Raw genomic sequence first — 57671 nt, forward strand, 5'->3', positions numbered from 1 at the left:
CCATTATCAAATAGGTGTATTAAGCGATGTTGCCGCTGTAAAGAAAACTCATAAAGATTCTTTGGCTCTCCGCAACGTAGTACTTACGGTACAACGCAGTGGTTCTAACAAAATAGATACCATAAAGATGCAGCTCAATCCTGAATTAAAGATGGGTGTTACAGAAAGTTCTCTGCTTTCATATTATAAACCCACACAAGAGAAATTTTCTTTCTTTGAAAGTTTCCCTGCAGGCGTAAAATATGGAATAAATATTCTTCGTGGTTACGTAGGTAATTTTAAATATCTTGCTTCTGCCGATGGCGCAAAGAGTTTGGGAGGCTTTGGTTCTATTGGAAAATTATTTCCACCTTATTGGAATTGGTATATGTTCTGGAATATGACAGCCTTTTTGAGTATTATGCTTGCCTTTATGAACATTCTTCCTATCCCTGCACTCGATGGTGGACACGTTATGTTCTTATTATACGAAATAATTACACGCCGTAAACCATCTGAAAAGTTTATGATTCGTGCCGAGTATGTAGGCATCACCATACTTATTTTGCTAATGGTTGTAGCCAACTTAAACGATATTTTGCGGTGGATAGGTGTTATGTAACATTTATATGATAAAGCTATTCAACACTGGCGAAACTCAAGAAACACTCCGTCAGGACTACAATCCTGACGGATCTGTACTACGACGAGCACAATTGCGTATGCTCGATATGGCTATCTATTTGCAAGAAACTGCTAAAAAGATAGGTATTCCACTAAGGTTAGATGGTGGAAATGTGCTCGGAGCATTGCGTCATGGTGGCTTTATTCCTTGGGACGACGATATAGATATGGTAATAAGTCAGAAGGATTTTAAACGTTTCTGCGATTATCTAAAGGCGCACCCCCACCCTAATTATGTATTGCAAGACAATTCTACCGATCCAGGTTTCTATAAAGAATGGGCTTGTCTACGTGATTTAAGAACCGAAAATCGTAGCCATGAAAACTTTAATAGTGAAAATAGACGTATTCACGAAGCACAAAAATATCGTGGATTGCATATTGATATTTTTCCTTACGAAGGAAATATGATTCCTTGGCTGCAACATCTTGCAGCTAAACTATCGGTAAATGTAAACCTTAAAATGGCAGGACGATATCCTCGAGCTGCACAAATATGTTATAACTTATTACACTATTTTGTTTTTCCAATGTTTCGTTGCATTGGAAAGATATTTGGTAATCCAAATTTGTATATGCACTCTTATGGGGCATGGTTTTACGAACAAAATCCTAAGCGCATAATGATACCTCATAAAGATATTGTTTTTGAAGGTTACACGTTTGAAGGACCAGCCGATGCAGAAGAACTTTGTCGTATCGCATACGGAAATTTTATGGACCTTCCCCCACGCGACAAACGCGACAGACATAAGGTTGATATTGTGTTCTTCGATGATGAGAATGCGCAATAAAGACAGAAACAAAACCAAAAACAGCATAAACATGAATATAGCCGTTATCTTTGCAGGTGGTTCAGGACTAAGAATGCACACAAAATCGCGTCCAAAACAGTTTCTCGACTTAAATGGAAAACCTATTATTATATATACGCTCGAACTATTCGACAATCATCAACAGATTGATGCCATTATAGTTTCTTGTATCAAAGAGTGGATTCCATTCCTTGAAAAAATGCTTCGCAAGTTTGAAATTAACAAAGTTGTGAAAATTGTACCTGGCGGAGCTACCGGACAAGACTCTATTTACAATGGTTTGTGTGCAGCCGAAGCGTATGCGAAAGATGAAAAAGCAACAGTTCTTATTCATGATGGTGTGCGCCCGTTGATAACTGAGGAAACCATAACAGACAATATAAATAAAGTAATGGAATGTGGTTCTTGCATTACCTGTGCGCCTGCTACCGAAACCTTTATAGTTAAACAAAAAGATGGGAGTTTAGAAATTCCAACACGTGCAAATTCTCTGATTGCACGTGCACCGCAAAGTTTTTATCTCTCTGATATTCTTTCTGCTCACCGCCGTGCTATTAGTGAAAATTGTCATAACTTTATTGATTCGTGCACAATGATGAGTCATTACGGCTATAAGTTAGGAACAATTATCGGTCCAATGGAAAACATAAAGATAACTACTCCAACCGATTTCTTCGTATTCCGTGCTATGGTAAAGGTTCACGAAGACCAACAAATTTTTGGTTTATAGAAAATGAATACTATTCTTGAACAAGACATAGAGCTTTTTGCCCAACAATTTGCCTTAAAAGACGAACTTCGTAAAAAGACAATTGCCATAACAGGTGCAACAGGATTGCTCGGTGCATGTATGGTTCGCTGCCTATTAAAATTAAATAGTCAGCAAAATCTTGGTCTACGCATATTGGCAGTAGTCAGAAATACAGAAAAAGCTGAAGTTATGTTTGATAAACAAAACGATGTCTTGGGTTTTTATGCTTATGATTTTTCCAAAAATGAGATTTTCAATCCTACCGAAAAGATTGATTTTATTGTGCATTTTGCAAGTCCGACAGCTTCAAAATACTTTGTAGAATATCCTGTAGAAACAATGGTTACTGTGTTTAATGGCACAAAAAAACTACTCGATTATGCACGTACAAATCAAACTCAATCTGTATTATTGGCATCGTCATTAGAAGTTTATGGAACAATTACCAATGATAGCAAGCCTCTTACTGAAGATGCACAAGGTTTTCTTAATCCAATGGATGTTAGAAGTAGCTATCCAATGGCAAAAAGAGCTGCTGAAACGCTCTGCCACAATTACGCTAAAGAATATGGAACACATACAAAGGTTGCACGTTTAGCACAAACTTTTGGTGCTGGAGTTACTAAAAACGACAATCGTGTATTTGCACAATTCGCACGCAGCATTATTAATGGCGAAGATATTATAATGCACACAAAAGGCGAACTCTGTCGTTGCTATTGTTATACTACAGATGCCATTGCTGCTATGCTATATATTCTTTTACGTGGAAAAGATGGCGAAGCCTATAATGTTGCAAACGAAACCACTTATATCTCCATTAAAGATATGGCTACACTCCTTGCCGAAGCATTCAATCCAAAGGTTAAAGTTGTGGTAGAACTTAAAGAGAATATGGGCTATTCGCCCACAACAAAATTACGTTTGTCTACCAATAAAATTCAACAATTGGGTTGGACACCTCATTACAATTTACAAGAGATGTTCCACCGCCTTATCGAATCGCTGAAACAATAGTTTATGTCTGCCAATATATTCCACAGAATCAGCCAGTCGCTCTTTCACGTTTACGAGAGAAAAGACTTGCGTAAATGGGACGTTACACCACAAAAGCACCTACCTATTTATGGTGTTTACCACATTATGCTGGATACTGGTTGGGAAAAATTAGCACAAAAGCAAATAGAAAATCTAAAGAACAGCGGACTTTTATCTGCCACCGAAAAACTTTTTGTTAGCTGTATTGCTGCTGATAAGACCAAAATTGATGAACTAAAACAATTGATTGACAGCGAAAAGGTAGAACTTATCTCGTTTTCTACCAATCCTCAAAAGTACGAATACCCTGCCCTACAGTTTATTAAAGAACTAAGTCAGCGCAAAGATTGCCTTGTATATTATTTTCATTCAAAGGGAATTTCCTATCAATCGTTAGAATCAAACGACCATCTTTTCCGTTCCTTTCAACAAAAAATAGAAGCTTGGCGCGAAATGCTGGAATATTTTATTTTCGATAAATGGCAGGTGGCTGTAAATGTTTTATCAAATGGTTTCGATACTTACAGTTGTTATCGTTGGCCTCCTCGAAATTACACTATGTATTCTGGAAGTTTCTGGTGGGCAACGTCTGCTTATATTCGTAAACTCCCAGATTTTCAATCGGATATTATTTCTTCTAACCGTTTTTATTCTGAAGTATGGCTTTTCGAACGAAACCATCAACAATTTTCGGCTTTCGATACCATTGCCGACCTATATTTTGTGCGTATTCCACGTTCTATTTATGCCGAAAGAACACCTTCTTTTATAGATAAGCTACGGTTTTCGTTTATGTATAACTTCCGAAAAATACAGAAACATATTTTCCATTACAACTACAAACAACGTTGTCAGCAACGTTTTCAACAACTGAAAAAGAATATATAACCTGTATTTAAACTATCTATAAATTCAAAAAGACTATTATAAAACAGCCAATTTTATTTTAAATCTATCAAACTCTCAATAAAATTAAGTCCATCTTTTGGTAGACTTTAGCTGTGTATAATACTTTTCGTCTTTCTGTGTAATTATATGTTTAACAAGCAATTTCTCTAATATTTCGTCCGAAATTTCCTCATCTTCTACGCAACCAGTATTTTTTGCTAATAGGTGAAGTGCTTCCTTTATGAAGAAACTTTTGTTGGAAACATCTAATTCATCATCATTTTTTAAGTTGATAATAAGTTTCTCTATAAGTTGCTTATTAGATTTGTTTACAATAAAGTCTTCCTCATCAGAATCAAAATCTGTGTCATAATAATCTGCTAAAACAGATTTTATTCTTTCTATCTCTTTTGAATAATATTCTTTGCTCATCTTCGCTTAAAAATTTTTTATTATTTAGGGATTCAATACATTCGTATTGTTCTTCAAACATCTATAACAGCTTAGTTTAAAATCATATAATAACATTTTGGTTGGTTCAAAGTTGCGGGGGAATTATTCGTGAAATTTAATTTTTGCCGTATAGATGCAATGTTTATTTCCTCGTTAAGTCGAGGAATTTAAACTTGTAGCATCACTTTAATTTTCATCATTACAAATTCTGCCTATTATTTATGCTTGTTTTATCACAGCTCTTTCTAATGTTTAACGATGGAATCCATTATCTTCTAAGTCCATCAATAAATATTCTTGTAAACTACCGCTTACTTTTTTACCATTACACATTAATTGGAAAGGATGCTGTTGATTCTTAAATGTTGCTGTTCCATCAACAAACGAAAGAATATCAGAGACTGTTTCAATCATTATCATTTTTACAAATTCTTGTAAATGCTTTCGGTTAGAATTATCCAATGAATTGAACAATAGTTGCCCACTTCTCCAACTCTTATTCTTAAAAGGCTCTTGACTTGAGTCTTCTAATGTCTCAAAATATCTTTTAAAATTCTCAACAAGAATTATATCTTTAATTTCTTTAGCAATAAATTCTTCTGTCATAATTTTATTTTTAAAGTTGATTCTATTTCATCATTACAAACTCTGTCTATTGTTTATGCTTATTTTAGCACATCTGTTTCAAATGTTTAAAACGATTGTCTATAGCTGATTTCTTTTGTTATGCATACATCATTTTAAATTAAGATGAATTAAACGCATTATAATAGTTGTAAAAATATAGCTTTTAGCAAAATTCACCAAAACTTTATAATACTGATATACGACGAATTAGCTATAAAAGCTGCTATAATAACCGAAAACAAAGTTACAGAAATATTTTGTATGGCAGATGAGTTCTTAAAGTTTTTTGATAAAAGAATAGTAAATGAAACATTAAGACCTGCTTTGTAATAGAAAATACCATCGTAATTAAACGATACTAAAGGCAATAAATAAAGTGAATTAGAGAGGGTTTAGCTACGATAGCTCATTACGCCAAAAAATATAATTACAAAATAAAAAAATATAATTATGAATTTTAAAATTCTAATTATAAATTTGCTTCCTTATAATTAGAATTTTAAGAGAGTATAAATACAATTCTAAAACGATGCAAGTTTAACAATCCTAATGGAAATATAAACTTGCATCATTGTTGCTTACTTTTTAAGTGTAACAACCTCTTCGGTATAAAAACTTCTCACTTCTACTTCTCTATTGTTTCGCACAGAACGCACACGATAACCAATGGGAACAGATGCATGTATCAATGATTTGGAATTTGGTACATCTATAAAATCCATAAAACTATCATAGTCACGTATCTTCCTTGCATATTCATGTGGACCGCCAGCAACCATAATTTGGATTTTTCCAGAATTAAAATAGCTATTCCACTGTTTCTTATATTCGGTTTCTATACTTCCATTAAACTTTGTAAATGAAGCTTTTATGCCGCCTTTTATCATTTTTGAGATAGAATCGGCACTCTCTTTTGTTTCAATAAGCAAATGTAACACACGACCATAATCTACACTACTTACATAAACGGGTTCGTATTCTCCTAAATTATCAAAAGTTCCCCATTCATCAGGCTGTTTTGCAGCCATTGATATGTTAAAGAATTGTTGTCTTACTTTTACCAATACATAATGCTTGCCCGACGAAGAATAATTGCGTGCTTCATAGTTGAAATATGCTTTTACAATATCATTAAGTACATTTACATTCGTATGAATGTTGAATGTCTTATTAAAACTTTCCGTTGTTGTTACAACATTATTAAGGTAAGTAATATATGCAGGTGCATTATTATATTCTATTAAATCTGTATTCGGCTCTATCAAATCGTTGATACCTTGACGCACATCGCTTAAAGTGGGAAATACTTGTTTACTTTCTTGCAGATTTCTTCCGTGAATATTTGCCGACAAGGTTATAGTTTTCGGATTTTTAATAGACACTGGCGAATATTCTCCTTTCATAAAAGCATCGCCACGAAGAACACAACCAGGGAAAATTACTTCTGAAAGATTTTCATCTACTAATTCTACAGGATTAAGCGTAATTTGTTTTTTGATAATTTCTCGATATTCTTTCTTATTTCCAACAACATTTCCTGTAGACTCAGAGGATAAAACTTGATCTTCTACTGGGGTGAAAGTAACAGGTTTCATTTCGTTTAACAGATTAGACGTTTCGTCTTTGCTGCAACTTGTAAACATTGCCGTCGCTAATAGAAGCGATAATGCTGGGAATAATAGTTTTTTCACTCTCATATTATTTTTTTATTAATAATTACAATATATTTTTTATGTATCAATGATAGGATATCAGATTCTATTACAACTTTATCAATTCCGTTAATCGGTTGATAACTGCAATTTTACCTACATATCTATTTCATATTTTCCTATACCGCCTACAGAATCTATTCCTCTCTTCATAAGGAATAAAATGATTTTTGTTGTTTTCATGTAGTTTTAATTGTTATAAATTTCTGTTTCATTAATTAGTATTTACGTTAAGTTGCTGCAAAAGTATGTAAAATAAATAAGAAAAGACCAAAAAACATTTTATTTTCATTATCCTTAACGCGAAGAGATAGTATTCCTTATTAAGTTTGAAAATATATAAAATAATGATATAAAAAACATTGCGCTGAAACAAGTAGAATTGTATTCTGCAGTTCGAATGCCTCATCTACATTCTTTTTTTTCATTCGAAAAGAAAATATAGACTATAGATATTTATACAATAGTAGCAACTGTTGTTTCGCAATACCAAAGCATAATTTTGCCTGTTACATAGGATTATTTTTTATAAAGCAAAAGAGAAATTTTTAAGAAAAGCTGTCGTAAACAAATAGGTAAAAATGCCTTTACGAAGAGTTCTGCCGAACTGTTTATAGCACTTTTACACGAAAAAGCCTATAGTAAGAAATATAGATTTAGGAGAAATAAAAAGAATGTGTTTTTTATTTTATCAAGGTTCGGTTACAAAAAATTTATGTAAGTTTGCAAAATAAATAGATGTATATCAGAGTGTCAATACTTTGTTGCCTATTTTGTTTATATAGAAGTTTTAAAAATCGCAAACGAATTAGAAATGAAGATATTTGCAATAGGAATGAACTATTCCGAACACAATAAATCGCTACACGACACGTTAAATAAAAAAGAGCAACCAGTGGTATTCTTGAAGGCTGATTCATCGTTATTAAAAGATGGTAAACCTTTTTTTATTCCTGATGATTTAGGACGAATAGAGTATGAAACCGAACTGGTAGTGCGTATTTGTAGGTTAGGAAAAACTATTCCAGAGCGATTTTCTCATCGCTATTATGATGCTGTAACGGTTGGAATTGATTTTACTGCACGCGATTTGCAGAAAAAATTGAAAGAACAAGGGCTACCTTGGGAACTTTCGAAGAGTTTTGATGGGGCAGCAGCACTGGGAAGCTGGATAGAAAAGGATAAATTCTTAGATATTCAGCGCATTCATTTCCACCTTGACATTAATGGTAAAACAGTACAAGAAGGTTGCACAAGCGATATGCTTTATAAGGTAGACGAAATTGTAAGCTACATTAGTAAGTACTTTACGCTAAAGACAGGAGATATAATTTATACTGGGTGTCCTACAGGGTGTGCTTCCGTTGCTATAAACGACCATTTAGAAGGTTATGTTGAGGATAGAAAAATTCTCGACTTTAATTGTAAATAAACGATATTGAAGAGAACATCTTCAATCAGAAATAACGAAACGAATGAAACGTAATATATTAAGTTTTATATTATTGCTACTTGCAATTTCAGCGCAAGCACAAAAACAACGTTTCTTCAATCTTACGGTTGAAGATGTTACAATAGATTCTTTACTACCACATTTTACGTATGCAATTCCTATTGGAGAGAATTATGCAGATTCTACTTACCAATTAGAGATACGATATCCAGAGTTTCTTGATATGAGTGCTGCAGACATTTCACGCTATAATAAATTGTCGGGAATGCCACTTTCTAGCTTGCCAAATATACAACAACAAATGGTAGTAGAGCGTAAAAAAGGAATTCTTGAGTTTTCGCTCGTCCCTATTGTAGAACGTAATGGCAAAAAACAATTCTTAGTTAGCTTTATGATTGCACTAACTTCAAAGCCTCGCAATGTTCGTCAGGTTCGTGCTAATCGTATTTCAACAACAGGAAATACACAACTTTATGCAAATCATTCCGTATTATCGTCTGGTAAATGGGCTAAAATTCGTGTACCTGCTAATGGTATTTATAATCTTACTACCGATGTAATTCGTCGTGCAGGATTTTCCGATTTAAGTAAAGTGCGTATTTATGGATATGGTGGTAATTTGCAAGACGAAAGAATTTCATCAGCTTATCTGAAAGAATTTGATGATTTAAAGGAAGTTCCAAGTTGTTTTGTGGGTGGAAAACGTCTTTTTTATGGACGTGGACCAGTAAGTTGGGATAGCAATACAGCAACAATACGCACCCGTAACCACTATTCTAACTATGGCTATTATTTTATTACAGAAAGTACAGAAGCTCCTTTAACAGTAGACGCCAATACTTTTTTGACATCGGTATATCCAACAGCCGACGATTATCATAGTTTACACGAAATAGAAAATTACAGTTGGTTTCCAGGTGGACGTCGATTCTTTGAGAATACCCCTATAGCTGTTGGAAAAACACAAACATATACACTAACCAACACAGCAAAAGCAAGCAATGGAACTCTTGCTATTGGTGTGTCGGCAGGAAAAGGACGCACTTCCATACAAATAGAAGTGAATGGTGAAAAGAAAGGCGAACTAAGTATGTCTACAGGTGAATTTGATTATGGTGCTGAAATTGAAAGAAAATACCCATTAGTGGGGCTACATGATGTAGATTCTATTAAGATAACAACACTTTCAGGAGGTCCTGCACGTTTAGATTATGTATCAATAACCTATGATAAGCCTCGTTCTGCCCCAAACTTAACAGAGGGAACATTTCCTGTTCCTGAATACGTATATAACATTACCAACCAAGACTTACATAGTCATACTCCCGTAGACCTTGTTATTATAATTCCAACCAGTCAGAAATTGCTAAAACAAGCACAGCGTTTGGCTGCTTTCCATGAGCAACATGATGGTATAAAGGTACGTATTGTGCCTGCTGATGAAATTTTCAACGAATTTTCAAGTGGAACTCCCGATGCTATGGCATATCGTCGGTATATGAAAATGCTATACGATCGTGCAAAAACAGAAGCCGAAATACCAAAGTCGCTTTTACTTTTTGGCGATTGTGTATGGGATAATCGTATGATAACACCTGAATGTAGGTTGCTAAATACCGACGATTATTTACTTGCATACGAGAGCGACAATTCGTTTAGTTTAACCGATTGCTATATTAATGATGGTTGGTACACACTTATGGACGAAGGAGAAGGTGTAAATCAAACCAATATAGACAAAGAAGATATTGGTGTGGGACGTTTTCCTGTAAGTACGCCAGACGAAGCACAAACTATAGTAGACAAGACCATTAATTATGCAATAGATAAGAATGCTGGCGATTGGCAAAATGTTATTATGTTTATGGGCGATGATGGAAACAACAATCTACACATGCACGATGTAAACGAAACAGCAGAAGCTGTTATGAATACATATCCTAATTATGTTGTTAAAAAAGTGATGTGGGACGCTTATAAACGTACTAGTTCTTCTACAGGTTTTATATATCCTGAAGTTAGCGCTATTATAAAACAACAACAGGCACAAGGAGCACTTATTATGGATTATGCAGGACATGGTTCTGAAATTCAAATATCGCACGAGGCTGTGTTACGTATTACAGATTTTCAAAACTTTACTAATAAAAATCTTCCTCTTTGGATTACTGCAAGCTGTGATATTATGCCTTTCGATGGAACTATTGCTACTATTGGCGAAGAAGCAATGTTAAACAAAAAAGGTGGCTCGGTAGCTTTCTGGGGAACTACCCGAACTGTATATGCAAGTTATAACAAACACATAAATACTGCTTTTTTGAAACATGTGTTGAGCTTTAAAAATGGAAAACCAACTACACTTGGTGAAGCACAGCGCTTAGCAAAAATAGATATGATAAACACAGGGCAAGACCAAACACGCAATAAGTTGCAATACTCGTTGTTGGGCGATCCTGCTTTGTCGCTTAATTTGCCTACCTTGAATATTGTTATCGATTCTATAGATGGTAGTGCTATCAGTAATTCTGGTCAAATAAAATTAAAAGGTGGTACCATTGCCACAGTAAAAGGACACATTGAAAAGAATGCAACAAAGGTGGAAAACTTCAATGGATTAATGTCTGCAACTGTGCGCGACACTAGAGAATTGATAACTTGTAAGGGACAAGAAGAAACTACGAACACTCCATTCAGCTACTACGACCGTCAAAAAGTACTTTATAATGGTTCCGACAGTGTTCATAATGGCGAATTTAAATTTACTTTTGCCGTTCCTCGCGACCTTAATTATACTAATGGTACTGGTCTTATAAATGTATATGCAGTAAGCAACGACCATACTTTACTGGCGAATGGCGCAGAAGATAGGTTTACAATAAATGGTTCAGAGCAAGTAAGTAACGATTCTATTGGACCTTCCATCTATTGTTACCTCAATACACCATCATTTGTAAATGGTGGTAAGGTGAATAGTACACCATATTTTGTTGCACAAGTTACCGATGCCAATGGTATAAACGCAGCGGGTAACGGAGTTGGACACGATATGCAACTCATTATTGATGGAGATATGATGCGCACTTACAACCTTAACGACAACTTCCGCTTCGACTTTGGTAGCTATACAAAAGGAACTACTTTCTTCAGTATTCCTGAACTATCTGAAGGACGACATCAACTGAAATTCCGTGTTTGGGATATTCTCAACAATCCTTCTACTGCTACACTCGATTTTACAGTAGACAAGGGAATGGCTCCTGATATAGAAGATGTGAGTTGCACAAATAACCCTGCCAAAACAGAAACAACGTTCATTGTAACCCATAATTATGTTGGGGCAAATGTAGATATAGAATTGGAAGTACTCGATACATCGGGACGTTTATTGTGGAAACACAAAGAAAATGGAATAGCATCGGGTAATGTCTACACAATGAATTGGGATTTAATCATTAATTCTGGTGCACGTCTGCAAACAGGTGTGTATCTCTATCGTGTTCGGATAGGTTGCGGTGGTGCCGTGAAAGAGTCTAAAGCAAAGAAACTAATCGTAATAAACAATAAATAAGTCTTTATGTACGTTTGTGTATTAATGAAGTGTTCGAATTACGAACCTGAGACAATTGTACAAACTAACAGATAAGAATACAGAAAGAATGAATAAGCCTTATAGAATATTGAGTCTGTTCTTGCTTACATGGATAGCTTCAGCAACGATGGCACAGGACAAGAAAGATATTTTTAACCCAGTAAACCATGCTGTTACTTCGCAAATGATAGCCCCCGATGCCCGTGCTGCTGGTATGGGAGATGTAGGAGTTGCCACTGATCCTGACGTAAATTCGCAGTATTGGAATCCTGCAAAATATCCGTTTACCATATCACGTGCAGGAGTTTCACTGAACTATACGCCTTGGTTACGACAGTTGGTAAACGATATGGATTTAGCTTACCTTTCTGGCTATTATCGAATTGGCGACTATAGTGCTGTATCTAGTTCATTACGCTACTTCTCTTTAGGCGAAGTTACGACTGGTGGTAGTACCGATGGGTCTGCTGCAATGACAATTAAACCTTACGAACTGTCGTTTGATGTTGCATACTCGCTAATGCTGAGCGAAAAATTCTCATTAGGCGCTGCTGTACGTTGGATATATTCAGACCTTACTTATAACTTTAACGAAGAAACTGCACCAGGGTCTGCATTTGCTGCCGATATCTCTGCTTATTATCAAAATTATATCAATATTGGTAGTCGTGAGTGTCAGCTAGGATTGGGTATGAATATTTCAAATATTGGTTCGAAAATTACATTTGGTGGCGATAATCGGTCTGAATTCATACCAACTAACTTGCGTTTGGGTGCATCGTTGATGATTCCAATTGATGAATTTAATCGGTTCACCATTGCAGCTGATGCCAACAAATTTCTTGTTCCTACCTATCCAAAGCGCAATTCAGATGAATCGGAAGTAGATTACCAAAATCGTTTACAAAAAGAGTATTACGATGTATCGTCTATTTCGGGAATCTTTAAGAGTTTTAGTGATGCTCCTGGTGGTGCAAAAGAAGAACTTCAGGAAGTAAACTGGAGTGTCGGAGCTGAATATGTTTACAACGACAAGTTCTCATTGCGTGCTGGTTACCATAACGAAAGCGAAAATAAAGGTAACCGTAAATACTTCACAGTGGGTGCAGGCTTCAAGATGAGCGTATTCTCACTTGATGCAGGCTATGTAATTGCAACGGCAAAGAGCAATCCACTCGATCAAACTTTGCGTTTCACCTTAACGTTCGATATGGACGGAATTAAAGACTTGTTTAATAGAAAGTAACACTTAATGCTGCGAGGAAGGAAACTTCCTCGCAAACGTTTCTGAATATGATAAGAGTAGGAATGGGCTACGATGTCCATAAACTTGTAGAAGGTCGTCCACTCTATTTGGGTGGTATAAAGATAGACCACACACTTGGTTTGCTGGGTCATAGCGATGCTGATGTATTGCTACACGCTGTTTGCGACGCTTTGTTAGGTGCAGCAAATATGCGAGATATTGGTTATCACTTCCCTGATACGGCAGACGAAACTTTAGATATGGACTCGAAGGTGATACTACAGAAGACAATAGAATTAATAGCTACAAAGGGCTATTGTGTAGGGAACATAGATGCTACAGTATGTGCAGAACGTCCGAAGATTAATCCACATATACCTGCTATGAAAGCTTGTATGGCAGAGATTATTGGTTGCGATGAAGATGCAATATCCATCAAAGCAACAACTTCTGAACGAATGGGTTTCGTTGGTAGAGAAGAAGGCATAGCAGCCTATGCTGTTTGCCTCATAGAGAAAGTTTAAACACTAAGACTTGTTGAAGAATATCTGAAAAAGAATATAAGTTCATTTCTCTTTATTTCTTATTCATACTCTCTTTTCTTTCACTTTCGGGATTCTGTATTATTTTAATTCTATCATTGACAAAAATTTAAATCAATAAAAAAGAGGATATATCAAACTGATATACCCTCTTCCAATCTTAATATGAAAACGAAAAATTTATATTTTCTTTATTCAGCAGAAAGTGTGAAGCGCTTGTAAGCAACAACAGCAAGATCTTTATCTTGGCTCTTCAACCAATCAGCAACATTAATCTTGTCGCCTTCTGCAAATTGGAATTCTTGGTCTACAAGACAATTATCTTTGAAGAACTTGTTGAGACGACCTTTCGCAATATTTTGAATCATATTTTCATTCAAATTAGCAGCCTTCTCAGCACTAACAGTCTTCTTTATTTCTATAGCCTTATCTGCATCTTCACGTGTAAGCCAGCCTTTATTGATATTAGATTCAATATGCTCATCGCTATCCACCAAGTTTGCGTTTATACCAGCCTTCTTAATAGCAGCAACAACAGCTTTTTCAACTTGCTCTTCCTTTGTTTTCTGAATAGCAACCTTATATTCTTCGTCTTTAACTTCTTGTGGAACAGATGCTTCGTCCAAAGCAACAGGTTTCATAGCAGCAACTTGCATTGCAACTTTGTGTCCTGCTTCTTCGTTACTCTTATTTAGTTGAACAATAGTGGCAAGTGTGTGTTTGCCCATGTGATCGTAAACTGATAAGTTTTCACCTTCAATAAAGTTGTAGCCATCAACTTCCATCTTCTCGCCAGTGATACCAGAACGTTGTTGAACAGTAGCAGCAACATCTTCTCCATTAGCCAACTTTAGAGTCTTAACTTCATCGAGAGACTTAGCTTTTGCTGCAACAGCAGCATCAAGAATATCTTGCACCATAGCAATGAAATCCTTACCATTTGCAACGAAGTCGGTCTCACACTTCACGGCAACCATTGCTGCAAAGCCATCAACAGCCTTTACGAGAACACAACCATTTGAAGTTTCACGGTCAGAACGTTTTGCAGCAATAGCTAATCCACGCTCACGAAGGATTTCCTTTGCTTTATCAAAATCACCTTCAGCTTCATTGAGTGCGTTCTTTACGTCTGCAAGACCTGCACCAGTCATCGCACGCAATTTCTTTATATCTTCAATTGATACAGCCATTTTTTCTTTTCCTTTTAAATTTATGGTTAAAAAATGTGGGCGTTGAGGAGCGTTAATGGATTTATTCTTAAATCCACAAGCGTTCACCAACGCCCATCTTATATTTTGTCTAAAGTTTATTCTGCAGCAGGAGCTTCTTCCTCATTAGTAGGAGCTTCTTCTGCAGCTGCTTTACGTGCTGCACGCTTTGGTTTAGCTTCAGCAGCTTCTTCTGCTTGTTCAGCAGCAGCTTTTTCGTCAGCCTTTTCTATCTTGCGTTCTTCAAGACCTTCTGCAATTGCAGCGCAGCAAGCACCAAGAATAACTTCTACAGAGTCCTTTGCATCATCGTTTGCAGGAATAACGTAATCAATATTCTTTGGATCTGAGTTTGTATCAACGATACCGAACACAGGAATACCCAAGCGATTAGCTTCCTTAACAGCGATATGTTCTTTCATAACATCGACTACAAAGAGTGCAGAAGGCAAACGAGTAAGGTCTGAGATAGAACCTAAGTTTTTCTCTAATTTTGCACGTTGGCGTGAAATTTGGAGAATTTCACGTTTTGAAAGATTAGAGAAAGTACCATCGTTCATCAATCTATCAATGTTCGTCATTTTCTTAATTGCCTTACGAATTGTTGGGAAGTTGGTAAGCATACCACCAGCCCAGCGTTCGTTTACGTATGGCATATTAACCGCTGTAGCTTTTTCAGCAACAACGTCCTTAGACTGTTTTTTAGTAGCTACGAACAAAATCTTCTTTCCGCTCTTTGCGATGCCTTTGAGAGCCTCAGCAGCTTCGTCTATTTTTGCAACGGTTTTATGAAGATCAATGATGTGGATTCCATTGCGTTCCATATAAATATATGGTTTCATAGCTGGGTTCCACTTACGATGGAGGTGTCCGAAATGACAGCCTGCCTGCAATAATTGGTCGAAATTTGTTCTTGACATTTCTTTTTACTTTTTGTTTTGTTTACTTTCTTTTTAATTCTTTCTTAGCGAATAGTTTCGCTTGGTTTGTTAGAATCAACCAACGAGTAGTTCCCGATTTTGAAATCTCATTGATTTAGATACTAAACTCAAGCGCTGTGGCATACCGACATAGGCATATAGCAAATTCTTTTGCTGTAATTCGGCAGTATGCTGACAAGTTGATTAACGCTTGCTGAACTGGAAGTGAGCACGTGCTTTTGGCTGTCCTGGCTTCTTACGCTCAACCGCACGGCTATCGCGTGTCAGGAATCCGTGGTTCTTCAAGTTCTTCTTTTCTTCAGGATTAATCTCTACAAGTGCGCGTGCAATAGCAAGACGTAAAGCCTGACTTTGTCCTGTAAAGCCACCACCATCGAGGTTTACCTTTATATCGTATTGACCTTCTACACCTAGCAACTGCAATGGTTGTTTTACAACATACTGCAGAATAGCTGATGGGAAATATTCAGTAATATCTTTTTTATTGATAGTAATCTTGCCTGTACCTTCTGAAAGGTATATACGAGCAACAGCGCTCTTACGGCGTCCAATTGTATTTATTACTTCCATCTTTTTCGCCTATTCTATTTATACTGGTTAATGTCTATTGACTTTGGCTTTTGTGCCTCGAGTCCGTTCAGCTCAGAACCTTCAAATACATAAAGGTTATTAAGTATATGACGACCGAGAATGCCTTTTGGTAACATACCTTTAACGGCATGGCGTACCATCTTCTCTACACCATTTTTCTTTGTACGAAGTTGCGCAGGTGTGTTAAAGCGTTGTCCACCTGGGTAACCAGTATAGTGTGTGTAAACCTTATCGGTTTCTTTTTTGCCTGTAAATCTTACTTTATCGGCATTAATGATGATTACATTGTCTCCGCAATCTACGTGTGGAGTAAAAGTTGGCTTATACTTTCCGCGAAGCAACTTAGCAACTTTAGAGCAAAGGCGACCAACTATCTGGTCTGTAGCATCTACTACTACCCACTCTTTCTTAGCTGTTTCCTTGTTTACGGAAATAGTCTTATAACTTAAAGTGTCCATTTTTAAATTTTAAATTTTACTACTAAAAAACGTTTTTAATACTTGCTCATTGCATTCTCTAACCACGTAACCCGGCCAAAAGTAACGCTATTAACATACAATGTGCTGAGAGTTCTAAGTTCACTCTCGAAATAATCGGTTCGCAAAATTACTCATTTTTTATTATTTACAAAGTGGATAAATCCGTAGATGCTTATATCTTAATTATTATTAACACTATTTACAATATATAACGCACTGTATTATATAATTGTATTGATAGTTTGGTGATTATATCACACTTCAGCGAAAGCAGCTTATTAGAAATGATAGGTTAAACCTAAATTCACTTCGAATGTCTCTGCGTGTACCTTTTTATATTCATAATATCGTGTATTTCTTATATAATAAGACCCTGCGAGCATTATGCTCATACGTTTATTAAAGTCGAATTCCCATATTGGATTGAGCACAAGTAAATCTGCATTTCCTTTATCGCCCTGTGCATTTAAATATAGTGGATCTATTGTCTCTAGTTTCTTTTTATCGTATCCTTTCCACGTATAAAGGTGATAAAAACTTGAGTGCATTATGAAGCGACCGAATTTATGGAATTCCATAAATGTTTTTGTTTTCACAGAAAATCCTGAGCCCATATTGTAATCTCTATCTATTACGTTGTAATAATCGCTTTTAGTACCACCTAATAGTATTCCTGAAAGAAGATACGTTGTTCCAATCTTGTTAAACCTCCCATATTTTGGAACGATATTATCATTCCTGGACCAATACTAGCAGCTTCCGAGATTCGATAAGGAGTTTGTTTACTTCCTTTTTTTACGGGATCTGAGTTGTAATAGTTAAAGAACTGGAACAAACCAAGTTGTGCTTTGAAGCTTTTACCACTAAAAACAGGTGTACCCCAAAGTCGTCCTAATATGTGAATAGCATTTATGAGTGGTTGCTCGCCTACTATTCCAAACATTGCTTCCAATGAAAAGAAGTCGTAAGGTTTAGTGGTCGCTTCGTTCAAAGGGTCGCCATATTCTAAGAATACATTCATAAAGGCATTATAATCTCCTCTAAACATTGCGCCATTATCAGCCAGATAGCGTATGCCTGAAGATATTGACAGGTCTATTGGCAGTGCTTCATAGTCGTGATATTTATGATATTGTCCTTTTATACGCCATGCTTTCCCTGTTATTAATCTATTGAAGCCTCCAATAGGGTTTACGAGTGTAGCGCCAAACTCTCTAAGAAACCTTTGGAATCCTCTACTACTATCGTCCAATAATAGATGCGAGATGCGGTGTGAAAGTTCTCCGAAACAAATACCACCCATTGTTGTTGCCATTACATCGTTTATAGCAGGTGGCTCAACCTCGCCCATAAACTCCCACATTAGTGAACCGCCTAAGGCATAAGGTAGTGATTGCCAGAACGAAAGATTGTTTGAGCGTGCTGCATTATAGTACAAACTTCCATGATAAGGATGTGCAAACTGATTAGTAGTAAACTTATCGTTATCCCATACAAAACCATTCTTAAAATTGTTACTTATACTTTTAAAATTTACTTTTGCAAATTTGTAGTGCAAAGCAAATCTATCTATACAGTGTACAAATGCATTAATTCCTATAACTTCTGTTACAGCAGTCCATGCTTTGCGATGTTCTTTCGGATCGTTATATGCAAATTGAATATTGTAACGATACAAGGTGGAATCGTTTTCGAGCAATTTTCTGTATCGTTCTGTCATCGTCTGCTCCGTAGTTCCTACAGTTCCCCCATACGATTGTGTCTTTTCAGGTCGAAAGTGCATCACCAGTCCTGCTTCTAAAAGCATTCTATTAGTATAGAGTTTGTTATTACCATAGTGGCGGGTTGTACCCCAACCTGTTGAAATAAAAGCACTTAACTTCTTATTAATGTGGTAATCTAAGTTTACACGTCCTTGCAATGCATACAGTCTATGTGGTTTGTTAGAGCTTTCTTTCTCGAATGTTTCAATGTGCGAAAAACCTATATCGCTACTCAATATCCATTTAGGCGATAGTTGTATATAGCGTCCTAAACGATAGGATAATGCTCCAGAAAAATCATCGTCTAACGATAGGTAGTGTGTTCCTACAGAAAATATCGAATAGGTTTTCTTATTTCTGAAACGCAGAGCCATATTTAGAAGTGTTGTGTTACTCCAATAAGACAATAAATCTATATTAGTATTGGGATCAATGTTCACAAAACCAATTTTTCGCGCCAAAGTATCGCGACTATAATTAATTATACCCAGCTGTAGGCCTTTAGGTTGTTGCAACGCAATGTTCACTAATCCAAGCTGCATTCCTCGTAGTGTATCTGCATAATTATAGCTTCCTAACTGTAAGCCCCGCATAGTCCTCGAGGTTATATTGGCTAATCCTGCAATTTGAACTCCTCCCTGCACCCCCATAGAAATATTAGTGAAAGCACTCAACTGTAGTCCTCGAAAATGCGATTCTGCTATATTTACAAATCCCGATAGTTGTACTCCATGTATTTTCCGTGCAATATTGATAATACCAGCTAATTGTAAACCTCGCATATTGCCTCCTGAAATATTCATTCCGAATGCCCCTAACACTCCATCAACACGTCCATTGCTAGCTGTTAGTAGTGTTGCCATACTAACACCTTTTAGTTTTCGTTCTGTTATACTACTTATCCCACCTAATTGAAATCCATTTAGCGTATCGGTGGCAGCTAATATTCCAAAATTAAGACTCTTCCATCGCATTGAGTCAGGTGTAATATGTCCTAAACCTATACCAAAATTCTTAAAATGACGTTGCTGTGGTTGTTCGTTTGTTTGCGCGTTTACAGATAGTATTATTACTGCAAACAAGAATATAATGCTTCCTATTCTTTTATCTATTTTAATGCTGTGAGATTGTATATTGAGTCTCATACGCTTATAAACAATTTACCATAAACTTACGATAGTGATACCTTTAGTTATGAAGTTTTGTGCAAAGATAATGAAAGAAATATAAAAAAACAAAGTATAAATAAAACTTTGATAGAATAATATAAAGGTATAGAAGCATTAGCGCATTGCTCTATTGCTATTCTATAGAATGCGAAGAGCGAAGATTGAGATTGTTAATGGCTAAGTATATATTATATTGATATAACCCTATATGTATTATTCATATACTACAGGCATATTCTTCGCATTCAAAGACGAATATTTTGCAAGTCAAATCAAGAAATATTCATTGGAACAGATATCTTTCAAGCGTCATAGAATTAAACTATAAAGGTTGATTTCTATTATGATATCTAATGTGCAACTAACAGATATCTGAAACGAATGCGACAGATATCTGAGACGAACGGGACAGATATCTGAGACGAATGCGACAGATATCTAAAACAAAAGTAGCTATATCTCACCAATTTTTATATACACTAGCAATGTTCTATTCGTTTTTTGAATAAGCAACTGTAGGTGTCTATAATTCAGGCTCCTATTTTTCACTGAACTAAAATAAAAATGAGCAAAAAAAAGAGGACGAACCATAAAAATGGTGCGTCCCCCAGTGAAATATAAACTTAAAAAGTATTAACCTAATAGGTTTACTCTGCTATTAGTTCTGCTTTTGTATTGCCATCGTACGATGGTGTTAGCTTAATGGTGTATGTACCTGCCTCTACTTTGAGGTTAGCACCATTTGTAGATGTTAGGTGGTTAAGGTCTGTACCACCCCAGCTTATGTTCCATTCGCCATTCGCACGGAACTTCATTTCACCGTTTACAAGTGTTACGTGTTGTACGCTCCAACTGTGCGATGCAGAATTGTAGGTCATATCAATATCATTCGTCCAACCACCAGTAGCATCGCCTATGATACTTATTTTAGTAATAGGTGTGAGCTTGTAAGAACGTGCTACCAAGTTTACTTCTACCTTATAGAAGCCATTAGGTTCAGTCATCGTTATATTATCGGCACCTGCATCTGTGCTAAAGTCCTTGCCGTAGTTTGTACCTCCCCAATTTGGTTGTGTAGAAAACTTAAAGCCATTTTGTGTAAGATACATATAGCCAAGATATTTGCCATCAAGATCTGAGCTGTAGAGAATATCCGAATGCTGCCATGAGTTTGCATCACCAGACATATAAAGATATTCTGATGCAAAAGTAGGTTTCTTTGGTATTATTGTTAAATCAACAGCACCAGCTTCTATGAGCGCAGCCTGGCTACCCTTTACGGCATTGACATATACGTACGCCAAGAAATTGCGTGCTTCCACGCGCTTGCCATAGTACTTCTCAATCATTGCCTGTACTTCTGCCGTGCTTGCCTTGCCGTCAATCGTGGTGCTGATGGTGGTAGGCGGTGCACCGTCGAGCATCGCCGGGTGGAGTTCTATGCGGGCGTTCCGCAAGGTGTAGCCTTCAGGAAGAGTAGCCGCAGAGAGTGTGAAAAGAGGCACCTCATCGCCTACAGTAGATAAGTCTTGTGTTGCCACAGCACTTGCCTTCATACCAGGAATAGTGATAGAACTTTCTTGTGAATATGCCTGAGGATTGCTCCAAGGTTCGTACTCGTCGCTGCAAGCCCCGAGAACGAGGCTTACAATTACGAGTGTGATATATAATGATAATTTCTTCATAACTGTATTCTATGATAATAAGTTGTTATTATTTTATTTCGCCAGTTTCTTTTGTGAAGTTCAAGTAGACCTTCTGCCCTACTGCACCTGCTACACGTGGTGTTTGGTCGCCACCATTGCCACGGTAAGCAATCTTCTTATCGTAGACAATGAATTCAGCCTTCCACCATTCGGTATTAGGAATCTTTACACAGATACGTACACCTGGATCGCTTCCTGAAGGACCACCAGACACTGCATTACCTATAGCAGGAGAAACAAACTCGCCATCGGCTGTTGTAGGAACAGAGAACAAGTTGTCTGGAATAAGGTCCCAACCACCAGCAGCAGTACATACACCTTGCAGATAAACATTAGGTTTGTTGAAGGTTACGTTGTACTTAATATCGCGACCTACTACGGTACATTCTACAATCATCAGGTACCAACCTGGTTTAGATGAACCAATGTTGCCATTGGCATTGATAATATCGGCAGCATTATCGCTTGCAGGGTTAATCGTAATCTTTTCGAAGCCAGCCTCTTTGTCGTTCCATGCTTTATCGCTATTAAACTTAACACCTGCACTGTTGCCTTCACCATCGAGGTAAACAAGATGCCAGAAAATGTTTGGAGAGCCATTTACAGGTATCATTTCCAAAGCATTGTCCCACGACCATTTATTGAAACTACCAACAAGATAGAGTTTCTCTGGTACAGTTACTGGAGGAAGTGAGAAAGCGAAATACACTTTGCTCAATTCAATAGTGTTAGATGTAATTGCAGTACCTTCAATCTCTTTGTTATCAGCCGTAGTTTGAACAGCCTTCACGCGAATATAAACAGGAGCCGTGAGAGGGAACTGATGTTCGCTCATGCCTTTTGCTAAATAAAGCTCGGTAAGTGTACTTGCCAACTCGGCAGCATCTACCTCTATCTTTGCTGTGATGTAAGAACCAGAAAGAGCTCTTGCATCAGACATATCGGCACTAGTCGCAACCTCTACTGTATATCTTGTTACTGCTGGATAGCCATAGTCAGGCTGTGAGCAAGTAAGTTCTATAGATTTAGAGTGCGTTAAATCGTAAACACCGTTAGCAGCAAGCGCTGGTGTATTTAAGTGGAAAGTAGTTGGAGACTTTACCACAGGGTTCTCGTCGTTGTCATCGCTGCAGGCTGTAAAGAAACAAACAGCACAAATGAGCAACAATGCAGACTTTAATATCTTTGTCATAATTCTTATCTTTTGAGTTTTGTTAGAGTTGAGGAGTGTCTCTCCTCAACTCGTATAATTTAATAACCAGGATTCTGTTTCAAGTTATAGTTTACAGTGAGATCGCTGTTTGGAATAGCGAAGACGTTACGTGTTGCAGCGAAGTTACGTCCGTTACGTTCGCCACCTTTCCAAGCCCAGTTATAGTTTGCATTACCACCAAACTTGTTGAAACGAATCAAGTCTACACGGCGACGACCTTCAAAGTAGAACTCTTTACACCATTCGTTGAGAATGTCGTTGAGTGTATAAGAACCAGTTGTTCGAGGTGCTGCATGAGCACGTGTGTGAAGTTGGTTGATAAGGTCTGTACCTTCAGTAGTAGTCTGACCACCATTCAATCGGGCAGTAGCTTCAGCGTATGTTAGATAAGCTTCAGCAACACGGAATAAGAAGAAATCGGTGTCTGCATAACGAAGGTCTTTTGCACTTGCGCCAGTAGAGTAGAAGTTGTTGAACTTAACAACTGCAAAGCCTTTTGTAAATACTGAGATATCAGCTGATGTGCTTTGTGTAATGGTTCTTCCTACACCATCGAACAGTGCGCGATCGTCTCCAGCTTCGCTTGGCATATTTGCTCCACTTACAGCTGGTGCATTGCTATTGGGGAAGAACTTATCGATAAGGTCTTTGCGAGCACGAACACCAGCCCAGTTGGCATTGTCGTATAGATTGCCACCAGCAGTACCATTACTATTTACAGATGCAGTTTTATCGTAGCAAGCATCAATCAAGAACACTGTTCCACCGTATGCAGCAGTATGCTTTCCATCTTGTAAAATAGGGAAAACAGCTTCAACAGATGCACCGTTTTCGCCATTATCGCCCATAAATAATTGTTGGTAAGCAGTCCAGCCGTTTACTGTAGCACCAGTGTAGAGATGATAAGGAGAATTAATTACCTGTTTAGCATAGTCTGCAGCCTTCTGCCATTGAGGTGTACCAGTATAAACCTCTGCGTTTAAGTATAGACGAGAGAGCAACATCCATACAGCAGCCTTATCTACACGACCGTAATCAGGATCAGAAGAAGTCTTAGCACGTGGAGTCATCAAGTCTGGTTCAATGGCTAAGAGTTCCTTTTCAATATAGTCGTACATTTGCTTACGTGAATGCTGTGGAGAAGGTTTAGCTGATACCTCTTCTGTGAAAGGAATATTTCCAAATGCGTCCATCAACAAATAGTAGTCGAGTGCACGAATAAAACGCACCTCTGCAGTCTTCTGTTTGTCTACATCGCCAAAGTTATTGAGATATTGGTTGCAAACAGTAACACCAAAATAAAGGCGATAGTAGAAACCTTTCAGCATAGGGTGAGAGCTACCATAGTTATTGAAGTTAAACTCAGGAATACCCTCATCTTGTGTCCAGTTACAGATAGCTTCATCGGTAGTAAGGTCGTTAGAGTTGAACAGCTGTCTAACGAAACCTGTTGTACCTCCATCAAGACCATCAATATCGCAATCGTCTTCAGGACCTTTGTTACCAGACAATGCGAAGTTTGCATAGCACTTGTTGAACAAATAGTCCGGATTAATCTTTGTTTGTAGATTTGGGTCGATTGGTGTAACGTCCAAATCCTTAACACAAGAGGTTAAGCTCAACGTAAATAGCAGTGCTGCTACTGGAGCTAATTTCTTTATATATCGTTTCATAGTTATTGAAATACTATTATATGATTAGAAGTTTAAATTAAGACCAACAATGAATGACATAGGACGTGGATAGAGATTATTATCAATACCACCAAATACTTCTGGGTCTATACCTTTATATTTAGTAAGTGTGAGTATATTAGAAGCTGTTCCATAAACACGTCCACTCAAACCATGCCAGCCACCAGTCTTAAAGAGATCAGCAAAGCTATAACCTAATGTAACGTTGTCGAGTTTTAAGAACGAAGCATTCTGTACCCAACGGTCTGAAAGAATAGCTGTGGTCTGACCTGTCTGCCAATTATCTTTAACTGAAGCTATAGGACGGTTTGACAAGAATTCTGATGATGCCCATATAGCTGCAGGAGAAATATTTGCTTGTCCAGCCATCAAATCGTTGAACACATAGTTACCTATATTTGCACGGAGAGAGAAACCTAAATCCCAATTCTTATACTCTAGACGAGAAGAAAGACCCATTGTAACAGGAGCCATTGGACTCTTATAGAAATACTTATCAGCCTCTGTAATTTTTCCATCACCGTTTCTGTCTACAACAGCACCTTCAACTGCTTTACCATTCTTATCGTAAATTTGTTGATAAACGTAGAAAGAAGAAGCTGGGTGTCCTACAGCGTGTGCCTGTGCATTAACGCCAGTACCTGCAGAAATTCCTCCTGTCGCAACAAAGAAATTAGGATCTTTACCACCTGTAAGGTCGGTTATTTCGTTCTTGTTGTATGTGAAGTTATAGTCGATAGTCCAATACCAGTCTTTGGTTTCGATTGCTCTCCAACGCAAAGCTACTTCAATACCAGTATTCTCTAATGAACCGATATTAGATGGAACTTGGTTACGGAAATTAGAACCAGCAGGAACAATTACTGTGTTCAAGAGGTCTGTAGTCTTACGATAATACCAATCAACACTACCACTGAGGCGTTGGTTGAGGATACCCCAATCAAGACCAACGTTGTAAGTTGTAGTTGTTTCCCAAGTCAAGTCCTTGTTTACAGCTTGTGGGCGAACAATTATACCTTCGCCTGTTACAGGATAATATCCATTCGTGCTATTTCCAGTCTGATAAATATCGAAGTAGTTATAGTCGCCAATACCTTCCTGCTGACCTGTCATACCCCAACCTAAGCGAAGTTTCAAATCACTTAACCACTTAATATCACGGAACTTATTTTCGTCTTTCATTTTCCAAGCGAATGCAAATGAAGGGAAGTAAGCCCAATGCTTTTTGAAGCGTGAAGAACCATCAGCACGGAATGTAGCTGTAAGATAATAACGGTCCATTAAACTCCAATTAGAACGCCCGAAGAATGACACAAGATAGTTTTCTGTAGGATATACATAGTCTTCCAAAACGCCGTCTTTGTTGTAGTCTTTACCACTATCGTAGTAGATTTGTCCAGCCTTTGAGTTTGTAGAAGGATAATATTGTATAGCACGACTCTTATCTTTTCTCCAGAAGTGTTGCCACTCATAACCTGCCATAATATCGAAGTGGTTCTTTGCAGCATCTTTAAAGTCATGGTAATACTGTGCGTATGTATTGAAAGTGAGGTTGCGTTTCAGCTGTTTGCTCCAACCATTGTAACCGTAATAAGGTTTTAATGGAGAAGATGGAGCAATATCAGTGTCTTGTTGTCCTTGTGCAATATCTGCGCCAGCAGTAACATGCAAACTTAAATCTTCAAAGCCGTGAACTTTATAGTCGAATTCTGCATTTGCAATAACATCGCGACTGCGAGAATGATCGTTCTTTAAATTTAATATAGCTACAGGATTCTTTGTTGCTAAAGTATTGAAAGTAGTTGGCCATGTAGGGTCATCACTTGCAGCAAGACCAACTCCACGCCATTCAAAATAGTTACCAAAGTTAGCTGCATCAGCTGAAGTATAATCGTAAATGCTTTGAGAAGGGTCGAAAGCTACAGCTGCACCGATAGCAGCGCCATCAGCAAAGCGATTCTTTGCAAACATACCTTTCACATTTAAGTTCATAGTCAAGTGATTATTCAAGAGCGATGGACTTAAGTTTACAGCTGCTGTATAACGTTCAAAATTAGAGGTCTTCAATATACCTTGATTATTTGTGTAGCCGGCAGAAATGCGGAAGGGCATATAATTATCCTTGTCGCCAACAGAACCTGTAACGGTAATATTATGGTCTTGTGCCCATGCTGTACGATAGATTTCGTTTTGCCAGTTAGTATTTGCAGTGCCAAGTGCAGCTACTTGCTTGCTTCCCGCACCAAACATATCAGTAATAAACTTACGATATTCATCTCCATTCATTACATCGATAGTTTTTCTCTTAATACTAGCAGTTACACTACCAGAGTATGAAACAGAAAGAGGTTGGTTTACACGTCCTTTCTTTGTGGTAATAATAATAACACCGTTAGAACCACGAGAACCATAGATTGCTGTTGCAGAAGCGTCTTTCAACACGTTGAAGCTTTCAATATCTTGTGGATTTACTAAAGAAAGAGGGTTAGACATACCTTTTATACCCGTATTATCCATAGCGACACCATCGATAACGATAAGCGGATCGTTAGATGCGCTTAACGATGAACCACCACGAATACGAATCTTTGCGCCACCACCAGGAGTACCGCCTTCACCTGTAACATTCACACCAGCCATCTTACCTTGCATCATATCCTGTGCATTTACTACGAGACCTTTGTTCTTTGTGTCGGGTTTCATTGCGAGAACCGAACCTGTAAGGTCGCTCTTCTTCACTGCACCGTAACCGATGACAACAACTTCTTGCATTTGTTGTGCATCTTCTGGCTGCATAACAACAACCATACCATTCTTTGCAGCAACTTGCTGCTTAATATATCCAATGTAAGAAATGGTTAGTTGAGTGCCTGGTGCTACATTCAGTTCGAAGTTTCCGTCGATATCCGTCTGCACACCTTCATGGGTTCCAGTAACTAGAACTGATGCGCTAATGATTGGTTCGCCAGAAGAATCTTTCACCATACCTTTGATAGTTGATTGCGCAAAGGCATTGATAGACAGGAATAGACCGAGCATAAGTGCCAGCATCCTGACAGGAGTTTTGCATTTTACCTGCTTCATCATTTTGTTGTTAAAGTATTAATATTGAGTAAATTTTATCCTTAATATAACCGCTATAATATCTTTTGTAATAGGACTATACGGTTTCTTTTCTTACCTTTGTATAGAACTTAGTTTTGCAAAGATAAGCTGTTAATTTTGTATTAGCACTTTTTGGTCGTTAAAAACATAAATTAAAAAGTGCAAACGTTTGCATCGTTAATATAGAAATAAATTCTTGACTTGTATCAAAGTATAATGTAAAAATATGTATTTTTGCCATAGAAATAAGAAAAAGAGAAAATAGGCTTCACGAATTGGCGATGAAAAAGAGTAATGTAACAATGAAAGATATAGCACGCGAATTGGGTGTTTCCGTTGCTACTGTATCGCGTGCACTAAAGGATAGCCCACGCATTTCGGCAGAAAAGCGGGAAGAGATAAAGCGTTATGCGCGTGAACAAAACTTTACTCCTAATCTTATTGCAGAAGCTCTGCGCAAAAGCAAAGTGCAACCGTTGAAGGTTATTGGCGTTATAGTGCCTCAATTTACACACTTTTATTTTTCGTCTATATTAGCAGGAATTGAAGAAGAAGCCTCTACGCGTGGCTATCAGCTTATGGTTGCGCAAAGCAACGAGAGCTACGAACGAGAAGTAAAGATATGTAAATCGTTTTACGAAAATAAGGTTTGTGGCGTAATTGTATCACAAGCTAAGAATACAACCAAGTTCGATCACTTCCAGTTTCTTGTAGATCAGCATATACCATTGGTATTCTACGACCGTGTAAGCATTGGTGTTAATGCTAGCCGTGTGGTTATTGACGATTATATGGGAGCATTCTCTGCCGTAAATCACCTTATTAATACTGGTTGCAGACGCATTGCCTATTACGGTTTGTCTATGAATTTGGAAATAGGAAAGAACCGCTATAACGGCTATCGCGATGCTTTGCTGAAGCATGGCATACAACCAGATGAGCAATTAATAAGAATGTGCGATAATCGTAGCGATGCGGAATCGATTACTCCCGACCTCTTGAACTTTCAAAACCCGCCTGATGCTTTTTTTGCTGTAAACGATGAAACTGCGCTTGGCATACTTTATTCGTGCAAACGCTTGGGATATCGCATTCCTGAAGATATTTCCATCTGTGGATTTACAAATGGTATACGTGCTGTATCGTGCGACCCTATGCTCACTACTGTAGAACAACGGGGCTTACGTGTAGGAGAAGAGGCTGCAAGCATATTGATAGATAAGGCGGAAGGCTCGTTACCGCTTGACACTGTAGAAAAGCGTATTGTGCGGACCAGACTTATTATTAGAGGAACTACACGATAAATGGAATTTACAATTTAAATATATAAATCAACTATCAACAAATAGCAACTAACACACTTTAAACTATGAATAATGAATTAAAGACTCGTCCAAACAAAAGTTTCTGGCAACTATGGAATCTTAGTTTTGGTTTTTTTGGTGTTCAAATAGCCTACTCTTTACAGAGTGCTAACATTTCGCGTATATTTGCTACATTAGGTGCCGACCCACATAGCTTAAGCTATTTTTGGATTTTGCCTCCACTGATGGGTATTCTTGTGCAACCGATTGTAGGGACTTTATCTGACAAAACTTGGACTCGCTTTGGTCGTCGCATACCTTATTTATTTATAGGTGCCTTTATTGCAGTTCTTGTTATGTGCCTGCTGCCTAATGCTGGTTCGTTTGGTATGGCTGTATCAACGGCTATGATATTCGGTTTAATATCGCTTATGTTTTTAGATACAAGCATTAATATGGCGATGCAACCATTTAAAATGCTTGTGGGCGACGAGGTTAATGAAAAACAAAAGGGATTGGCTTACTCCATACAAAGTTTTCTTTGCAACGCTGGTTCGCTGGTTGGTTATGTTTTTCCATATTTGTTTAGTGCCATTGGTATATCTATTAAAGCACCTAAGGGTGTTGTGCCAGACTCTGTAATTTATTCGTTCTATGTTGGTGCAGCTATTCTTATACTATGTGTGCTCTATACCACTTTAAAGGTTAAGGAGATGCCACCAAAAGAATACGCAGAATATCACAACTTAAAAACAGAAGAGAATGAAACGAAAAGCAATTGGATTCATCTGCTGAAAAATGCGCCTTCTACATTCTGGACGGTTGGATTAGTGCAATTTTTCTCTTGGTTTGCATTCTTATTTATGTGGACTTATACAACAGGAACGGTTGCTGCTAACTGTTTCGGAGTAGACATGAGTGCAAGCAATGCTTCGGCAACATTAAAATATCAGCAAGCTGGCGATTGGGTAGGAATATTGTTTGCCATACAAGCAATAGGCTCCGTACTTTGGGCAGTGGTGTTGCCTATGTTTAAAAATCGCAAGTTTGCATACGGTTTCTCTCTCTTCTTAGGTGGTGTGGGATTTGTTATGACTTCGTTTGTCCACGACCAATATATTATGTTTATTCCATTCGTTCTTATTGGTTGTGCCTGGGCTGCCATACTTTCAATGCCGTTCACCTTTGTAACCAATGCACTGGAAGGCTATGGACACATGGGTGCTTATCTTGGCTTATTTAATGGAACCATCTGTATACCACAAATTATTGCTGCTGCTTTGGGTGGAGTTATATTACAACTTGTAGGCTCTAACCAAAGCGATATGATGATTGTTGCTGGCGGTGCGCTCGTTGCTGGTGCGCTATCTGTATCTATTATTAAAGACAAACAAAGGGCTTAGTTTGTGTAAATAAAAATTTGTAGAACGTATAGACCACATAGAGTTCTTACATACTATAGACACTTTATAGTATATATGAATTCTATGTGGTTTTTATGTTTCTTAAGAAAATATACTATTCATAGAGCATCAGTAGTATATAGGTGGGAAGATTATTGGTTCTGCCCATTGTTTAATAGAAGCCAGAAAAAAAACATTGCTTATGTATATAAAAAATCTGTGATATATAGTTGCTTTTGTTTTAGATATCTGTAACGATCGTTTCAGATATCTGTAACGTTCGTCTCAGATATCTGTCAGTTGCGCTTTAGATATCTGTAATTTGCATATCATATATCACAGCAAGTTTCAGCATTTATAGCTCTCTACTATAACACATTAACAACAATATTTTTACTATTATGTACGCACACCAAATTCACCGTACCAAATAGCCTGGCTTACATACAAATACTACCACAAGAGACGTTTTTGTCTGTCGTTGCAACAGTTCCTAATTATCATTCCACCAATATATATCTATTCAAGAAGCAACAAGCAAACAAGGCATTTGCAAACGTTTGCAACAATATTAATACTTATTCTATGTCAAGTTGAAACACAACTCAAAATAAGTCAGTACATTTGCAAACATACAAACAGTTAGAACTAAAACAAATCAAAATCATCATTATGAAACGAATATCTACTCTGTTTTCACTTCTCTGCATAGCAGTAACAATGTTTGCACAAGGCTGGAAAGCCAACTATGGAGGCGTAATGCTGCAAGGCTTCTATTGGGATTCGTATCAAGATTCGAAATGGACAAACCTTGAAACACAAGCAAAAGACCTTGCCGCATACTTCAATCTTGTATGGCTACCACAAAGTGCACAAGCACGTAATACGCCATCTATGGGATACGACGACTACTATTGGTTTAGCAACTATAATAGTTCCTTTGGCAACGAGGCAGAACTATTAAGCCTTATTGGTACATTTAAAGCCAACGGCATAAATACTATAGCCGATGTGGTGATAAACCATAGAGCAACCACTGCAGGTTGGTTCGACTTTCCAACTGAAACCTACAACAACGTTACGTACACAATGACATCGGAAGATGTTGCCAAAAACGACGATGGTGGAAAAGCATTAACAGAAGCACAGAAAGAGGGAGTGCAACTTAGTTCCAACTTAGACTCAGGCGAAGATTGGGACGGTATGCGCGATCTTGACCATAATAGCATAAACGTACAAAACACTGTGAAAGCCTATCTGCAAATGCTGAAAGACAAATTTGGCTATGCCGGTTTCCGATACGATATGGTAAAAGGCTATGCTGGTAAGTTCACAGCACTATACAATAAGGCTTCGCAGCCAGAGTTTTCGGTGGGCGAATATTGGGACGGAGATATAAACAAAGTGAAAGCATGGATAGAAAGCACCAAACTAGATGGCGTTCCAACCAGTGCTGCTTTCGACTTTCCATTGCGTTATACAGTTCGCGATGCCGTAAACAATGGCAATTGGGCTGCACTCGACGGTGTGGGTCTGGCAAAAGAAGCCAACTACGCACGCTATGCTATAACTTTTGTAGAAAACCATGACACCGAAGACCGTGGTGGCAATAATCATCAAGACCCTATCAAGAAAGATACATTAGCAGCAAATGCCTACATTCTTGCAATGCCTGGTACGCCATGCATATTCCTAAAGCACTATAAAGCATATAAAAACGATATTAAGAATATGATTAGCGTACGCAAGCTCATAGGCATTAACAACGAAAGCAAGGCAGTGAAATACAGCAACGGAACCGACTTTTATGCATTTACCACCACAGGAACAAACGGTGCAATGCTAACCGTAGTTGGTCCTGCCAAGAGTTTCACAAACACAAATAGGTGGGAGAAGCTAACAGGAGGATACCATTGGGCATACTACGTAGAAAAGAATAAAGCAAACATTGTATGGGCTAATTTAGCAAGCGGTACTTACGATGGCGAACAAAACGTAACACTAACCAAAATAAGCAACAATGCTAATGCACAAATTGTGTACACCACCGATGGCACCGAACCAACAGCAAATAGCAAAAAAGCAACCAATGGGCAGCAACTAACAATTCCGGTAGGTATAACCGTTCTGAAAGTAGGCTTACTTGTAGATGGAACGGTGAAGAATATAATTACGCGCAACTATAACATCATAGACTTTAAACCTTATAATATAAAGGTATATGTGAATGCCGACAATGCAGGCACAGCGTGGGCAAGTGCACAAACCACAAATGTCCACCCATCTATAAACTTTTGGATATGGGGTGGCACACACACAACAGTGAAAGGTACGTGGCCAGGCGATGCCATAACAACTATAGAAACAGTAGACGGTAAAAAGTGGCTAACAAAAGAGTTTCTTATAACAACCTCTAACGATGCCGTAAACTTTGTGTTCAGTGTTGGTACAGGTACGCCACAAACTGTAGATATAGAAAACATAAAGACAACCACCTTTATTAATATATCGAGCGAAAAGACAGACACAAAGCACAAAGTAAATGTAGTTACAACAAACATAGAAAACATAGTAAGTAAGCATACAGCCAATCCAAATACTTACTATTACACAATTTCTGGTCAGCGCATAACGAAGCCAACTCAGTCAGGCATCTATATTCACAACGGCAAGAAAGTTCTAATAAAATAGAATACTAATAGTATGAAAACCTTGTGGCGGCTCTACCAAAAATATGTAGAGTCGCCCTTCTGTTTATATCTGGTTGGAATATAACAATTAGATGTAATGACATTCGACAGACTGATACCTCACAAGCTTTAGTAATAGACCTTTGGTAGGCTGCTTATTCTAGCCATCAAATATCTATTATGCCCAAATATAGTAACATACAGTTATAGACTAAAGGACATAATTTTTTCTATTTAGCGAAATGCCTGTATATTAGTATACCTATTATTGGCGTAAAGCATACACATAGCGCTAAATAGAACAACTTTACAATCCATGGTTCACCATGTGTAAAGAACGGCATCAGCACAAGCGATATTAAAAAGAAAAGTATTACACAAAATATATCCATTGTCAAAACATTTACTTCAAGCAAATATAAACCCTTATCTTTGCAGTACTAATTTTTAAAGCATTCACAATAAGGATAATTCCGTTGTGAGAACATCAGGTTGCCTCGTCCTATAAAACGGGGCTTTTTTATGCTCGTGTCTTAGCTATTACCTATTATATGTATATTTTGGCGTAATGGACATTTGGTAGGCTGAAAGCTCACGGAACGCTTTTATTTACTACCTTTGCAGCATTTGAAAACCTATGAATAAAAAAACTGTATATTCTGCAACAGCTCAAATGTTAAAAAGAATGGGCATCGACGTTCTGTTCAGATGTATTCCTGCAAGGATTGTGGTAGACAATTTCAAGGTGGTCTGCGTATAAATAATATTTCTCTATGGAACGACTATCTGACGGCAAATCGAACGATATCTGATCTATCCACTCTTTATAAATGTTCAGAACGAACCATACGACGTAGGTTAAGTTTAGTGGTGGATAGTTTTACTGCTACTTACCCCAAATCTGCAGTAATAATAATAGATACGACTTACTTTTCCAAGACATTTGGCGTGATGCTTTTCCAGGACGCATCATCAGGTAAAATACTTTATCGCAAGTTTGTTAAGAACGAAACTAATAAGGATTATCTTGATGGACTTCGGTATATTGCGAAGCGTGGAACTACAATAAAAGCAGTGGTATGTGATGGACACATGGGACTTTTACAAGCTATAAGTTTCTGTCCCGTACAAATGTGTCAGTTCCACCAATTCCAGATAGTTAGAAGGCTTCTTACTAACAATCCACATTTACCTGCAGGCGTTGAACTATTAACTTTAATGAGAAGTATGTTCTCTTTGGGAAAAGAAGAGTTTATAACAGCTTTTGAGAAATGGTGTGAACAATGGAAAGAGTTTCTAGACGAACGAACTCTTCTAATCTCTGGCAAGACGACCTATACACATAGAAGACTGAGAACTGCAAGACGTTCTGTTAAGACTCATCTTAAATGGCTCTATACGTATGAGGATTATACAGAATTACAAATTCCTAATACAACAAATCTATTGGAAGGATTTAACTCACAGCTTAAAAGGGCACTACATAATCATAATGGATTGAATGAAGCTAACAAGAAGAAGTTTATAGATGGATTCATAAATACAAAAAGTAGGCTGGAATGATCAGCCTACCAAATGTCCATTACTAAAACACGTGAGGTTTTCAGCCTACCAAATGTCCATTACGCCTATATTTTAGATTAGGGATATTTAGCTTGAGATACTTTATAATGTTTTCTTACCAGCTTTCTTTATAGCTTTTATAGTTGTGTGTAGCTCACTACTATTGCGGTATAAAGTGTTGCAATATGCGCAACAATACCATAAGACATACTAAGTTCTTAATAAATTTTCGAAGATTAAACAAGTATGCACACCACTTTCGTAGAAAGAAAATGTATTAGTTTACAGGGGGAATAAAAACAGATATCTAAAACACGCACGACAGATATCTGAGACGAACGCGACAGATATCTGAAACGAACACGACAGATATCTGAAACTTTATGCTCGTATTTAGAAGAAAACAACAACACATTACACGCAACAAAAAAGATGTAATATTGGCAAAGAAAGTTGGTTAATGAATATCTAATATTGATAGAATTAAGCTAAGTTATTCATTAGAGCATAATACAATTTATATATTGCTTGTATTATTCTTTTATTCAGTTCTCACCCTCTTGGCAGTCTTCTTAATTGCTTTTCTACCTTACTTTAGCCTGCTATGCCTTCGTTACAAAGTTTATCAATTTGTTCTATAATAAAAACAAAAATTTGCTGAGTAGCTAACGGACTAATTGTAATTATCTATGGTTTATAATGGGTGTTAAGCACACTTCGTCGTAAACTAAAATGGGCTGGACTCCTATGTGCGGAATCCAGCCCAAATAATATTTGTATAGCAGTGTTGTGCTTTACTTCACAAGAATACTTTTCGTTGTTTTCTTGTTGCCAGCAATAACCTTAACTATATATAAACCTTTGGCGGTGCTTGGCATACGAACTGCATTGTTTGCTGTTCCTTCTGCTTTACCTACCAACATACCCGATGTTGAGTATACTTCTACACTGTAGTTATCGGCTGCACTATTCACTACAATTTCGCCATTCTGAACACTAACAGTTGCATTGCTGTTGTCTTCGGCAAGTGTACTAATGCCAGAAGTGTAAGTTACAGGAATGTTTACATACTGTGTTTTTCCTGCTTGTGTCATACTTACAACAACAGAGAAGCTTTCGTTAGTTTCGCCCTTAATGGTAAGCTTACCTGTAGCTTCGTCTATAGTAACTTGCGCCTTAGTGGTGCTTGGTACGAGTTCTACAACAGCATACTTAATGGTGGCATTGCTACCATCAGGTGTAAAGTTAGCAGAAACGTCTACGGGTTGGTTCTGTGCTGCAATAGCAGTACCCATCTTTTCGTTGCGTGTACCATTAAAGTTGTCGAAAGCAAAGTAAGCAGGTGTGGTTAGTCCATAATTGTTTTTCTTTGTTCCTTCCATCTTGAACGATACCGATTTCACTTCGCCCAACGAGCTAAGATCTACCCACTGCCATGTATCCACAATGTAGCGGTCGGCTTCTTTCTCTGCACGATAGTCGGCAAGATAGTATTCTACCTGTTTCTTTGTACCATCGGCTCTCTTACCTATCACAATAAGTTTAAAGTAATCGCCCTTCTGGAAGGCACCAGACATAGAATCCCCATTCTTTATAGAACTATACGCATAAGGTGTATTCGTAATATAGAAACCGCGAATACTATCGCCATTTTCTTTATTCAGAACATCAATAGTACCTGGCTGCGGATATACAACACCATAGTTTTCAGAGTTATCGTAACCTTTACCAACTACATTGCGCCATTGGTCTTGTAAACCAACAAATGTTGTTGCAGTTTGGTTAGAATACATACAATCGTAATAGTAACTATATTTATCGTCTGCTCCATTATGGAACTTATACGAACCACTTAAGAAATAGCCACAACCCTTGCTGCCGTTCCAATAGCTTTCGCTGTCTAAGTAAAGGTTCTCAAGCGTTGCTGTTACAGCCTTGCCCTTTACAATTACATCACAAACAGCCTTTGCAGTCTTACCATTCTTGTCTACCACCTCTACAGTGTATTGGTCGCACTGAGTAGGAACAACGTTGGTTTCTACCTTCTGACGTTTACCATTATACCATGTTATGGTGTAAGGTTCGGTTCCACTGGTAACTGTAGCTTTCAAGTTTGCAGGTTGTCCTGCTTCTACAGTTATATTCTCTGTAGTAACTACAGGTTCTGGTATAGGTGTTGGTTTTGTAACTGTGAATGGTTGTGTAGCTTCAACCTTACTATCGCCACCACGCGTACCTTCGTAAACAATGTATACCACATAAGTCTCGTCCTTTGTTAAGTTAGTAAGCGCATGCAGAGTTTCGGTGTCTTTGCTTACAGAGATAGCAGTACCATTGCTCTTAACATCGTCTACAGAAGGAGCCTCTTCGGTTTGTTTCTTTACAAGAATATAAGCCTTACCATTTTCGTCTGCCTTTATTTTCACATCGGCAGAGTTGTCGGTAATGTTCACAACTTCAGGATAACCAGCTACCGATTTAGGTATTAGAACTTCAGAAGAGAACTCGTAGGCACCCATTGTTGGGTGGTCAGCGTTGCGTTGCTTGTTGTTGATATCAGTCTTAGCATAGTCAAGCAACACTGTGTTTACCAAATGTCCTACTTCTTTTGGTTCTAACACTTCGGTATTTAAGAATTCAACCTTATCGTTGTAGCTGTTTGCTTCTTTAGAAGCAGTCTTCCAATCGTTAAAGTTGGCATATTTAGTTGTACCGTATGTGGCAAATACTTCACCAGTTGTATAGGCATCGTTTCTTAAGAACTTAATAGCATCAATAGCATCCTTTCCATTGATAGAATAGACATAACCACCAGCCTCGTTCTGAAGAATATTCTGAGTAACCACAACATTAGTTGCATTGGTTGGTAGTTGCAACAATGTAGCTTCTTTAGCTGTACCACGGAATAAAATGGTATTGTGTGCGAAATTAATGTTCGATGATGGTTCTCTACTATCGAGCATAATACCATACGACCTGTTGTTGCTTGTCTCGTTTATGATAGAGTTATTAACAACAGTTGCAGGCGTTGTCGCATCAGCCACAATAGAACGAATATCAATAGCACCAGAATACTTTTTAGTCTTTAAGTATATATTGTTCTGTTCTATCTTAACTTGTCCATTAGAAGTTATATCGATAGCTTTAAATTCGGCTTTATCGCTTTCTGTATTGATAATAGTGTTACCAATAATCTCGGCGTTATCTTCTTTACTAACATAGATAGCGAAGCTACCATTATTCTTAAATGTGTTGTTAAGAACCTTTCCACCTACTTCCTTTGGTAACGCTACATAGCTAGTACCACCTAAGTTAATACCTTGCTGTCCACCTTCCAGAATAGAGCCCTTCAATGTGAAGTAGTCGTTGTTCTTATTGGCTTCGTTAAGTGCATACATATTAACAAGCACTATCTTGCTTTGATAGTCAGTAGTCATTTTAGCATGAATGTAGCAATCTTCCACAGTTACATGTCGGCTCTGGTTACGAACGTGAACAACTGATGGGTATTTTACATTTCCATCTATTGTAACATCAACACCACGCAGAGTAGTATAGGTTGCACCATCAAAAGTAAATACACCTATCTCTTTTGCCATCTTATCATCAGAGTAACCATTCGCATCATACTTATCGTTGTGAATCTTAACATCAGAGTACTTACCAGTAGACGAAGTAATGGTTAATGTGTTATTTGCCGACATACCAGCAATTGCAGGTACAAGTACATTTTCTTTGTAATCGCCTGGCTGAATACTGATAGTTACAGGACCGTCAATACCATCGTGCAATGCATCAATAGCAGCCTGTATGGTCTTATATTCCTTATCTATACCAACTTCCAATGTTCCGTTCTTACCAGCCTTAATTGTAGTAGTGGCAGTAACTGCAGATACTGGAGTTTCTGTTTTAACATTGGTTACAATTGAAGTAAGTTCTGCCGAAGCTTTATCGCCTGTGTTTGCAGTAGTAGCAAGATCGTAAGCTATCCAGAAATGGTATATACCACGATCTCCGATTGTGTAATTTCCAGTAACTTCGTAAGGACTTGTTGTAGTTTGTCCGAAGAGATTAACTGGTGAGAAAGCATCTACTTGTCCGGTTGCATACACCTTTACATTCTTAACAATAGTACCATCTGTTGCTGTTACATTAAACTTCTTAATATCTACAGTACCATAGTCGCCTGTTGCTTCTACGTCTACACGCATCATAGCGAAATCGGTAGTACCTTTCAGGCTTTTTTCTGTTGCAACGCTTTCTGTCTTAACAGAAGCTACGGCAAGTTCAGAGAGTTTAACGCTGCTAACTTCTATTGCAAAGCCATCGCTTGCATAAGTTGTGGTATAACGAATAGTGAGTTTACCATCTGTAGATTTTGTAGTAACTTGTTCTAACTTATCATAACGACTAAACTCAAGGTCTGCTTTATCTTTCTTCTCACCACCATAATATATATACATTCTATTACGACCGGCTACGTCCCATTGTTTAGCTACGAGCTTAATACCATAGCCTGGACTTGCAGGAGCAAATGTTATTGTTCCATCAAAATCTTTTGTTTCTTTTCCATTAGCGCCGCCATCATCGTAGAACATTAACGAACTACCATTTGCGATAACCTTTGTTGCATTCTCACCATTGTGGAACACAACAATGTTCTTTATAACACGTTCGCCTGTAGGATCTCCATCAGTAATATTTTGCTTTGCTGCACCGAAGTCGAGTGTAGTAAGTGCTGCATCGAGTTTTGTATCAGCTTCAGCATCTTCTTTTGTATCGTAGCGTACACGCAACCAATTGTTTCCTTCTACAAGTGCAAGTGGTTCAGTAAACTGAATGTCGAGTGTATTATTTGTACCTAAATTGGTAACGGTTGCAACTACCTTCGCGGAGTTTGTTGCAGCTTCATTATCGCCTGTGCTCAACACTGTTACCTTGTTTATTGCAGTCTTTGAATCTTTAAGGTTTAGTGTTATGCCGTGTAGTTTTAGTTCGCCTTGATCTCCTTCTGCTTTAACATTAAAGCTGATAATATCTAAATCTTTAGCACCAGCTGCAGCAACATCGGTTGAAAGTTGATTTACAACAGCCTCTTTGAACGCTAGTGGTTTACTTTCGTATTCGGTTACTTCTGCTTCGAAGCCATCGCCTGTGTAAGGAGATGCATTGGTCTTAGGATTAAAAACTACTGTCAAAGCACCATCGGTAGCCGTTGAACGTAGAATCTTCTTAGGACCTACTGATGCCGCCTCATGACTATCGAGTTTCCAAAGTAGTGTTCCTGTCTTATCGTGTCCGCTATAAACTGCAAATTCGGCACGAACACCATAAGTTGTACTACTTGAATACATAATATCGAAACGAGAGAAGTCTATCTGTATTTTCTTACCCGTATGAATTGGTAAGAATGTCATAGTACGTTCGTCTGTTGAACCTTCGTAGCGTTTGCTATAAGCGCTCGAATTTTTAGTTTTAAAAGTAAGTTTGTTGTTTACTGTTCGTGTATTGTTGCCTGCTACAAACTCTACAATGTTTTTTACAGTTCTATCTCCATTTGGGTCGCCATTAGCAACTGCGTGTGTACCATCGCTAAGAGTGGCACTCACAAGGGCTGCATCTATCTTTTGTCCTTCTTCTGCTGTTGCATTTATATCGTAAGTTAGCCAGAACCAGTTGTCGCCTTCAAAGAGTGTAGTTGCTTGTGTGGTAATTTCGAATTCATCGTTATTCACATCTACATCGCCTATCTTCGTTGCTGAAGTAAACTTGTCTGATGCTTTTGTTGAGTAGAGTGTGGCGTGGGATATTTGTGCCTGCGTACCATTGGTTTTAAACTTAAAGCTAGTGGTTGTAAGCGGATTTAGAGTTTCTATAGCTTTAATGTTAAAACTAAGTATCTGCTGTCCCTTATCGCCTGCACACACAGTACCGTCAGTGAACTGCTTTACATCGAAGCCATTCACCTTCATTTGTTGTGGTGTGAACTGTGAAACGATGGCTTCCCAACCATCTCTCTTCATTTCATAATCGTTCTCGAAGACGATAGTGAGTGCACCATCATCGGCTGTAGACCTTACAATGCCTGTTTCTTTCTGCGTGAAAGTTTTTAGCAAGTTTGCTGGTTTAGCTTCTTTTCCACTATATACCTTTACAAACTGACTATTCGCTCCGGCTAATGTAGACTTAAAAATGTCCATCTTAGTGAAGTTCACCATTACTTTCTTCGCATTATCAGCTGGTACAAACGTAATTTCGCTAACACGTTTCACTGTACCAGTCCGAGGAGTAGTTTGCCCTGTAGGTCCTCCCTCGTCATAGAACTTAATACTATTGTCGCCAACAGTAATTGTTTGTTTAGTGTCCGATATATTAATCTCTGTAGGCGTGCTCTGTGCCATTGTGGGCGTAGATACTGCCGACAGTGCCATAAATACCGACACTAATAGTAATTTTGTGTTCATAAATACTATATAATTAATTAAAAATCTCTTTTACCTGTTTAGCTATAATCATTTACATTCTGCACACTATAGCATACATAGCATACAGATATGCTTTTCAGCTTTTTTACAAACACTCTATAGCGTATGCTCTGAGCCGAAATAATTGGTGTGTTATAATAATATATTGTTTTCTACTTCTCAACCTAACCCACAGAATCTTTATAGAAGTATCGCAATGGCAGGTCTTCTGACTTATCGTCTGATCACAAACACCTTCCCAGATAATATCTACCCAGTGGTATCTGTTTGTGTCTACAACGACGACTTACAGCAGCTGGACTGTTCAGGTCTCTCACCTGATTCTCTATTAATCGCTAATGCGAACCTAATTGCGGGTGCAAAGATAGTAATAAAAGATTAAATAAAATAAAAAAAAACAAGATATTATTGATAAAAGTTTGACACGCTATATCCTGGCTCAATATAGAAGATGTAGAATGTCTTTGAAAAAGTGAGCGAATGTAATAATTTCCGTTATTATATGCCACAATATACAACAAACTATTTGGCAACATATTATTGTGCACACGCCTATAATAGCACTAAAATTGAAACATTGCAGAATGAAAGTTTACCTCAGCTTCATCTAAAAAAACAACTTTCAGCCATTATAACATAACCTCATAAAGGTTCTAATTTGCTATGACGTCTAAAACGCAACTGACAGATATCTAAGACGAACGTGACAGATATCTGAGACGAACGTGACAGATATCTAAAACAAAAGCTACTAACATTTGGCTGTTTTTTCTAAACATCAGAGAAAGTTATTCCATTTGCAAATACCTGCAAACACAGTTTACAAATGTTCTATTCGTTTTCTATTGAACCTATCTTCGGTGCACTTATATCAAGTTCAGAACATTTACCGTCATTTCACAACTAATGGTCTTTGTTAAGAAATTTATTACATTATTTACTGGTTAAGAATATGTTAAACAAATCAAAATTGAAGTATAAAAATTTGTTATAACCTAAAACTTTGTTTAATTTTGCAAATGTAGAAAAGTAAGCATATACACTTTCATTTATATCTATTTGTCAATAAATTTTTTAGTTCGTGGGAGAAGCCCACATATATCGTATTACTTAAACATTTCAAAATTATGAGAAAACTATTATTCTTTGCTCTCGCAGCAATCTTTAGTATTCAAACCCAAGCACAAAGTGCTCCAACTATCATTAAAGAACAACCAGCAGGTACTGCCGTAAACTACAAACGCATTAGTGGCTATATGCTTGCTATTAGGAAGAACAAAGAGACGCAACAAGCTGAAATCACTACTTACGACCTTGCGCAATTAGCAGAAAATAAAGAAGGCGTAGGCGATTTAGTTGTTGTTACAGATGCTGATGGTAAAACAGTTTACATAAAATATGCCTTGTCGTATGCAACATGTCTTAAGGGTGATAAGCTCAACGCATGGATAAAAGGCACAAAAGAAGGTAACACCATAACTATCCCTTCTGGGCAATTTTTAATATACGGAAAGGCTGACGATGGCGAATATGGATTGCAAGTAGGTTACATGGAATTGATTGACGGAAAGTTTACACCCGTAGATGGCGATATTAAATACATTATTGACGGTTATACCATTAAACTCGATGACACAATGGTTCAGAAAGACGAAGCAGGGAATGCCAAAATTAAGATTCTTGCAGGCTATTGGAGCGACAATAGACTCTTCTTCTGTGGTGATGCACTCACCGTAGGAACAAACGACCCTGCAGGTGTTAAATCAGTAGTAACAGATACGAACAAAGACGTTGTAAACGAAACTTATTTTGACCTTTCTGGTCGCAAATTGTCTAAAATTGGTAGAGGCTTAACCATTAAAACCGTTAGATATACAGACGGAACAACAAAGTCTGTGAAAGTAGTTAATACAAAATAAAACATATACCCAACCAAAAAGTAGCCTTTTAAAAAGGCACATCGCATAAGCATCTCTCTGTGGGGAGATGCTTTTCTCGCATACAGTTCATTATTGTAAATCGCATTATAAAAGAAACTGAGAAACACTATATTTTTCGTAACAGATATCTACTTTTATAATACACAACCAATTCTGCATATATCTATAGCACTGATTTTACTTTTTGATAATAAAAATGGTATTAACATTAAGCAAAGATTAAAATATATTTGCATACCATCTGAAATACATACACGTACAAAATAAAACAAATAATTATCAAAACTATATATTATGTTCACATTCTGTTGTTTATCAAGCAGTAAACATATTAGTTAAATATTGCTAACATTAAAATGTTTCATTATAAAACTTCCCACACCAACTAATAATTTGGTACATTTGCATTGCCGAGCGAAGAAAAGTTAGATAGGCTGTAATTACACATTATTGGCTACGACATCTAACAAAGAACCTGGCAAAGAGGATAGAATTGCGAAAAGCTCAAAGTATAGCTAAGAATATTTCTACAATGTATTTAGAGATTTTTCAAATATTCTCTCAGAACTAACATAAACATAACATTCAATTAACAAAAGTTGCATATAAAAATGGCAAACGAAACAAACAACAAAAACTTCCGTATTGAAAGCGACCTTTTAGGCGAACTTCAAGTACCAGCAAACGCATACTACGGCGTGCAAACACAACGTGCAGTAAATAACTATCATATCTCTGGAAAGAGAATGTGCGACTATCCAGACTACGTTATCGCAATGGCATACGTTAAACTAGCAGCTGTTGAAACAAACCGAGAGTTAGGCGAAATTAACAACGAAATTTGTGATGCAATGGCACAGGCGTGTCGCGAAATTATAGATGGAAAGTTCCACGAAGATTTTGTTACCGATATGGTACAAGGTGGTGCAGGTACATCTGTAAATATGAATGCAAACGAAGTTATAGCCAACCGTGCATGCGAGATACTTGGTCATAATAAAGGCGAATTTAAATATTGTGCACCTAACGACCACGCTAACTGCGGTCAATCTACTAACGATGCATACCCAACAGCTATACATGTAGCTTTGCTTCGTATGAACAAAACATTAGTAGAGAAACTCGCAAAGCTTATAGCATCTTTCCGTAAAAAGGCTGAAGAGTTTAAGCACGATATAAAAATGGGACGTACACAGCTACAAGATGCTGTTCCTATGACAAGTGGACAAGAATTTAATGCGTTTGCCAATCTGCTCGAAGCCGAAATAGAGAATTTAAACAAGAGTGCCGATATGTTCCTCGAAATAAATATGGGTGGAACAGCTATTGGTACAGGCTTAAATGCTGCACCAGGTTTCCCTAAAGTGTGTGCAAAGAAGTTAAGCGAACTTACTGGTATGGAGTTTAAAGCAAGTGAAGACCTTATAGCTGCAACCCCAGATACTACCGATTTAGTACAATACAGTAGTGCTATGAAGCGTTTGGCTATAAAACTTTCTAAGATTTGTAACGACCTCCGTCTTATGGCATCTGGTCCACGTTGTGGTCTTCACGAAATCAATCTTCCTCCAATGGCTCCAGGTTCAAGTATTATGCCAGGCAAGGTAAACCCTGTTATCCCAGAAGTTACAAATCAAACTTGCTTCAAAGTTATTGGTAACGATACAACGGTTATGCTTGCTGCCGAAGCTGGTCAATTGCAATTGAATGTAATGGAACCAATTATTATGCAGTGCCTAGTAGAAGATATTACCTGGTTAGGCGAAGCTTTCGATACCCTTAGAGAGAAATGTATAGATGGTATTACTTTAAACCGCGAACACAATGCAGAGATGGTAAAACATTCTATAGGTATTGTTACAGCACTTAATCCATACATTGGTTATAAGAACAGTACTAAGATTGCTAAAAAAGCACTCGAAACTGGCGGTTCTGTATACAATATAGTACTCGAAGAGGGTGTTCTTACAAAAGAGCAACTCGACAAAATACTTTCTCCAGAACACATGCTCGACTCAGAAGAGAAAGTAAAATAAGATAGATTTCTTATATACACAAAAAGCTCTGTACATTGCAGTACAGAGCTTTTTGTGTATATATCATACCTTACTTTTACAATATATTATAGAACCTATTAACGCTCTGTAGAAAAGAAGGTAAACTATTGGGCTTTTCTCTGCTATATAAAGGAACAACTGCCGCATATCTTGATACCAATCCTCTAAATAACAGAGAAAAGTCATATTAGTATTTCAAATTAAGGTTTCACTATTCTATTTTTTACAACAGAATTACTTTTTAGGACCTTTATAATATGGATTAAACTCTACTACTATCGTTGTTTTTTCCTTTACCGGACGATTTTTCTTTAAAGCAGGTGTCCACTTTGGCATGTGTTCTACTAACCTAATAGCCTCTTTACGGAAATGTTCATTAGCAGCCGCTATTACTTCGTTCTGCTTATCTTTACTTAATTTATCGAATTTAGGACTATTCGCCTTCAGTCCCGTAACATTTAAGACACGTGCGCCAGTAATAGCTCCGTCCATTTCAACACTAAACAACACTTCAACCTTAGCTTCGACACGCATCTTACGTGTTTGTAATGTGTAAAGCTGGTGTTCTTTCAAATATTGTTCCATTGCTTCATTACCACCAACATACGCAGGCATAACATCTGCAGAAGACATTTTTAGTTTGGTCTTTAATCTTTCTAACGTTGCACGCAATTTTTCTATTTCAACAGTACCAAGTACTATTTTTCCATTTGGGTCTATAAGATACATCGTAGGAATCCAATCTATATGGTATAAGCGGTCTATTTTTGTTTCTTTTTTCCACTTCTTCAGTTCGCTCACTTGTGTCCAATTCATTTGATATTTATCCCAATATGTATTCACCCACGCATCTTTATTTGTATCGAAAGATATACCTATGATACGCACATTATAATCCATAAAGTCATTCCAAAGCTGTTTCATTGCTGGAATATCTTTTCTACAATCAGGACACCACGAAGCCCAAAAGTCTAAAATAACGTAGTTTCCCCTAAACTCGCTAAGTTTTATTTCTTTCTCGTCGGCTGTACGCAATGTAAATTCAGGCGCAACAGTGCCATTTTTCAATAGGTTTGTGGCATACTTACTATCTAAATCTTGTGCCACAACAGTAGCGAAAGTCGCTAAAAGAAGCATAGTTGATAGAATAATTCTTTTCATTTCCGTTTTTCTTTTATTGTTATATATGTCAATTAGAGTTTCCATTTACTTTCTCCTTAATATACTCTCTACACGAATGTCGTTTCTTTATTTCTATAGTCTGGTCGCAATATTCCATCACTGCAGGTCTATGCGTTATAAATATAATTGTTTTATTTCGTTTCGATAGAATATTTTGCAACAGATTTCGCTCTGTATCAGGGTCAAGTGCAGATGTTGCCTCATCAAACAGCATTATACTACGATTACGCAACAATGCTCTTGCAATAGAAATACGTTGAGCTTGCCCTTCGCTAAGTCCCCCACCTTGTTCCGTACATTGTGTATTTAGCCCATCGGGAAGTTCAAACACAAAGTCAGCACAACTTAGTTTGAGTGCTTCCATCATTTCATCGTCTGTAGCATCTAGTTTTCCTAAACGAAGATTGTCGCGAATAGAGCCACTCATAAGCGTATTTCCTTGTGGTACATATACAAAGTTTGTACGCAAAAGTGGGTTTAGTTCATAGCTTTCCTTTTCGTTATATATTTCAACTTTCCCGCTATTAGGTTGCAAAAGAGCCAAAATCATACGCACCATAGTAGTCTTTCCTGCTCCAGTTTCACCTAAAATGGCAGTACAAGAAGTAGGATAGAAATCAAAAGTAAGGTGTTCTATTACATTATCTTCCGAATCATCGTATGCAAAAGCTACATCTATGAAACGTACGCCACATGGTGTTTTCAGCTCAATAGGCTCTCCTTGTTCTTCTAATGGATTTTCTTCTAACTCCATCAATCGTTCTGCCGCAGTGAAAACCGACACAAATTGAGGCGCAAGATGTGTAAGTTGGCGTGCTGGATTTTGTATTTTGTTTACCAATTGCAAGAAGGCAGTCATACCACCAAAGGTTAATGTGCCTCCCGAAAGTCTAACAGCTGCCCAAGTAAAAGCTATAAGATAGCCAATAGAAAAGCCAAGATTAAGCACTAAATAAGAAAATACCGAGAATTTTGTACGCTTCACAACATTACTTCGCAATACACTTTGTGTGTCTTCTAACCTATCAACAGCAGCACTATCGCCTTCTAAAGTTTTAATAAGTAGTCTATGTTGAATAGTTTCTTGCAATATACTTTGAACCTTTGAGTCAGATGTTCGAACTTCACTTGTTAGATGACGCATTTGCCGTACATATACACGACTAAAGAGAATAAAGATAGGAATCATAATAACAATAACAATTGCCAAACGCCAATCCATCATAAACAAGTAGCCAAATGCTCCTACAAAGAGTGCTAAAGTGGAAAGTGAGTTTGGAATAACCTCAGTCAAGAAGTTTACTACATTGGTTACATCTGTTTCTAATCTATTTAGCACATCTCCTGAATGGTGCGTTTCTTTTCCATTCCATTTTGAGCGTAAGATACGGTCGAGTAACTTTTGCTGCATTTTATTCTGAGCCTTAATTCCCAAAATATTCCGTATCCAAACCGAAGCTATATTTAGTGCAAAGTTACACAAAATAAGTCCACCCATAATAAGTACAGCAATAATTATGTTTCCTTCTGTTTCGTGAGATGCAACATCTATAGCGTGTTGTACTGCCCATACTGATGATAACGATACTACAACACCAAAAAGACCAACCATGGCATTAAGCACAGCCTGCAAACGGTTTCCACGCCATGCACGCCAAAGCCAAAGAAAAATTTCTTTTGCACCATATTTGGTTTTCGGAGCATTGAAAAAAACTTTTATTCCCATTACTTTGGAGACTCTTTTCTGTATTTTACCTTTCCATACGTTCCATACGGTTCGCTTTCTATGTTATTTTCTCAAATCAGCACCCCACATAAGTTTAGTTCGCAATGTAGAAAAATAACTATAATTGCGGCATTTTACTATTCGTGTTACAAAAGAAGCTTTCTTTATTGTCAATATGGTCCCTTCTTTAAGTTTTACCGAACGCCCATCAATTGCTACCAAATAGTTATGGCTACGACTTTCTACTTTTAAACGCACTATAACATTATTGTTGAACACTATCGGACGAATATTTAAACTATGTGGTGCAACTGGTGTTAAACATAAAATATCACCTCGAGGAACAATAATAGGACCGCCATTCGATAAAGAATAAGCAGTTGAGCCTGTTGGTGTACTTATTATTAAACCATCTGCCTGATATGTTACTAAATATTCATCGTCTATATTGGTATGAATTGTTATCATCGAGGCATTATCACGCTTTAATATGGATATATCGTTCAAAGCATAAGGACTTGTTTCTATAACCTCGTTCTCCGATTCTATTTTTATAACAGAACGCTCATCAATATCAAAAGCACCTCTATATATAGCATCTAAGACTTCTTTAATTTCACCTGGCAACACATTAGCAAGAAAGCCTAAACGTCCCATATTCACTCCAATAATAGGTATTTGTTTCTCCCCCACCTTACTAGCCACTCTAAGAAAAGTACCATCGCCTCCTAAAGAGATTGCATAATCTGTATTAAAATTATCGTCCGTAATCACTCCCGAAACTAGTTCTCGTTTAACAAAATCTTTACAAAGGTTCTCATAAAGATGTTCCTCCACAAAGATTCGAGCATTATGCTTGGTAAGATAAGCAAATACTTCTTTTATATAATCGGCTTCAAGTGTTTGTTTATTATTCCCGAAGATTGCGAAACTAAGTTCTTTTCTTATCATAAATTTTATGTCTAAAGTTATATTCCACCATCAAAAACAGTGCATAACTAATCTTTTCTCCTCCGTCTTTGCCAAATTGTGAATAATATCGTATATTTGCAAGCGTATTTTTTAGGAGACGAGACCTATTGTTGAATGTCTTTTGGGTTATTTCAAAAAGACTTAATCAATACTTTTCTTTTGCAAAAATAACAAAATAAGATGGAATTTTAAAGGTTTAAATAAAAAATATATGGCAAAAGCATACGAATTTCTAGCTAATGGCTTTGAAGATATAGAAGCATTGGCACCAGTAGATATACTTCGAAGAGGTGGTGTTGAAGTAAAAACAGTTAGCATTTCCAATAATTTAATGGTAGAATCGGCAAATGGAATTACTGTAAAAGCCGATCTCTTATTCGATGAGGTTAATGATTTCTCAGATGCAGACATTCTTATGTTACCAGGTGGAATGCCTGGAGCTGCTAACTTAAACCTACACGAAGGTTTGCGTAAATTACTCGTCAAACAGAACGAAAATGGTAAACGTTTGGGAGCAATTTGTGCCGCTCCTATGGTGTTAGGGTCTGTTGGAGTGTTAAAAGGGAAACGTGCAACTTGCTATCCTGGCTTTGAAAAGCGACTAACTGGCGCAGAATATACTGGAGAGCTTTGCACAATAGATGGGAATATTACTACGGGTAAAGGACCAGCTGCAGCTTTTATTTATGGTTTTACTCTTTTGGAACAGCTCACATCTATAGCTATTGCAAAAGAGGTGAAAGATAGTATGTTGATTCCTGAACTAATAAAACTTCATTAAATAACTTTCTATTGAATAAACAATGAATTATATTGTTATAGTTGCAGGTGGTAAAGGACAACGAATGGGAAATGAAGTCCCCAAACAGTTTCTTCTCATAGGCAAAAAGCCAATATTAATGCATACTATCGAACGCTTCCACGAGTACGATAAAACTTTAAAAATTATTCTTGTACTTCCCGAAGAACAACAAAACTTGTGGAAAGAACTATGCAGCAAATATTCTTTTACCATCGAACATCAAATTGTTAATGGTGGTACCACACGTTTCGAATCTTCTCTCAATGGTTTATCACAAATTCCAGAAGGAAACGATGGTCTTGTAGGTATTCACGATGGTGTACGCCCATTTGTTTCGGTAAATACTATTAAACGATGTTACGATGAAGCACAACTAACCTGTGCAGCTATTCCTGTAATGCCCCTAACCGAAAGTTTACGTATTGTAGAAAAGAACGGAAACTCAAAAAGTGTAGAACGAGCCAATTATTACAATGTACAAACGCCACAAGTGTTCAATATTATGATGGCAAAAATGGCATTTGCACAACCCTATCAAGAGTCTTTTACAGACGATGCTACTGTTATGGAACAATTTGGTTGCAAAATATCGTTAGTAGAAGGAAACCAAGAGAATATTAAGATAACAACACCGTTAGACCTAAAGTTAGCAGAAATACTTATTAACGAGAAACAACCAAAAGATTAACACGCCTGAATGGATATACTCCAACAAGACATAATGTATCTCACGGGGGTAGGCCCACATCGCAAAGAGATTCTAAAAAAAGAACTTGGTATCTCTACATATAGCGATTTGTTAGAATACTATCCATATAAATATGTAGATCGCACAAAGATTTATCTCATTTCGGAGCTTAGTGCTAATATGCCATACGTACAAATTAAAGGACATATCCTAAGCTTCGAAGAATTTGATATGGGACGACGAAAAAAACGTATAGTTGCACACTTCACTGATGGGCACGGTGTCTGCGATCTTGTATGGTTTAATGGCTCACAATATATATATAAAAACTACTTCATTGAGAAAGAATACGTAATATTCGGAAAACCCTCTATCTACAATCAACGATTTCAATTTACACATCCTGATATAGACGACGCTTCAGAGTTGCAACTCAACAATATGGGAATGCAACCTTTTTATAACACTACAGAAAAAATGAAGAAAGCGGGAATAACCTCGCATACCATAGAAAAATTAACCAAAACTCTTATAGAAAAACTGGTAGAACCATTACCAGAAACATTACCTAATTTCATTACTCAACGTTTGCATCTTATATCGCGTAACGATGCCTTACGTAAAATTCACTACCCAGCCTCTATCGATGACACACAACGAGCGCAAGTTCGTTTAAAATTTGAAGAACTATTCTACGTACAGCTAAATATATTACGATATGCAAGCGATCAACGTAGAAAATATCGTGGCTACTATTTCAAAACTATTGGTAAACAATTCAACTGGTTCTATACGCATAATTTACCTTTCGAACTAACCAATGCTCAAAAACGTGTAATAAAAGAAATTCGTGCTGATATGGGAAGCGGAAAACAAATGAACCGCTTGCTACAAGGCGATGTTGGTTCTGGAAAAACACTTGTCGCACTTATGTCTATGCTTATTGCTGTAGACAATGGTTTCCAAACTTGCCTTATGGCTCCCACAGAAATTCTTGCTGAACAACATCTGCAAACCTTAAAAGAATTCTTACACGGAATGAATTTGCGTATCGAATTGCTAACTGGTATCGTGAAAGGCAAAAAACGTAAAGAAGTAACAGACGGACTTATTGATGGTTCTATCCATATTGTTGTGGGAACTCACGCTATTATTGAAGATAAAATACAATTCAACAATTTAGGTTTGGCTGTAATAGACGAACAACATCGCTTTGGTGTTGCACAACGTGCAAAATTATGGAAGAAAAACGAAAATCCACCACATATTCTTGTTATGACCGCTACACCTATTCCACGTACTTTAGCAATGACAATATACGGCGATTTAGATGTAAGCGTAATAGACGAATTGCCTCCCGGAAGAAAACCCATTCAAACCATTCATAAATTCGACACACAAACAACCAGCCTCTACGATGGTATACGCAAACAAATAAACTTAGGACGTCAGGTTTATATAGTATTCCCATTAATCAAGGAAAGCGAAAAAATAGATCTTAAAAATCTCGAAAGTGGATACGAAGCTCTAAAGGAGGTATTCCCTGAATTTAAAATGAGCAAAATCCATGGTCAAATGAAAGATAAAGAAAAAGAAGCCGAAATGAAACTCTTTGTAGAAGGACAAACACAAATACTTGTGGCTACTACCGTTATAGAAGTTGGTGTGAATGTTCCTAATGCAAGCGTAATGGTTATTTTAGATGCTCAACGCTTTGGACTATCGCAACTACACCAATTACGAGGGAGAGTGGGCAGAGGTGCTGAACAAAGTTTCTGTATATTGGTAACCAATCATAAACTTACTACTGAAACACGAAGACGAATTGATATTATGTGCAATACAAACGATGGTTTTGAAATAGCAGAAGCCGATTTAAAACTTCGTGGTCCAGGCGATCTTGAAGGCACACAACAAAGTGGAATTGCATTCGATTTAAAAATAGCAGATATCGCACGAGACGGACAATTAGTACAACTTGCACGAGATGAAGCCAAGAAAATAATAGACAACGACCCTACTTGCTCGAAAAGTGAATATAATTTACTTTGGAATAGGCTCAAAGAGTTAAGAAATGCTAATATAAATTGGGGTGCCATATCGTAAATTCAAATAAGAATAAGGCGTATAATAGCCTTATTAAGGGCGTCAAAGATAAATATACAAATATATAGCGATAAAAGAAAGGTAGCATTCTAATACAATAAAAACTGTTAAGGGAGTAACGTTTTTATTAGAAAATACCTATCTTTGCAACGTTCTTAATTCATTCAGTTGGACTTTTGTATTGTCCAACTACCAAAGAACAACATTTTGGAAACCCAACGGTTAATCCATTTGAATTATAACCGAATCTGAAAAGAGAAAATAATGACTTTAAAAAGAATAGTTAAAACATTAGGTTTGTCGGCTTTATTAGGTTTCGTTGTTACGCCAATTTGTGCGCAAGACCTAATTGCTCGTCAATCTCCTGTAGACCGTCGTGCTAAATCGTTAGACACAATGGTAATTAATCGCTTACAAGAAGCAGAAGAAGTAGAAAATCCATCATCAATGTTATACAACGATTGGAGCAATTCACGAACACATGCACAAGGATCTTTGCCAGAAGTTTATAAAATAGACCTACGTGGTTTCCACATGCCTACTCCAAGTAGAGTTGTAACAAGCAATTATGGTCGTCGTTGGGGACGTGCGCATAAAGGATTAGACATTAAAGTTTATATTGGCGATACTATTCGTGCTGCTTTTTCTGGAAAAGTTCGCATTGTGGGATACGATGCAAGAGGCTACGGAAAATATGTAGTTATACGTCATAACAATGGTTTGGAAACTTATTACGGACACCTTTCAAAGCAAATGGTCTACGCAAACCAAACAGTTAGAGCCGGAGAACCTATTGCTTTAGGTGGAAATACGGGACGTTCTACTGGTTCTCACTTACATTTCGAAACACGTTTAGCTGGTGTAGCCATTAATCCTGCTTTATTATTCGATTTCCCACACCAAGATGTTACTGGCGACTTCTATGTTTTTCATAGACAAACTTTAGATAACGAGTCGGCTCGTGCTACAGCTCTTCGTGGTAAAGATGCAAGTCCTGGATATTCGCGCGAAAATATTCAAGGAAAGGGGCATACACGATACTCGTTTAACGAAAATAGTATGCCAAATACCGATTATTCTGCTCGTCGCAATTCGGCTGCACAGCAAACAAATAGTAGCCAAATTCTCTACCACAAAGTAACAGAAGGCGAAACACTCGAATCAATTGCTCGCCAACATGGTATAAGTAAAGACCAATTGTGCAAACTTAACCACTTGGGAGTTTATACAAAACTCGTACAAGGACAGATTTTAAGATACAGCTAAGCTGTAAAAACAATAAATTTACATAACTAACAAGAGGATATATCCAATGGGGCGATATATCCTCTTGTTGTTTTTAAAAAATATTTTCATACTCTCCCCTATTTCTACAAAGCAAAAAAATATAAGTTTAAAAATAAAGCAAAACGTAATATTTAAAAAGACACAACTTGTTTTTGCCACACGCTTCAAATCTTATTATAAACCACAAGAAATATAATAAGAAAAAAAATTTTTCTTATTAGAAAATTAAATTTCATAATAATATTTTCCTCCTACTGTTATTACATTCTGTCTTTCTGCCGTATAGAATGCAAATAATACACTATAAAATCATCACATTCAGAATGCACAACTAACGAATATTAAACATACACAGAATGTTTTATTATGTTAAAAAAGAAAAAAACGCACAAACTGTTTTTTTTATTTATACCTTTGCTATATAAATAACAACCAAAACAAACAATATGCGATATAAATTTATTCTATTCCTACTTTTGACATTAAAAAGCATAAGTATATTTTCGCAAGAAAATACCAATTATTGGTATAATGGCATAGCATACACCGACAGTACAAAATTAACTTCTGGTGTTCCTTACCTTACAATTGCCTTAACTAAAGAAGGAGAACAAATGCCCAAAGCTATTACAGTTTCAAATTCTTTAGGTGCTTTTTCTTTCTATGGAGTTCCTATGGATATATTTAAGAATTATACCATTTCGGTTATCGAAGGAAATTCAGAAGCTGCAAGTTATTTATGTAACAAGTTTAATGAGAAACCTGAATTTGTAGGCAATATTAATGCCCATTTCAAATACATTCCCACCGAGAAAACATATTCTGAAACAATTCTAATCCCAACAAAAGAAGATGCAAAACTCTTGTTGTTAGACTTTCTTAAAAAGAAATTAGAAATAGAATATGAAGACAGGGTGCTGTTTCCCAAAGCATCTGATTCGCCTTATAAAGTTTTTGCAAACAATACGGAAATACCTAATGAAAAGATAGATATGATTCTGCAACAAGTACCTATGGAAATGATAAAACAAATAACGGTGATAAACTATAAAAAGCCTAACAAATATTTTTCAGGGGTAATTAATATCAGATTCACTGTTGGCGATGAACCAACAATAGACAAGGAAACTCAATTATTCTCATTACCAAAAATAAAATAAAAATGTACAAAAAAGTCCTATTTCTATTTGCTTTTACCTTTCTAACACACTTATTTTGTAATGCACAAATAAACTTACAAGGGTGTGTAAAAGATTTAACTACACAAGAGAAAATTGAATTTGCTCACATTGCAGTACAAAATGCTTCCGACACAACAAAAATTTTGTACAGTGCAATAACAGATATGGAAGGTTCCTACTTAATTGAGAATATTCCAATAGGTCGCTATCGTTTTATAATTTCGTGTATAGGCTACGAACCCCTTACAATTTCCACACGCATAACTATGTCTTCTGCGGGACAAGTTTTAATAAAAAATTTTGATTTAAAACCTTCAGTAACTCAATTGAATGAAACGGTTGTAACTGCAAGTCGTAATAATCAGAAAATAGACCATCGATCTATTGTTTTTACAAGCGAAGAAATGAAACGAGCACAAATGGCGTGCGATTTACTAAAAAATATCTCTGGAGTAAAAGAAGACTTAATGTCGGGCAAACTAACAACCAACCAAGGTAACCCGCTAATTCTTATAAATGGAGTACGATCTACCGAAAACGAACTGAGAGCCATAGCTCCCAACAAAGTAAAACGAGTAGACTATTACGATTTTCCACCCGCTCGTTATGCTTCTGCTACTTGTGTTATTAATGTTGTAACAAAACAATTAGATAATGGTTATTCGCTTGGAATAAATACTTCTAATGCCTTAACAACAGGTTTTTCTAACAGCGGATTGTTTTACGCAGCAACAAAAGGAAATAGCATTTTTCATATTGAATACAATTTTAATTATCGGAATTATAAGGATTGCTTTACGCAGAATAGCTACAAATATGCATTAAATGGGGTTGATTGTTTAGACGAAACTTCTGGAAAAGAAAAATTTGGCTATGCTACGCACAATATTTCTCTGAAATATACCTACACACAACTGGATAAAAAGATATTTCAAGTAACACTCACACCAAATATTGAGCGTATATTTTCAACATCTAACAACACAGGTGTATATGTAAATGGCAGTTCGGCATTGAATATAATGAGCCATAATACAGACAAAACACATACTTTCAACCCTTCCATCGACTTGTATTACTGGCAAAAGTTTGGAGAAAAAAATGAATTGACTGCCAATGTTACTACTACTTTCTTCGAAACAAATGGAAAAAATAAAAACAACCAATATGTTTTGCCAGGGAATAGTTTATTCTTTCAAGACGAAATGAATTTAAACAACAAGAAGTCAAGTCTCATTGGAGAAGTAATATACACACACAAAATAGGGTTAGGAAATATAAATACTGGCTATCGGTTTGACTATTCTCACTTGTTTTCCGATTTAGAAAATCTGAAAGGAAGCTATAATTACACTTCAAATATATTGCAACAACGCATTTATGCAAGCATAGATGGTGCAAAAAATAGGTTTATGTACCAACTAAATTTGGGTTTTACTCTCTTAAATAGTAAAAGTGCTATAACTTCTTACCATAGAACTCTTTTTAATCCTCAATTTATTTTGGGCTATAAGCTATCAAATAAGTCTACTTTACGTTTTGTGTCTGTAGTTGGAACTAATGTTCCAACCGTAACACAACTTAGCAATAACGTAAAAATGACCAGTAAAGACATTTACTATTCAGGAAATCCAAACTTAAGAAACGAGTATAGTTACACAAATGCGCTATTATACAATTTTTATAGCAAATATCTGGATTTAGAATTAATATTAAGCCATCTTTATAAAACAAGTCCAATTATAGGATATTATAACGAAGAAGGCAATCATTTTATCTACAATTCGGTGAATGGAAACTATGCTTACACGTATGGTGGACGAGTAAATGCATCTATAAAACCATTTGGAACAAATTTATTGCGCTTACAAATAACATTAGATCCTTGTAAGAATACAATTTCTACAGCCGAAAATAAGTTTAGTGTTTTCTCTTGCCCCAACTATTTTAGCTTAGATTTCAATTATAAAAACTGGTCGGCAAACTATACTTATTCTATTCCTACTTATTCAGCAGAGGGTATTTATAAAACTAGAAGTGAAGAAAAAAACGATTTTAGCATTGCATACCAGTTAAAAAACTGGAAGTTCTCATTGGGAATGGTATTTATTGGTAAAGATGCTACCTACATTACCAAAACAAATAACAACTCTATTGTTCAGGAATATTTAGAACGTAGCATCAGAGACAATAAATCGATGTGCATTTTTGGTATTGAATTCAATTTTAATTCTGGAAAAAATAAGTCGATTAGCAGAAAAATAGAGAATAAAGATACCGATGCCCCTATATTTTAATGTTACAGTAACCACTTTCCACGAATAAGATAGTGTACAAAAAGATAGATTTTTATTAACTACACATCATTTTGAAAAAATATCGCATAAAAAAGCTACACAAAAGTATAGAAATACAATAGAAAAAAGAAAAATATACTTTTGTGTAGTGGAATAATAAAAAACATTTATAATTTCGCAAAAGAGATATAATCGAGATTACAAGATTATTCAACCGTAGTGTGATAAATACACACAGAGTTCTTAATGATTAATAACTGTGGCTACGCCTATTATAGCATAACCACACCTTAAATGCTATATAGTATGAGACAGATTCTTTTAACCATCTCTATTGTTTTT

General features: G+C 36.9%; 39 protein-coding genes, 1 pseudogene and 1 riboswitch (2 of these 41 only partly in view). Of the genes and pseudogenes, 23 read left to right on the forward strand and 17 right to left on the reverse strand.

Annotated elements, in window-relative coordinates; translation table 11 throughout:
* The 5 genes in view from rseP to DX009_RS08025 are tightly spaced (at most 31 nt apart) and all read left to right on the forward strand, a layout consistent with a single transcriptional unit that may run on beyond the window.
* Window positions 1-601, forward strand: the 3' portion of a protein-coding gene (gene rseP, locus DX009_RS08005) for an RIP metalloprotease RseP (RefSeq protein ID WP_115083630.1). It extends 800 nt beyond the left edge of the window; the window shows 601 of its 1401 coding nt (coding positions 801-1401); its start codon lies beyond the left edge, outside the window; the stop codon is at window positions 599-601.
* A 7-nt stretch (window positions 602-608) separates the two neighbouring features.
* Complete coding sequence (locus DX009_RS08010) at window positions 609-1457, forward strand: LicD family protein (protein ID WP_115083631.1); 849 nt, start codon at window positions 609-611, stop codon at window positions 1455-1457.
* 31 nt (window positions 1458-1488) lie between these two features.
* Window positions 1489-2208: an IspD/TarI family cytidylyltransferase gene (locus DX009_RS08015; protein WP_025001019.1), complete on the forward strand. Its 720-nt coding sequence runs from the start codon at window positions 1489-1491 to the stop codon at window positions 2206-2208.
* A gap of 3 nt (window positions 2209-2211) precedes the next feature.
* Window positions 2212-3246: an NAD-dependent epimerase/dehydratase family protein gene (locus DX009_RS08020; protein ID WP_115083632.1), complete on the forward strand. Its 1035-nt coding sequence runs from the start codon at window positions 2212-2214 to the stop codon at window positions 3244-3246.
* 3 nt (window positions 3247-3249) lie between these two features.
* On the forward strand, window positions 3250-4155 hold the full coding sequence (locus DX009_RS08025; protein ID WP_115083633.1) for a hypothetical protein: 906 nt from the start codon (window positions 3250-3252) through the stop codon (window positions 4153-4155).
* 84 nt (window positions 4156-4239) lie between these two features.
* Here the strand turns inward: DX009_RS08025 and DX009_RS08030 are convergent, their stop codons facing one another.
* The 3 genes from DX009_RS08030 to DX009_RS08045 all read right to left on the reverse strand — a co-directional run bounded on the left by DX009_RS08030 (window position 4240) and on the right by DX009_RS08045 (window position 6932).
* Window positions 4240-4587: a hypothetical protein gene (locus DX009_RS08030; protein ID WP_115083634.1), complete on the reverse strand. Its 348-nt coding sequence runs from the start codon at window positions 4585-4587 to the stop codon at window positions 4240-4242.
* A 273-nt stretch (window positions 4588-4860) separates the two neighbouring features.
* Entirely contained in the window at window positions 4861-5214 is a 354-nt protein-coding gene (locus tag DX009_RS08035; protein ID WP_115083635.1) for a hypothetical protein, read from the reverse strand.
* 599 nt (window positions 5215-5813) lie between these two features.
* Entirely contained in the window at window positions 5814-6932 is a 1119-nt protein-coding gene (locus tag DX009_RS08045) for a thiol-activated cytolysin family protein (RefSeq protein ID WP_115083636.1), read from the reverse strand.
* 829 nt (window positions 6933-7761) lie between these two features.
* On the opposite strand from DX009_RS08045, the gene DX009_RS08050 reads away from it, so the two are divergent.
* From DX009_RS08050 to ispF, 4 genes are all read left to right on the forward strand, one after another.
* The gene (locus DX009_RS08050) at window positions 7762-8379 is read left to right on the forward strand and encodes a fumarylacetoacetate hydrolase family protein (RefSeq protein WP_006044326.1); all 618 of its coding nucleotides are present in this window, start codon (window positions 7762-7764) and stop codon (window positions 8377-8379) included.
* A gap of 43 nt (window positions 8380-8422) precedes the next feature.
* Window positions 8423-11968, forward strand: coding sequence for a type IX secretion system sortase PorU (gene porU / locus DX009_RS08055; RefSeq protein WP_115083637.1), 3546 nt, complete (start codon window positions 8423-8425; stop codon window positions 11966-11968).
* A gap of 88 nt (window positions 11969-12056) precedes the next feature.
* Window positions 12057-13235: a type IX secretion system outer membrane channel protein PorV gene (gene porV, locus DX009_RS08060; RefSeq protein ID WP_006044324.1), complete on the forward strand. Its 1179-nt coding sequence runs from the start codon at window positions 12057-12059 to the stop codon at window positions 13233-13235.
* A gap of 47 nt (window positions 13236-13282) precedes the next feature.
* On the forward strand, window positions 13283-13759 hold the full coding sequence (gene ispF, locus DX009_RS08065; protein WP_006044323.1) for a 2-C-methyl-D-erythritol 2,4-cyclodiphosphate synthase: 477 nt from the start codon (window positions 13283-13285) through the stop codon (window positions 13757-13759).
* 209 nt (window positions 13760-13968) lie between these two features.
* On the opposite strand, the gene tsf is transcribed toward ispF, so the two are convergent.
* The 10 genes from tsf to DX009_RS08110 all read right to left on the reverse strand — a co-directional run bounded on the left by tsf (window position 13969) and on the right by DX009_RS08110 (window position 27625).
* Window positions 13969-14967 carry a translation elongation factor Ts gene (tsf, locus tag DX009_RS08070; RefSeq protein ID WP_040595532.1) on the reverse strand — a complete coding sequence of 333 codons (999 nt, stop codon included), beginning with the start codon at window positions 14965-14967 and terminating at the stop codon, window positions 13969-13971.
* A gap of 116 nt (window positions 14968-15083) precedes the next feature.
* Window positions 15084-15905 carry a 30S ribosomal protein S2 gene (rpsB, locus tag DX009_RS08075; protein WP_006044320.1) on the reverse strand — a complete coding sequence of 274 codons (822 nt, stop codon included), beginning with the start codon at window positions 15903-15905 and terminating at the stop codon, window positions 15084-15086.
* Between the two features lie 204 nt (window positions 15906-16109).
* Window positions 16110-16496 carry a 30S ribosomal protein S9 gene (rpsI, locus tag DX009_RS08080; protein ID WP_006044319.1) on the reverse strand — a complete coding sequence of 129 codons (387 nt, stop codon included), beginning with the start codon at window positions 16494-16496 and terminating at the stop codon, window positions 16110-16112.
* Between the two features lie 14 nt (window positions 16497-16510).
* Window positions 16511-16975 carry a 50S ribosomal protein L13 gene (gene rplM / locus DX009_RS08085; protein WP_006044318.1) on the reverse strand — a complete coding sequence of 155 codons (465 nt, stop codon included), beginning with the start codon at window positions 16973-16975 and terminating at the stop codon, window positions 16511-16513.
* A gap of 299 nt (window positions 16976-17274) precedes the next feature.
* On the reverse strand, window positions 17275-17574 hold the full coding sequence (locus DX009_RS13530; RefSeq protein WP_245944607.1) for a hypothetical protein: 300 nt from the start codon (window positions 17572-17574) through the stop codon (window positions 17275-17277).
* Window positions 17575-17657: 83 nt separating this feature from the next.
* Entirely contained in the window at window positions 17658-19904 is a 2247-nt protein-coding gene (locus tag DX009_RS08090) for a DUF3943 domain-containing protein (RefSeq protein WP_245944608.1), read from the reverse strand.
* A 671-nt stretch (window positions 19905-20575) separates the two neighbouring features.
* On the reverse strand, window positions 20576-21613 hold the full coding sequence (locus DX009_RS08095; RefSeq protein ID WP_115083638.1) for a SusF/SusE family outer membrane protein: 1038 nt from the start codon (window positions 21611-21613) through the stop codon (window positions 20576-20578).
* Between the two features lie 28 nt (window positions 21614-21641).
* A complete protein-coding gene (locus DX009_RS08100) occupies window positions 21642-22826 on the reverse strand; it encodes a SusF/SusE family outer membrane protein (protein ID WP_115083639.1) in 1185 nt (394 codons plus the stop codon).
* Between the two features lie 59 nt (window positions 22827-22885).
* Entirely contained in the window at window positions 22886-24520 is a 1635-nt protein-coding gene (locus DX009_RS08105; RefSeq protein WP_115083640.1) for a RagB/SusD family nutrient uptake outer membrane protein, read from the reverse strand.
* 24 nt (window positions 24521-24544) lie between these two features.
* Window positions 24545-27625 carry a SusC/RagA family TonB-linked outer membrane protein gene (locus DX009_RS08110; RefSeq protein WP_181792343.1) on the reverse strand — a complete coding sequence of 1027 codons (3081 nt, stop codon included), beginning with the start codon at window positions 27623-27625 and terminating at the stop codon, window positions 24545-24547.
* Window positions 27626-27927: 302 nt separating this feature from the next.
* On the opposite strand from DX009_RS08110, the gene DX009_RS08115 reads away from it, so the two are divergent.
* From DX009_RS08115 to DX009_RS08130, 5 genes and pseudogenes are all read left to right on the forward strand, one after another.
* The gene (locus tag DX009_RS08115; RefSeq protein WP_245944609.1) at window positions 27928-28950 is read left to right on the forward strand and encodes a LacI family DNA-binding transcriptional regulator; all 1023 of its coding nucleotides are present in this window, start codon (window positions 27928-27930) and stop codon (window positions 28948-28950) included.
* 65 nt (window positions 28951-29015) lie between these two features.
* The gene (locus DX009_RS08120; RefSeq protein ID WP_006044310.1) at window positions 29016-30353 is read left to right on the forward strand and encodes an SLC45 family MFS transporter; all 1338 of its coding nucleotides are present in this window, start codon (window positions 29016-29018) and stop codon (window positions 30351-30353) included.
* Window positions 30354-31025: 672 nt separating this feature from the next.
* Complete coding sequence (locus DX009_RS08125) at window positions 31026-33044, forward strand: alpha-amylase family glycosyl hydrolase (protein ID WP_115083643.1); 2019 nt, start codon at window positions 31026-31028, stop codon at window positions 33042-33044.
* Between the two features lie 653 nt (window positions 33045-33697).
* Window positions 33698-33745 (forward strand): annotated as a pseudogene (locus DX009_RS13880) (hypothetical protein); the annotation flags it as partial.
* Between the two features lie 6 nt (window positions 33746-33751).
* A complete protein-coding gene (locus DX009_RS08130; RefSeq protein ID WP_115083347.1) occupies window positions 33752-34606 on the forward strand; it encodes an IS256 family transposase, variant Zn-binding type in 855 nt (284 codons plus the stop codon).
* 794 nt (window positions 34607-35400) lie between these two features.
* On the opposite strand, the gene DX009_RS08135 is transcribed toward DX009_RS08130, so the two are convergent.
* Window positions 35401-41070, reverse strand: coding sequence for a DUF4465 domain-containing protein (locus DX009_RS08135; RefSeq protein WP_115083644.1), 5670 nt, complete (start codon window positions 41068-41070; stop codon window positions 35401-35403).
* A 202-nt stretch (window positions 41071-41272) separates the two neighbouring features.
* Window positions 41273-41458: riboswitch (cobalamin riboswitch) on the reverse strand.
* Window positions 41459-42218: 760 nt separating this feature from the next.
* Here DX009_RS08135 and DX009_RS08140 point away from each other — a divergent pair.
* Entirely contained in the window at window positions 42219-43010 is a 792-nt protein-coding gene (locus DX009_RS08140) for a hypothetical protein (protein WP_115083645.1), read from the forward strand.
* A gap of 632 nt (window positions 43011-43642) precedes the next feature.
* Window positions 43643-45067, forward strand: coding sequence for an aspartate ammonia-lyase (locus tag DX009_RS08145; RefSeq protein ID WP_006044301.1), 1425 nt, complete (start codon window positions 43643-43645; stop codon window positions 45065-45067).
* 255 nt (window positions 45068-45322) lie between these two features.
* On the opposite strand, the gene DX009_RS08150 is transcribed toward DX009_RS08145, so the two are convergent.
* From DX009_RS08150 to DX009_RS08160, 3 genes are all read right to left on the reverse strand, one after another.
* Window positions 45323-46249, reverse strand: a complete 927-nt coding sequence (locus DX009_RS08150; protein WP_115083841.1) for a redoxin domain-containing protein — start codon at window positions 46247-46249, stop codon at window positions 45323-45325.
* A 28-nt stretch (window positions 46250-46277) separates the two neighbouring features.
* Window positions 46278-47996 (reverse strand): ABC transporter ATP-binding protein, encoded by a 1719-nt coding sequence (locus DX009_RS08155; RefSeq protein ID WP_115083646.1) that lies wholly within the window; start codon window positions 47994-47996, stop codon window positions 46278-46280.
* A gap of 63 nt (window positions 47997-48059) precedes the next feature.
* On the reverse strand, window positions 48060-48947 hold the full coding sequence (locus tag DX009_RS08160; RefSeq protein ID WP_115083647.1) for an NAD kinase: 888 nt from the start codon (window positions 48945-48947) through the stop codon (window positions 48060-48062).
* Between the two features lie 232 nt (window positions 48948-49179).
* Between DX009_RS08160 and DX009_RS08165 the strand changes: the two genes are divergently transcribed.
* From DX009_RS08165 to DX009_RS08195, 7 genes are all read left to right on the forward strand, one after another.
* On the forward strand, window positions 49180-49749 hold the full coding sequence (locus DX009_RS08165; protein ID WP_115083648.1) for a DJ-1 family glyoxalase III: 570 nt from the start codon (window positions 49180-49182) through the stop codon (window positions 49747-49749).
* A 22-nt stretch (window positions 49750-49771) separates the two neighbouring features.
* Entirely contained in the window at window positions 49772-50458 is a 687-nt protein-coding gene (locus tag DX009_RS08170) for a 2-C-methyl-D-erythritol 4-phosphate cytidylyltransferase (RefSeq protein WP_115083649.1), read from the forward strand.
* Between the two features lie 9 nt (window positions 50459-50467).
* Window positions 50468-52564 (forward strand): ATP-dependent DNA helicase RecG, encoded by a 2097-nt coding sequence (gene recG / locus DX009_RS08175; protein WP_115083650.1) that lies wholly within the window; start codon window positions 50468-50470, stop codon window positions 52562-52564.
* A 264-nt stretch (window positions 52565-52828) separates the two neighbouring features.
* The gene (locus DX009_RS08180; RefSeq protein ID WP_115083651.1) at window positions 52829-53830 is read left to right on the forward strand and encodes a peptidoglycan DD-metalloendopeptidase family protein; all 1002 of its coding nucleotides are present in this window, start codon (window positions 52829-52831) and stop codon (window positions 53828-53830) included.
* 467 nt (window positions 53831-54297) lie between these two features.
* Entirely contained in the window at window positions 54298-55011 is a 714-nt protein-coding gene (locus tag DX009_RS08185; protein ID WP_115083652.1) for a hypothetical protein, read from the forward strand.
* A gap of 2 nt (window positions 55012-55013) precedes the next feature.
* Window positions 55014-57329, forward strand: a complete 2316-nt coding sequence (locus tag DX009_RS08190) for a TonB-dependent receptor (protein ID WP_115083653.1) — start codon at window positions 55014-55016, stop codon at window positions 57327-57329.
* A 306-nt stretch (window positions 57330-57635) separates the two neighbouring features.
* Window positions 57636-57671, forward strand: partial view of a hypothetical protein gene (locus tag DX009_RS08195; RefSeq protein ID WP_040595369.1) — the 5' end (the start) only. The gene runs 2505 nt beyond the window's last position; the window shows 36 of its 2541 coding nt (coding positions 1-36); its start codon is at window positions 57636-57638; its stop codon lies off the right edge, out of view.

Origin of the sequence: Prevotella pallens, assembly GCF_900454935.1 — a bacterium.
Taxonomy (GTDB): Bacteria; Bacteroidota; Bacteroidia; order Bacteroidales; family Bacteroidaceae; genus Prevotella; species Prevotella pallens.

Coding starts and splice junctions, on each gene's coding strand:
- DX009_RS08010 (WP_115083631.1), top strand. CDS start 609: ATGATAAAGCTATTCAACACTGGCGAAACTCAAGAAACACTCCGTCAG.
- DX009_RS08015 (WP_025001019.1), top strand. CDS start 1,489: ATGAATATAGCCGTTATCTTTGCAGGTGGTTCAGGACTAAGAATGCAC.
- DX009_RS08020 (WP_115083632.1), top strand. CDS start 2,212: ATGAATACTATTCTTGAACAAGACATAGAGCTTTTTGCCCAACAATTT.
- DX009_RS08025 (WP_115083633.1), top strand. CDS start 3,250: ATGTCTGCCAATATATTCCACAGAATCAGCCAGTCGCTCTTTCACGTT.
- DX009_RS08030 (WP_115083634.1), bottom strand. CDS start 4,587: ATGAGCAAAGAATATTATTCAAAAGAGATAGAAAGAATAAAATCTGTT.
- DX009_RS08035 (WP_115083635.1), bottom strand. CDS start 5,214: ATGACAGAAGAATTTATTGCTAAAGAAATTAAAGATATAATTCTTGTT.
- DX009_RS08045 (WP_115083636.1), bottom strand. CDS start 6,932: ATGAGAGTGAAAAAACTATTATTCCCAGCATTATCGCTTCTATTAGCG.
- DX009_RS08050 (WP_006044326.1), top strand. CDS start 7,762: ATGAAGATATTTGCAATAGGAATGAACTATTCCGAACACAATAAATCG.
- porU (WP_115083637.1), top strand. CDS start 8,423: ATGAAACGTAATATATTAAGTTTTATATTATTGCTACTTGCAATTTCA.
- porV (WP_006044324.1), top strand. CDS start 12,057: ATGAATAAGCCTTATAGAATATTGAGTCTGTTCTTGCTTACATGGATA.
- ispF (WP_006044323.1), top strand. CDS start 13,283: ATGATAAGAGTAGGAATGGGCTACGATGTCCATAAACTTGTAGAAGGT.
- tsf (WP_040595532.1), bottom strand. CDS start 14,967: ATGGCTGTATCAATTGAAGATATAAAGAAATTGCGTGCGATGACTGGT.
- rpsB (WP_006044320.1), bottom strand. CDS start 15,905: ATGTCAAGAACAAATTTCGACCAATTATTGCAGGCAGGCTGTCATTTC.
- rpsI (WP_006044319.1), bottom strand. CDS start 16,496: ATGGAAGTAATAAATACAATTGGACGCCGTAAGAGCGCTGTTGCTCGT.
- rplM (WP_006044318.1), bottom strand. CDS start 16,975: ATGGACACTTTAAGTTATAAGACTATTTCCGTAAACAAGGAAACAGCT.
- DX009_RS13530 (WP_245944607.1), bottom strand. CDS start 17,574: ATGGAATTCCATAAATTCGGTCGCTTCATAATGCACTCAAGTTTTTAT.
- DX009_RS08090 (WP_245944608.1), bottom strand. CDS start 19,904: ATGAGACTCAATATACAATCTCACAGCATTAAAATAGATAAAAGAATA.
- DX009_RS08095 (WP_115083638.1), bottom strand. CDS start 21,613: ATGAAGAAATTATCATTATATATCACACTCGTAATTGTAAGCCTCGTT.
- DX009_RS08100 (WP_115083639.1), bottom strand. CDS start 22,826: ATGACAAAGATATTAAAGTCTGCATTGTTGCTCATTTGTGCTGTTTGT.
- DX009_RS08105 (WP_115083640.1), bottom strand. CDS start 24,520: ATGAAACGATATATAAAGAAATTAGCTCCAGTAGCAGCACTGCTATTT.
- DX009_RS08110 (WP_181792343.1), bottom strand. CDS start 27,625: ATGAAGCAGGTAAAATGCAAAACTCCTGTCAGGATGCTGGCACTTATG.
- DX009_RS08115 (WP_245944609.1), top strand. CDS start 27,928: ATGAAAAAGAGTAATGTAACAATGAAAGATATAGCACGCGAATTGGGT.
- DX009_RS08120 (WP_006044310.1), top strand. CDS start 29,016: ATGAATAATGAATTAAAGACTCGTCCAAACAAAAGTTTCTGGCAACTA.
- DX009_RS08125 (WP_115083643.1), top strand. CDS start 31,026: ATGAAACGAATATCTACTCTGTTTTCACTTCTCTGCATAGCAGTAACA.
- DX009_RS08130 (WP_115083347.1), top strand. CDS start 33,752: ATGTATTCCTGCAAGGATTGTGGTAGACAATTTCAAGGTGGTCTGCGT.
- DX009_RS08135 (WP_115083644.1), bottom strand. CDS start 41,070: ATGAACACAAAATTACTATTAGTGTCGGTATTTATGGCACTGTCGGCA.
- DX009_RS08140 (WP_115083645.1), top strand. CDS start 42,219: ATGAGAAAACTATTATTCTTTGCTCTCGCAGCAATCTTTAGTATTCAA.
- DX009_RS08145 (WP_006044301.1), top strand. CDS start 43,643: ATGGCAAACGAAACAAACAACAAAAACTTCCGTATTGAAAGCGACCTT.
- DX009_RS08150 (WP_115083841.1), bottom strand. CDS start 46,249: ATGAAAAGAATTATTCTATCAACTATGCTTCTTTTAGCGACTTTCGCT.
- DX009_RS08155 (WP_115083646.1), bottom strand. CDS start 47,996: ATGGGAATAAAAGTTTTTTTCAATGCTCCGAAAACCAAATATGGTGCA.
- DX009_RS08160 (WP_115083647.1), bottom strand. CDS start 48,947: ATGATAAGAAAAGAACTTAGTTTCGCAATCTTCGGGAATAATAAACAA.
- DX009_RS08165 (WP_115083648.1), top strand. CDS start 49,180: ATGGCAAAAGCATACGAATTTCTAGCTAATGGCTTTGAAGATATAGAA.
- DX009_RS08170 (WP_115083649.1), top strand. CDS start 49,772: ATGAATTATATTGTTATAGTTGCAGGTGGTAAAGGACAACGAATGGGA.
- recG (WP_115083650.1), top strand. CDS start 50,468: ATGGATATACTCCAACAAGACATAATGTATCTCACGGGGGTAGGCCCA.
- DX009_RS08180 (WP_115083651.1), top strand. CDS start 52,829: ATGACTTTAAAAAGAATAGTTAAAACATTAGGTTTGTCGGCTTTATTA.
- DX009_RS08185 (WP_115083652.1), top strand. CDS start 54,298: ATGCGATATAAATTTATTCTATTCCTACTTTTGACATTAAAAAGCATA.
- DX009_RS08190 (WP_115083653.1), top strand. CDS start 55,014: ATGTACAAAAAAGTCCTATTTCTATTTGCTTTTACCTTTCTAACACAC.